This is a genomic window from Streptomyces sp. NPDC058145 (genome assembly GCF_042884245.1).
In the GTDB taxonomy this organism is placed as follows: Bacteria; Actinomycetota; Actinomycetes; order Streptomycetales; family Streptomycetaceae; genus Streptomyces.
Map to the genome: position 1 here is coordinate 1 of NZ_JBHVUH010000019.1, position 56,654 is coordinate 56,654.

The 56,654-nt window shown below is 70.3% G+C and carries 48 protein-coding genes, 1 tRNA gene and 5 pseudogenes (1 of these 54 running past the window's edge); 30 read left to right on the forward strand and 24 right to left on the reverse strand.

Going from position 1 to position 56,654, the window contains the following annotated elements:
* Positions 1-120: 120 nt before the first annotated feature.
* A pseudogene (locus tag ACFVVO_RS33650) lies at positions 121-807 on the reverse strand (potassium channel family protein); the annotation flags it as partial.
* 119 nt (positions 808-926) lie between these two features.
* On the reverse strand, positions 927-1,064 hold the full coding sequence (locus tag ACFVVO_RS33655) for a hypothetical protein (protein WP_390060308.1): 138 nt from the start codon (positions 1,062-1,064) through the stop codon (positions 927-929).
* Positions 1,065-1,142: 78 nt separating this feature from the next.
* On the opposite strand from ACFVVO_RS33655, the pseudogene ACFVVO_RS33660 reads away from it, so the two are divergent.
* Positions 1,143-1,313 (forward strand): annotated as a pseudogene (locus tag ACFVVO_RS33660) (site-specific integrase); the annotation flags it as partial.
* A 330-nt stretch (positions 1,314-1,643) separates the two neighbouring features.
* Here the strand turns inward: ACFVVO_RS33660 and ACFVVO_RS33665 are convergent.
* Positions 1,644-3,038, reverse strand: coding sequence for a beta-propeller fold lactonase family protein (locus tag ACFVVO_RS33665; RefSeq protein ID WP_390060087.1), 1,395 nt, complete (start codon positions 3,036-3,038; stop codon positions 1,644-1,646).
* Between the two features lie 502 nt (positions 3,039-3,540).
* Here ACFVVO_RS33665 and ACFVVO_RS33670 point away from each other — a divergent pair.
* Entirely contained in the window at positions 3,541-3,825 is a 285-nt protein-coding gene (locus tag ACFVVO_RS33670; RefSeq protein WP_390060089.1) for a hypothetical protein, read from the forward strand.
* Between the two features lie 97 nt (positions 3,826-3,922).
* Here ACFVVO_RS33670 and ACFVVO_RS33675 read toward each other — a convergent pair.
* From ACFVVO_RS33675 to ACFVVO_RS33685, 3 genes are all read right to left on the reverse strand, one after another.
* Positions 3,923-3,996: transfer RNA gene (locus ACFVVO_RS33675), tRNA-Pro, on the reverse strand.
* Positions 3,997-4,062: 66 nt separating this feature from the next.
* Positions 4,063-4,821, reverse strand: a complete 759-nt coding sequence (locus ACFVVO_RS33680) for a Pr6Pr family membrane protein (RefSeq protein ID WP_390060091.1) — start codon at positions 4,819-4,821, stop codon at positions 4,063-4,065.
* 256 nt (positions 4,822-5,077) lie between these two features.
* Positions 5,078-6,004 carry a metallophosphoesterase gene (locus ACFVVO_RS33685; RefSeq protein WP_390060092.1) on the reverse strand — a complete coding sequence of 309 codons (927 nt, stop codon included), beginning with the start codon at positions 6,002-6,004 and terminating at the stop codon, positions 5,078-5,080.
* Between the two features lie 94 nt (positions 6,005-6,098).
* On the opposite strand from ACFVVO_RS33685, the gene ACFVVO_RS33690 reads away from it, so the two are divergent.
* Positions 6,099-6,566, forward strand: coding sequence for a GatB/YqeY domain-containing protein (locus tag ACFVVO_RS33690; RefSeq protein WP_390060094.1), 468 nt, complete (start codon positions 6,099-6,101; stop codon positions 6,564-6,566).
* A 123-nt stretch (positions 6,567-6,689) separates the two neighbouring features.
* Here the strand turns inward: ACFVVO_RS33690 and ACFVVO_RS33695 are convergent, their stop codons facing one another.
* A complete protein-coding gene (locus ACFVVO_RS33695; RefSeq protein WP_390060096.1) occupies positions 6,690-8,996 on the reverse strand; it encodes a transglycosylase domain-containing protein in 2,307 nt (768 codons plus the stop codon).
* A gap of 535 nt (positions 8,997-9,531) precedes the next feature.
* Between ACFVVO_RS33695 and ACFVVO_RS33700 the strand changes: the two genes are divergently transcribed.
* Complete coding sequence (locus ACFVVO_RS33700; RefSeq protein WP_390060297.1) at positions 9,532-9,870, forward strand: WhiB family transcriptional regulator; 339 nt, start codon at positions 9,532-9,534, stop codon at positions 9,868-9,870.
* A gap of 389 nt (positions 9,871-10,259) precedes the next feature.
* On the opposite strand, the gene ACFVVO_RS33705 is transcribed toward ACFVVO_RS33700, so the two are convergent.
* A complete protein-coding gene (locus tag ACFVVO_RS33705; RefSeq protein ID WP_390060098.1) occupies positions 10,260-11,600 on the reverse strand; it encodes an ArsA family ATPase in 1,341 nt (446 codons plus the stop codon).
* Positions 11,597-12,574 carry an ArsA family ATPase gene (locus ACFVVO_RS33710; RefSeq protein WP_390060099.1) on the reverse strand — a complete coding sequence of 326 codons (978 nt, stop codon included), beginning with the start codon at positions 12,572-12,574 and terminating at the stop codon, positions 11,597-11,599. Before ACFVVO_RS33710 ends, ACFVVO_RS33705 begins: the two co-directional genes overlap by 4 nt.
* Before the next feature lie 216 nt (positions 12,575-12,790).
* On the opposite strand from ACFVVO_RS33710, the gene ACFVVO_RS33715 reads away from it, so the two are divergent.
* From ACFVVO_RS33715 to ACFVVO_RS33730, 4 genes are read left to right on the forward strand one after another with little or no spacing between them, the layout of a single operon-like run.
* On the forward strand, positions 12,791-12,955 hold the full coding sequence (locus ACFVVO_RS33715; protein ID WP_136744038.1) for a DUF4177 domain-containing protein: 165 nt from the start codon (positions 12,791-12,793) through the stop codon (positions 12,953-12,955).
* Positions 12,952-13,416, forward strand: a complete 465-nt coding sequence (locus ACFVVO_RS33720; RefSeq protein ID WP_390060101.1) for a RidA family protein — start codon at positions 12,952-12,954, stop codon at positions 13,414-13,416. Before ACFVVO_RS33715 ends, ACFVVO_RS33720 begins: the two co-directional genes overlap by 4 nt.
* Positions 13,417-13,473: 57 nt before the next feature.
* A complete protein-coding gene (locus tag ACFVVO_RS33725; RefSeq protein ID WP_390060102.1) occupies positions 13,474-14,403 on the forward strand; it encodes an NUDIX hydrolase in 930 nt (309 codons plus the stop codon).
* Entirely contained in the window at positions 14,400-15,230 is an 831-nt protein-coding gene (locus ACFVVO_RS33730) for an MBL fold metallo-hydrolase (RefSeq protein WP_390060104.1), read from the forward strand. Before ACFVVO_RS33725 ends, ACFVVO_RS33730 begins: the two co-directional genes overlap by 4 nt.
* A gap of 39 nt (positions 15,231-15,269) precedes the next feature.
* Here ACFVVO_RS33730 and ACFVVO_RS33735 read toward each other — a convergent pair whose 3' ends face one another.
* From ACFVVO_RS33735 to ACFVVO_RS33745, 3 genes are all read right to left on the reverse strand, one after another.
* Complete coding sequence (locus ACFVVO_RS33735) at positions 15,270-16,100, reverse strand: nucleotidyltransferase (protein WP_390060105.1); 831 nt, start codon at positions 16,098-16,100, stop codon at positions 15,270-15,272.
* Positions 16,101-16,166: 66 nt separating this feature from the next.
* Positions 16,167-17,195, reverse strand: a complete 1,029-nt coding sequence (locus ACFVVO_RS33740; protein ID WP_390060107.1) for a PQQ-binding-like beta-propeller repeat protein — start codon at positions 17,193-17,195, stop codon at positions 16,167-16,169.
* A gap of 78 nt (positions 17,196-17,273) precedes the next feature.
* Positions 17,274-17,948, reverse strand: coding sequence for a Crp/Fnr family transcriptional regulator (locus tag ACFVVO_RS33745; RefSeq protein WP_199211391.1), 675 nt, complete (start codon positions 17,946-17,948; stop codon positions 17,274-17,276).
* A gap of 276 nt (positions 17,949-18,224) precedes the next feature.
* Here ACFVVO_RS33745 and nth point away from each other — a divergent pair, with 276 nt between their 5' ends.
* From nth to ACFVVO_RS33760, 3 genes are all read left to right on the forward strand, one after another.
* Positions 18,225-19,145, forward strand: coding sequence for an endonuclease III (gene nth, locus ACFVVO_RS33750; RefSeq protein ID WP_390060109.1), 921 nt, complete (start codon positions 18,225-18,227; stop codon positions 19,143-19,145).
* A gap of 52 nt (positions 19,146-19,197) precedes the next feature.
* On the forward strand, positions 19,198-19,893 hold the full coding sequence (locus ACFVVO_RS33755; protein ID WP_390060110.1) for an NUDIX hydrolase: 696 nt from the start codon (positions 19,198-19,200) through the stop codon (positions 19,891-19,893).
* A 119-nt stretch (positions 19,894-20,012) separates the two neighbouring features.
* The gene (locus tag ACFVVO_RS33760) at positions 20,013-21,212 is read left to right on the forward strand and encodes a MarP family serine protease (RefSeq protein ID WP_390060111.1); all 1,200 of its coding nucleotides are present in this window, start codon (positions 20,013-20,015) and stop codon (positions 21,210-21,212) included.
* A 45-nt stretch (positions 21,213-21,257) separates the two neighbouring features.
* Here the strand turns inward: ACFVVO_RS33760 and ACFVVO_RS33765 are convergent, their stop codons facing one another.
* From ACFVVO_RS33765 to ACFVVO_RS33790, 6 genes are all read right to left on the reverse strand, one after another.
* The gene (locus ACFVVO_RS33765; RefSeq protein ID WP_143629697.1) at positions 21,258-21,437 is read right to left on the reverse strand and encodes a hypothetical protein; all 180 of its coding nucleotides are present in this window, start codon (positions 21,435-21,437) and stop codon (positions 21,258-21,260) included.
* 127 nt (positions 21,438-21,564) lie between these two features.
* Positions 21,565-22,500 carry an alpha/beta fold hydrolase gene (locus ACFVVO_RS33770; RefSeq protein WP_390060114.1) on the reverse strand — a complete coding sequence of 312 codons (936 nt, stop codon included), beginning with the start codon at positions 22,498-22,500 and terminating at the stop codon, positions 21,565-21,567.
* Entirely contained in the window at positions 22,497-22,985 is a 489-nt protein-coding gene (locus tag ACFVVO_RS33775; protein WP_390060116.1) for a phage holin family protein, read from the reverse strand. The genes ACFVVO_RS33770 and ACFVVO_RS33775 overlap by 4 nt, the downstream gene beginning before the upstream one ends.
* A gap of 74 nt (positions 22,986-23,059) precedes the next feature.
* Positions 23,060-24,517 (reverse strand): Na+/H+ antiporter NhaA, encoded by a 1,458-nt coding sequence (gene nhaA, locus ACFVVO_RS33780; protein WP_390060118.1) that lies wholly within the window; start codon positions 24,515-24,517, stop codon positions 23,060-23,062.
* A 236-nt stretch (positions 24,518-24,753) separates the two neighbouring features.
* Positions 24,754-26,709: an acetate--CoA ligase gene (gene acs / locus ACFVVO_RS33785; RefSeq protein ID WP_390060120.1), complete on the reverse strand. Its 1,956-nt coding sequence runs from the start codon at positions 26,707-26,709 to the stop codon at positions 24,754-24,756.
* Between the two features lie 117 nt (positions 26,710-26,826).
* Positions 26,827-29,175 carry a bifunctional SulP family inorganic anion transporter/carbonic anhydrase gene (locus tag ACFVVO_RS33790; RefSeq protein WP_390060121.1) on the reverse strand — a complete coding sequence of 783 codons (2,349 nt, stop codon included), beginning with the start codon at positions 29,173-29,175 and terminating at the stop codon, positions 26,827-26,829.
* 337 nt (positions 29,176-29,512) lie between these two features.
* Here ACFVVO_RS33790 and ACFVVO_RS33795 point away from each other — a divergent pair, with 337 nt between their 5' ends.
* Entirely contained in the window at positions 29,513-30,778 is a 1,266-nt protein-coding gene (locus ACFVVO_RS33795) for a hypothetical protein (protein ID WP_390060123.1), read from the forward strand.
* A 3-nt stretch (positions 30,779-30,781) separates the two neighbouring features.
* Here ACFVVO_RS33795 and ACFVVO_RS33800 read toward each other — a convergent pair whose 3' ends face one another.
* On the reverse strand, positions 30,782-31,762 hold the full coding sequence (locus tag ACFVVO_RS33800) for an ATP-binding protein (protein WP_390060125.1): 981 nt from the start codon (positions 31,760-31,762) through the stop codon (positions 30,782-30,784).
* 100 nt (positions 31,763-31,862) lie between these two features.
* On the opposite strand from ACFVVO_RS33800, the gene ACFVVO_RS33805 reads away from it, so the two are divergent.
* Entirely contained in the window at positions 31,863-32,687 is an 825-nt protein-coding gene (locus tag ACFVVO_RS33805) for an oxidoreductase (protein WP_390060127.1), read from the forward strand.
* Positions 32,688-33,046: 359 nt separating this feature from the next.
* Here ACFVVO_RS33805 and ACFVVO_RS33810 read toward each other — a convergent pair whose 3' ends face one another.
* On the reverse strand, positions 33,047-33,880 hold the full coding sequence (locus ACFVVO_RS33810; RefSeq protein ID WP_390060128.1) for an HAD family hydrolase: 834 nt from the start codon (positions 33,878-33,880) through the stop codon (positions 33,047-33,049).
* Between the two features lie 580 nt (positions 33,881-34,460).
* Here ACFVVO_RS33810 and ssd point away from each other — a divergent pair.
* From ssd to ACFVVO_RS33840, 6 genes and pseudogenes are all read left to right on the forward strand, one after another.
* Positions 34,461-35,567, forward strand: coding sequence for a septum site-determining protein Ssd (gene ssd, locus ACFVVO_RS33815; protein ID WP_390060130.1), 1,107 nt, complete (start codon positions 34,461-34,463; stop codon positions 35,565-35,567).
* Positions 35,564-36,313, forward strand: a pseudogene (locus ACFVVO_RS33820) (CpaF family protein); the annotation flags it as partial. The gene ssd and the pseudogene ACFVVO_RS33820, both read left to right, overlap by 4 nt.
* Before the next feature lie 97 nt (positions 36,314-36,410).
* Positions 36,411-37,868, forward strand: a complete 1,458-nt coding sequence (locus tag ACFVVO_RS33825; RefSeq protein ID WP_390060131.1) for a tyrosine-type recombinase/integrase — start codon at positions 36,411-36,413, stop codon at positions 37,866-37,868.
* Entirely contained in the window at positions 37,868-39,844 is a 1,977-nt protein-coding gene (locus ACFVVO_RS33830; RefSeq protein ID WP_390060133.1) for a hypothetical protein, read from the forward strand. The genes ACFVVO_RS33825 and ACFVVO_RS33830 overlap by 1 nt, the downstream gene beginning before the upstream one ends.
* Positions 39,841-42,216: a hypothetical protein gene (locus tag ACFVVO_RS33835; protein WP_390060135.1), complete on the forward strand. Its 2,376-nt coding sequence runs from the start codon at positions 39,841-39,843 to the stop codon at positions 42,214-42,216. Before ACFVVO_RS33830 ends, ACFVVO_RS33835 begins: the two co-directional genes overlap by 4 nt.
* Positions 42,216-42,644, forward strand: a complete 429-nt coding sequence (locus ACFVVO_RS33840; protein ID WP_390060137.1) for a hypothetical protein — start codon at positions 42,216-42,218, stop codon at positions 42,642-42,644. The genes ACFVVO_RS33835 and ACFVVO_RS33840 overlap by 1 nt, the downstream gene beginning before the upstream one ends.
* A 271-nt stretch (positions 42,645-42,915) precedes the next feature.
* On the opposite strand, the gene ACFVVO_RS33845 is transcribed toward ACFVVO_RS33840, so the two are convergent.
* The 3 genes from ACFVVO_RS33845 to ACFVVO_RS33855 form a co-directional block, all read right to left on the reverse strand.
* Positions 42,916-44,511 (reverse strand): peptidoglycan-binding protein, encoded by a 1,596-nt coding sequence (locus ACFVVO_RS33845; RefSeq protein ID WP_390060138.1) that lies wholly within the window; start codon positions 44,509-44,511, stop codon positions 42,916-42,918.
* Positions 44,512-44,562: 51 nt separating this feature from the next.
* Positions 44,563-46,023, reverse strand: a complete 1,461-nt coding sequence (locus tag ACFVVO_RS33850) for a hypothetical protein (protein ID WP_390060140.1) — start codon at positions 46,021-46,023, stop codon at positions 44,563-44,565.
* Positions 46,024-46,373: 350 nt separating this feature from the next.
* The gene (locus tag ACFVVO_RS33855; RefSeq protein WP_390060141.1) at positions 46,374-46,796 is read right to left on the reverse strand and encodes a hypothetical protein; all 423 of its coding nucleotides are present in this window, start codon (positions 46,794-46,796) and stop codon (positions 46,374-46,376) included.
* 126 nt (positions 46,797-46,922) lie between these two features.
* Here ACFVVO_RS33855 and ACFVVO_RS33860 point away from each other — a divergent pair, with 126 nt between their 5' ends.
* The 8 genes and pseudogenes from ACFVVO_RS33860 to ACFVVO_RS33895 all read left to right on the forward strand — a co-directional run bounded on the left by ACFVVO_RS33860 (position 46,923) and on the right by ACFVVO_RS33895 (position 51,979).
* A complete protein-coding gene (locus tag ACFVVO_RS33860) occupies positions 46,923-47,324 on the forward strand; it encodes a hypothetical protein (protein WP_390060142.1) in 402 nt (133 codons plus the stop codon).
* Positions 47,325-47,490: 166 nt separating this feature from the next.
* Positions 47,491-48,555: a DUF6603 domain-containing protein gene (locus ACFVVO_RS33865; RefSeq protein WP_390060144.1), complete on the forward strand. Its 1,065-nt coding sequence runs from the start codon at positions 47,491-47,493 to the stop codon at positions 48,553-48,555.
* Between the two features lie 101 nt (positions 48,556-48,656).
* Positions 48,657-49,118 (forward strand): annotated as a pseudogene (locus ACFVVO_RS33870) (ATPase, T2SS/T4P/T4SS family); the annotation flags it as partial.
* A gap of 7 nt (positions 49,119-49,125) precedes the next feature.
* A complete protein-coding gene (locus tag ACFVVO_RS33875) occupies positions 49,126-49,971 on the forward strand; it encodes a type II secretion system F family protein (RefSeq protein WP_390060298.1) in 846 nt (281 codons plus the stop codon).
* On the forward strand, positions 49,968-50,753 hold the full coding sequence (locus tag ACFVVO_RS33880) for a type II secretion system F family protein (protein WP_390060146.1): 786 nt from the start codon (positions 49,968-49,970) through the stop codon (positions 50,751-50,753). The genes ACFVVO_RS33875 and ACFVVO_RS33880 overlap by 4 nt, the downstream gene beginning before the upstream one ends.
* A gap of 170 nt (positions 50,754-50,923) precedes the next feature.
* Positions 50,924-51,061 carry a DUF4244 domain-containing protein gene (locus ACFVVO_RS33885; RefSeq protein WP_358933122.1) on the forward strand — a complete coding sequence of 46 codons (138 nt, stop codon included), beginning with the start codon at positions 50,924-50,926 and terminating at the stop codon, positions 51,059-51,061.
* Positions 51,048-51,407, forward strand: a pseudogene (locus tag ACFVVO_RS33890) (TadE family type IV pilus minor pilin); the annotation flags it as partial. The gene ACFVVO_RS33885 and the pseudogene ACFVVO_RS33890, both read left to right, overlap by 14 nt.
* 158 nt (positions 51,408-51,565) lie before the next feature.
* Positions 51,566-51,979 (forward strand): Rv3654c family TadE-like protein, encoded by a 414-nt coding sequence (locus ACFVVO_RS33895; protein ID WP_390060148.1) that lies wholly within the window; start codon positions 51,566-51,568, stop codon positions 51,977-51,979.
* 31 nt (positions 51,980-52,010) lie between these two features.
* Here the strand turns inward: ACFVVO_RS33895 and ACFVVO_RS33900 are convergent, their stop codons facing one another.
* On the reverse strand, positions 52,011-54,494 hold the full coding sequence (locus ACFVVO_RS33900; protein WP_390060150.1) for a DEAD/DEAH box helicase: 2,484 nt from the start codon (positions 54,492-54,494) through the stop codon (positions 52,011-52,013).
* 80 nt (positions 54,495-54,574) lie between these two features.
* Between ACFVVO_RS33900 and bldG the strand changes: the two genes are divergently transcribed.
* From bldG to ACFVVO_RS33915, 3 genes are all read left to right on the forward strand, one after another.
* The gene (gene bldG, locus ACFVVO_RS33905; RefSeq protein WP_010986038.1) at positions 54,575-54,916 is read left to right on the forward strand and encodes an anti-sigma factor antagonist BldG; all 342 of its coding nucleotides are present in this window, start codon (positions 54,575-54,577) and stop codon (positions 54,914-54,916) included.
* A 156-nt stretch (positions 54,917-55,072) separates the two neighbouring features.
* On the forward strand, positions 55,073-55,510 hold the full coding sequence (locus tag ACFVVO_RS33910; protein WP_390060152.1) for an ATP-binding protein: 438 nt from the start codon (positions 55,073-55,075) through the stop codon (positions 55,508-55,510).
* Between the two features lie 348 nt (positions 55,511-55,858).
* Positions 55,859-56,654, forward strand: partial view of a sodium-translocating pyrophosphatase gene (locus ACFVVO_RS33915; RefSeq protein ID WP_390060154.1) — the beginning only. It continues 1,610 nt past the right edge of the window; only the first 796 of its 2,406 coding nucleotides appear in the window; the start codon lies at positions 55,859-55,861; the stop codon falls past the right edge of the window.

Here is a 56,654-nt window from a genome sequence, read left to right on the forward strand (position 1 = left end):
GAACGCGTCCGGAGCGAGGAACGCGCACTGCGCATAGCCTTCACATCGGGAAAGGTCCACGACAATTCTCATCCCGACCTCCACAGGGACTGCGAGCCTGGGACCCTGAAGTCGGTGCCACTACGGCGCTCGAGGCACGGCAGATCTTCGAAGGAAGGGAACGGGTGTTGCTCGCTGCGAATGCAAAGTGGCGGACCACGCAGTCGAAGGTCCCGCAGGAAGAATGGATCTCCGCGAATGAGGCCCGAGTGTCTGCAAGACAACCCGGAGAACCTCACCATTCCTTCGAAAGGATATCCCGCGCGTACGTCGACCGCACCCGGGAATGGCCGCGAACAGCAGCAGGAAGAAAGGGATGCTGTGGGCCAGCGTCTCGACGGCCCGCATGCCCGGATGGGGAGCACGAAGGATGGAGCGGACCTGGCCGGCGATCAGGACGACGAATGCCACCAGGCCGACGAGGAGCACCGCGACGGAGACAGCCGTGGCGAAGCGGCCCAGAGGCAGCAGGTAGTACACGGCCACGAGTGCGCCGACCGAGCCGACCACGCGCAGCGTGCTCCAGACGATCTGGCGGGACGAGGGCCAGGCTCTGTCCCGGTTCCGGCGTGCCAACCCGTCGTGCGCGGCCCTGCGTTCCCGGCCGCGGTGGACTGCGCCCACGACGACCTTGACGGCCAGGCCGAAGATGATCAGGTCGGTGAGCATCTGCACGGTGACCACCAGCCGAGCCACATCGGACTTGGCCGTGATGTCGCCGAATCCGACGGTGGAGAACACGGTGACGGCGAAATACAAGCAGTCGGTATGGGAGAGGTGTCCGCCGAAGTTACCCGACGACTGCGCGGCCGGCGTGACATAGGGTCATGACGCCCGACGCATCTTCGCGTTCGCGGCGCGGAAGGAAATGCCGCGCCCATGCCACATCATGCCGGTAGCCGCGCCCAGGTGATCACCACCCGGATCGCTAAGACGAACGACATGAGGAAGAAGACCATTCCGATCGGCCCGTACTTGTGGCCGGAATTGGTGACCATGCCGGAGAAAGTGAAGTGGAAGACCACTCGGTCTCCGCTGATCTGATCTCGACAACTGGGTCCTCTACGTCCGCCAGCAGACGCAACGACGCCGCGGCGTCCTCTCCGCAGCCTCCACACATCGCGGTCCAGCGGTCGGTGCGGAGGAGCGGGGACACCAAGACCCGGACGTCGCGGCGCACGCTCGCTCTGCCGGCGCGCTGCGTGGATGCCCTCTGGCAGCAGTTCGAGGATCAGGGGTGGGACCGGCTCGCCGCTGATGAGGAGTGGGAGGAAGACCGGCGCCGTGGTCATGGACGGCATCTTCGGCACGCAGGAACGGCGGCCGTGGGCACGCGGAAAGCGGTAGTCACGCAGATAGACACGCAAGCAAAAACAGGTGAGGCACCTAGGAACGTTCCTAGGTGCCTCACCTGCTGTTACGGCTGTCGGGGTGGCGGGATTTGAACCCACGACCTCTTCGTCCCGAACGCGATCAGACCCCTTTGTGACCTTGGTTCGGGGGTACTGACCTGCTCGTCCGTCGCCGCCACAGTCCATTACTGTCCGGGATCGTCCCCGCGCGGCCTTACCGTCCGGCCCCCTGTTCGGCCCCCGAGACCGCGCCTACCAGCCGGGCAGGCCTGCCGAGGCCATGGTGTCCATGACGATGTCGTGGACGTCGTCATGGACGTCGCTCGGGTCGGGCAGTTCTGACCAGAGGTCGTCCTTGCGGTCCTTGCTCTTGCAGACGGTGGCGGCGGAGGGCTCGTAGGTGTCGTCACCGGCGAAGGTGGCGGTGTAGCAGATCTCTTCGGGCTGCTTGCCGGGCACCCTGCAGGTGGCCTTGCCCCTGCTGTCGGTCGTGTCGGTGCACAGCGCGGTGGAGTCGGTGGTGAACTCGATCTCCTTGCCTGCCAGTGGCCGGCCTTCTGCGGTCAGCTGGGCTTTGAGGGTGACACCGTCCTTGCCGCCGGCACCCAGGGAGCCCTTCCACCTCCACTTCTTCTGCACCTTGAGGGTCAGGGTGGTCGGGGTGCGCTCGGCGGCACGGGTCCCGATCGCCACGCCCACGGGGACGTCACCGACGGGGACGCTCGTGGTGACGGTGTTGGTGGTGGTGTCGATCACGGACACGCTGTCGGAGCCGGCGTTGGCGACGTAGGCGCGGGTGCCGTCCGGGGTGATCGCCACCTCGTTCGGGCTGAGTCCGACGGGGATGGGGTTCCCAATGACGGTGTTGGTGGTGGTGTCGATCACCCGCACATTGGACTCGGCGTTGTCGCCGACGTAGGCGCGGGTGCCGTCCGGGGTGATCGCCACGCCGATGGGGGAGGTGCCGACGGGGACAGTGGCAATGACGGTGTTGGTGGTGGTGTCGATGACGGACACGCTGCCCGAGCCTTGGTCGGTGACGTAGGCGCGGGTGCCGTCCGGGGTGATCGCCACACCGATGGGGTTGACGCCGACGGGGACGGTGGCGATGACGGTGTTGGTGGTGGTGTCGATGACGGACACGTCGTTCGAGAGGTTGTTGACCACGTAGGCGCGGGTGCCGTCGGGGGTGATCGCCACGCTGCGGGGACCGTTGCCAACGGAGATGGGGCTCCCGATGACGGTGTTGGTGGTGGTGTCGATCACGGACACGTTGTCGGAGCCGAGGTTGGCGACGTAGGCGCGGGTGCCGTCCGGGGTGATCGCCACACCGCGCGGGCTGTCGCCGACGGGGACGGTGGCGATGACGGTGTTGGTGGTGGTGTCGATCACGGACACGTTGTCCGAGTTGTTGTTGGCGACGTAGGCACGGGTGCCGTCCGGGGTGATCGCCACGTCGAAGGGGCCGTCGCCGACGGGGACGGTGGCGGTGACGGTGTTGGTGGCGGTGTCGATCACCGACACGCTGTCCGAGCCGAAGTTGGTGGCATAGGTGAAGGTGCCGGTCTGCGCGGCGGCGGGCGTGGCCATGGCGATCGGGACGGCCAGACCGGTCAGGACCGCAAGTCCCGCCACCCAGGTCCGCATCAGCACCCACCACGCACCCGTGCCCCTACGGTTTCGCTCCGTACTCCCCTGCTCCGACGCCCCCCGTACCGTGATTCCCGACATGCAGACCTCCCGCAATGCACCACACCCAGGTGCGTTGGCGTGCTCCGGATGAAGACAGCGATCGATGCCCGGCATGGACATACAGGACCGCCGCGGCGCTGATGATCGCCGCGGCAGACGCTAAGTGCCGTATCGCCTCGTCTCCCTACGACTCCCCGTACATGGGGCCGTACGGACGAGTTAAGCAACCCCGGCTTCACCTGATGCTTGACGCCGCTTGCCTCGGCTTGGCTGTGCGCGTCTGACAGGAAGATCGCCCTGGCAGGATGCCGGCATGGGGAACACGCGCGCGTGACCCGTGCTGCGCACCCCGGACCTGGACACGGCGTTGAGACTCGCTGAGAAGTTGCTGTCGGTCGCGTCCTGGTACAGACCGAGCGGTTGCTGTCTGGCCGCCTGGGCGCGCGATGATGACGAGTTGCGACGTCTGACCGAGCTGGTTTCGATGCGGCCGTCGATGCCGACGACGACCACGGCGGCGCCGACGTCCACGTACGGGGTGAGCGGGCGGCCCGTCGAGGGGGCCGGGGCCGTCGAGACCGTCACGCTCCTGAGCCGGAATCACGTCATCCCGTCTCTGGGCGCGCGCAAGCTGCGTGACCTGAGCGTGGAGGACGTAGATCGTTGGCTGGCCACCAAGGCCGAGGCGACCGGCGCCGTGGTCATGGACGGCATCTTCGGCACGCAGGAACGGCGGCCGTAGGCACGCGGGAAGCGGTAGCCACGCAGATGGACACGCAGGCAGAAACAAGAAGACCACCTGGAAACGTTCCTAGGTGGTCTTCCTGCTGTTACGGCTGTCGGGGTGGCGGGATTTGAACCCACGACCTCTTCGTCCCGAACGAAGCGCGCTGCCAAGCTGCGCTACACCCCGATGTCGCTGCTTCTCGCGGCGACGTCGTTTACTTTAGCCCACCGGTGGCCGGAGACGAAATCCGGTTTAACCGCGGTGGCGGACCGGGGTTGGGCGGGCGTGGTCCAGGGCGACCAGGAGGACCGCCAGGGCGTAGATGGCGAGGCCGATGAGGAGGGCGTTCGCCAGGGTGTCGCGGTAGCCGTGGGTCTGCGCGTCGAGGAAGGGGTAGAGGTAGCGGGCCGGGGTGGAGGGGGACCGGAGCGCGGCCTGGACGAGGTAGAAGGCCAGGTAGGCCAGGGGATAGAGGAGCCAGGTCGCGGCGTGGCGGAGGCGGAGCCGGGCCGCGGGGGTGAGCAGGAGCCAGTCCAGGAGGGCCGCCAGCGGGGCCACCGTGTGGAGGAGCTGGAGCGCTGTCCACTGGGCGTGCCAGCGGGCGGGGGGCGGGGCCGCTTCCGTCATGGCGAACGGGGGCGTGGCGTGGGCCAGCAGCACCTGGTACGTCAGTGCGGTGATCACGGCGTAGAGGAGAGCGGCACCGGTCACGGACGCGGGCAGTGGGCGGCGGGTGCGCCAGGCCCTGGAGGCCGACGAGAGCATGACGACGGCCAGCAGGATGTTGGCCTGGACGCTGAAGTAGCTCAGGGTCCGGGCCGGGGTGCCGAGGAGGAGTTCCAGGGCGACTCCGGCGGCCGCCGCGAGGGCGATCAGCAGTCGGAACACCGCTGCCAGGGGGCGGTGCATCGGGCCCACCACTGCTGTGGCCGGGACCGGGGCGGGCAGCAGGAGGGGCGGGCCGGGCACCGCGGGCAGGTCCGGGATGTCCCTGGGTATCGGGGCGGTCATGCCCTCACGCTAGGCAGAGGGGATGAATGGGGCCATATGGGGCAGTCCGAATGGGTTCGTGTCCCCGGGTCCACCGGTTCGAGGGTGGTCCACCGTCTCGGCGGCGATCCACCGGTTCGGGGTGATCCACCAGCTCCGGGTGATCCACCGGTTCGGGGTGATCCACCGTGTAAGCGGTGTTCGACCGTGCCGGCGGTGGTCCACCGTTTCGCCATCGCAAGGGGGCGCCCACCCAGGGCGCCCCGGCCCCCGCGTCCTACTCCCGTCCCACCAGCGTCAGCAGCGTCGCCTCCGGGGGGCAGGCGAAGCGGATGGGGGTGTAGCGGTTGGTGCCGCAGCCCGCCGAGACGTGCAGGAAGGACGTGCGGCCCTCCGCCGTGTGCCGGGACAGGCCCTTCACGCGGTCCGTGTCCAGGTCGCAGTTGGTGACCAGGGCGCCGTAGAAGGGGATGCAGAGCTGGCCGCCGTGGGTGTGGCCGGCCAGGACCAGGCGGTAGTCGTCCGCCGTGAAGGCGTCGAGGACGCGCAGGTACGGGGCGTGGACGACGCCCATCGAGAAGTCGTACGAGCCGGAGGGGCCGCCCGCCACCTGCGCGTAGCGGTCGCGCTTGATGTGCGGGTCGTCCAGGCCGGTCAGCTCGATCGACACGCCCTCGACCTTCAGGGCGCCCCGGGTGTTCGTCAGGTTCAGCCAGCCCGCGGCGTCGAAGCCGTCCCTGATGTCCTCCCAGGGGTTGTGGATCACGCCCACGGCCGGCGGGTTGCCGTTCAGGCCGTGCCGGCCGCTCGTCTTCTCCAGCAGGTAGCGGGCGGGGTTGCGGAGCCTCGGGCCGTAGTAGTCGTTGGAGCCGAAGACGTACGCACCCGGGAACTCCATCAGCGGGCCGAGCGCGTCGAGCACCTCGGGGACGCCCTCGGGGTCGGAAAGGTTGTCGCCCGTGTTGATCACGAAGTCCGGGCGCAGCCCCGCCAGCGACTGCAGCCAGCGCTGCTTCTTGCGCTGGCCGCGCACCATGTGGATGTCGGAGACCTGGAGCACGCGCAGGGGGCCCATGCCCGGCGGGAGGACCGGGACCGTCACTCGTCGGAGGCGGAAGGAGCGGGCCTCGAAGCCCGCCGCGTAGGCCACTCCGGCGGCGCCTGCCGCCATGATTCCCAGGGGTACTCCGTATCGCGCGCGCATACGACCATCGTGTCAGACCCGGCGCTGGGCCCAAGACCGGCCGCCCGCAAAATCGGTGGGCGCCCGCGCCCCGGTACCTGAGACAATCGGCCCCATGACCACCACGCTCAAGTCGAAGCTGCAGGACGACCTCAACGCCGCGATCAAGGGGCGCGACGAGCTCCGCTCCTCGACGCTCCGGCTGACGCTCACCGCGATCACCAAGGAGGAGGTCGCGGGCAAGGAGAAGCGCGAGCTCTCCGACGACGAGGTGCAGAAGGTGATCACCCGCGAGGCGAAGAAGCGCCGTGAGGCGGCCGAGGCCTTCGCGCAGGGCGGCCGCGCCGAGCAGGCCGAGCGGGAGAAGGCGGAGGGCGAGGTCCTTGCCGCGTACCTGCCGAAGCAGCTCAGCGACGACGAGCTGAACGGGATCGTCGCCCAGGCCGTCGAGGAGGCGAAGGCGGGCGGCGCCGAGGGGCCGCGGGCCATGGGCGCCGTGATGAAGATCGTGAACCCGAAGGTGGCCGGCCAGGCCGAGGGCGGCCGCGTCGCCGCCGCGGTGAAGAAGCTGCTGCAGGGCTGAGACGCGGACCGGCACCTGCTGACGCGGACCCGCGTCCGACACCGCGTGCACGACGGCGGGGCCGCACCCCCTCACCGAGGGTGCGGCCCCGCCGTTTCACAGCCGTCGCGGCACGGGGAGGAGCTACCCCCGGCGCCCCCCGATGCCGTTCCCGTTCGTGCCACCGTTCGTCTGGCCCTCGATGAAGTTGTCGGGGAAGGAGAAGGTCGGGGTGGGGACGGTGCCGCCGGTGTCACCGCCCTGGCTTGTTCCCCCGTTTGTCAGTCCGCCGATCAGTCCCCCGGTCTGTCCCCCCGTGTTGTCCCGGTTTCTGCCGCGTCCCCCCGGATCGCCTTTTCCCTGGTCACCACCGTCCTCCTGGTCGTCGGGAATGTCGACCAACTGGAAGTCCGGGGCGTCCTTGCCGGCGAGGGCGCCGGCCATGGCGTCCCGCCAGATCGGACCGGGGACCTGACCACCGAAGACGAGATCGCGGTAGACACCGCCGATCGTGATCCCGGTCATCTTCACGTTCTGCTTGGCGCTGCCCACCCAGACCGCACCGGACATGTTGGGGGTGTAGCCGACGAACCAGGCGTTCTTGCGCTCGTCGGTCGTACCCGTCTTGCCCGCGCTCTCCCGGTCGTTCAGGCCCGCCTCCTGGCCGGTACCGGAGTCGACCACACCGCGCAGCAGCGTGTTGACCGTGTCGGCGGTCTTCTCGCTCATCGCGCGTGAACAGGTGGACTTGGGCACCTCGAGCGACTTCTGCTCGTTGCCGACCTTCTGGACGATCGACTCGATGGCGACCGGCGTGCAGTACATCCCGCGGGAGGCGAAGGTCGCGTAGGCGCCGGCCATGGTCAGCGGGGAGAGGCCGATCGAGCCGAGGGCGATCGACGGGGTCTCCGGGAGCTTCGAGCCGTCACCCTGCACCACGTGCAGCGCGTCGGTCATCTTCACCACCGGGCACAGACCGATGTCGGAGATGAGCTGCACGAAGTAGGTGTTGATGGACTTGGCCATCGCCTCCTTCATGCGGTACGGGCCCTTCTCCGACTCGTTCTCGTTCTCGACCGTCTCGTTCTTGGTGTTGACGTACGGGTTGCTGCTGCACCGCTGGACGGGGCTCGGATAGTTCATCTTGTACGGCGCCGAGTACTCCTGCGTCGCCGGCTTGCCACCCTCGATCGCGGCCGCCGCCACGAACGGCTTGAACGTCGAACCGGTCGGGAAGCCGTAGTTCGAGCCGCCCAGGTCCCGGTTGACCGAGAAGTTGTACTCGGTCTCGTTGTTGCCGTAGCCGAACGGCTTCGACTGGCCCATGGCCAGGACCTTGCCGGTGCCGGGCTCGACCAGCGTGGCGGCCGCGGCGACCTTGTCGGACTTGTAGACGTGCTTCTTCAGCGAGGCCTGGACGGAGTCCTGGGCCTGCGGATCGAGCGTCGTACGGATGGTCAGACCGCCGCGGTTCCAGAGCTTGGCGCGCTCCTCGCGGCTCTTGCCGAAGGTCGGGTCGGTCAAAAAGACGTGCTCCACGTACTTGCAGAAGAACGCGGCGCCCTTGGTGGCGGTGATGCAGCCGTTCTTCGGCTGGCTGACATGCAGTCCGAGCGGCTTCTCCTTGGCCCGGTCGGCCTCCGCCTGGGAGACGTTGCCGACCTCCGCCATGCGCTGCAGCACGGTGTTGCGCCGCTTGGTCGCCTCGGCCTCGTCGTTCACCGGGTCGTAGCGGCTCGGGGACTGCACGATGCCGGCCAGCAGCGCCGACTCCTGCAGGTTCAGGTCCTTGGCGTGCTTGGCGAAGTAGCGCTGGGCGGCCGCCTCGACGCCGTAGGCCTGCTCGCCGAAGAAGGTGATGTTCAGGTAGTTCTCGAGGATCTTCTTCTTGCCGAGCTTCTCCTCGATCTGGATCGCGTACTTCAGCTCCCGGACCTTCCGGCCGAGGGTCTGCTGAGTGGCCTCGGCGACCTTCGTCGGGTCGTCACCGGCCTCCTCGATGAAGTAGTTCTTCACGAGCTGCTGGGTGAGCGTGGAGGCACCCTGGGAGACGCCGCCGCTCTGCGCGTTCTTGTTCAGGGCGCGCAGCACGCCCTTGAGGTCGATCGCGCCGTGCTTGTAGAAGCGCGAGTCCTCGATCGCGACGATCGCCTTCTGCATGTACGGCGAGATGTTCTTGAGGTCCACCACCGTGCGGTCGCGGGAGTAGACGGTCGCGATCTGGTCCCCTCGGCTGTCCAGTATGGTCGTGCGCTGGCTGAGCTGGGGGCTCTTGAGGTTGGCCGGGATCTCGTCGAAGCCCTTGACCGAGCCCTTGGCCGCGAGGCCCAGCGCGCCGGCCGCGGGCAGCGCGATGCCCGCCATCACGGCTCCCGCGAGCACACTGACACCGAGGAACTTGGCGGCCTGCTGCGTTGCCGACAGGCCACCGCTCGAGCGCTTCTTTGCCATGGGGGCAGCCTAATCCGTACTTATGAGCGTTCCGACGGAGCGGCCCTCCGTCGGGATGTTCGGGTGCCGGATCGTGACGTGTACGCCCTTGGTCCGGCGGCTCGCGACTCCTGTCACGGCATGGCAAATCAGGGGGCCTACGTTCTCATTCGCCGGACAGGCGCGCAGGCCTTGGCCTAAGCTGCTCGTAACTGTCACAGCGGCGCGGCCACACATCAATACGTCCGGCGAACCCGAATCGTTCCGGAAGTACCCCTGAATTTCTGGCAAGGCGTGTCCGAATCCGCCTTGTGTGTCACCTGGCGCCCGGTGTGACGCACCACAGCCGTCCCGGTATGCCGGGATGGTCGCACATGTCGTCAGCTCACTCCCCCGGGTGATCTGCCGCTTACCCATAGTCCGTTCGGGCCATTCAAGATTGGGCCCGAAGGGGGTGTTGCGCTGTCCCCGCCTTCCGTAACGTCCTCAACTGGCGGCGGTGAATATGCCGCTGCCGCCGTGGGGGAGCCTCGATTCGGGAGAGGACGGCGCCGGTATGGGCTGGGTAACCGACTGGAGTGCGCAGGCTGGCTGCCGCACTACCGATCCGGATGAACTGTTCGTGCAGGGAGCAGCGCAGAACAGGGCCAAGGCGGTGTGCACCGGATGTCCGGTGCGTACCGAATGCCTGGCCGATGCGCTGGACAATCGCGTCGAGTTCGGCGTGTGGGGAGGCATGACGGAGCGGGAGCGCCGCGCACTGCTGCGCAGGCGGCCCACCGTGACTTCCTGGCGCGCGCTGTTGGAGACCGCACGCTCGGAGTACGAGCGTGGCGCGGGCATCGTGTCCCTCGACAGCGACGAGGTGTACGCGAACTACGCGGCGGTCAGCTGAGGGCAACACCCCTGGGCGTCGCCCCGGAACAACTCGGGGCGAGCGTGGTCGAGGCGACGGCCGCTTCAAGAGCGGCCTTGGTCCGGTCCCGGCCGGCAGGTGCGTGCCGGTGTGGCGATGCCCGCTGGGCAGGCGGACGCCAGGCCGACGAGCGGCAGTGGCCCGTCGGAGTGGCAGTGGCCCGTCGCAGCGGTGACAGGGTGCCGCAGCGTGGACGGCAAGCGCCCCGCGAGCCACGCGCGCCCGTTTCGGAGCGCGCGACGTGCACGCTGGCCCCGAGCGCCATGGGCGCGACAGCTCTGTGCGCCAGGCGCGTCGCCCATGCAGGCCCGCCACGAGGCCCACGCGTACGACGGTCACGTACGCATGTACGCCCCGCGTGACCCGCGCTACGACAGTTCCGTACGCCCCGCCGCCAGCCGGTCGCCGATGTCGCGCAGGCCCGGGAGGTCGTGCACGTCGCCGGGCAGCGCGGGCACCTCGACGACCGCCACCTCGGGATGGCGGGCGAGAAAGCGGTCACGCGTGTGCTGCTCGCGCGAGAGCAGTTGCATGCGCTCGGCGTGCAGCCGCAGCAGGCCTGCGGTGAGCTGGTCCACAGTCCGCTCCGGGTCCGCGGCGGGGGAGCCGTCGTCGGTGCCGGCGGGGGAGCCGTCGTCCGGAGCCGATGGTGTGGCAGCGGGAGATTCTGAACTGCCGTATGTGTCGGGAGAGTTACGAAGTCCAGCTTTCCCGTCCCCCTGATCCACAATGCGGGGGTCCTCAAGATTTTCCGCGGCGTCGAGGGCCCGCTCCGCCGACAGCCGGCCGGCGCCGGTGCCGTGGACCCGGTTGAGCACCAGCCCCATCAGGGGCATGTCCTCCGCGGCCAGCCGCTCCACGAAGTACGCCGCCTCGCGCAACGCGTCCCGCTCCGGCGCCGCCACCACAAGGAACGCCGTGCCGGGCGCCTGGAGCAGCTTGTACGTGGCGTCCGCGCGGGTGCGGAAGCCGCCGAAGGTGGTGTCCATCGCGGCCACGAACGTCTGCACGTCCTTCAGCAGCTGACCGCCGAGCAGCTTGCCCAGGGTGCCGGTCATCATCGACATGCCGACGTTGAGGAAGGCCATCCCCGCGCGGCCGCCCAGTTTGGCCGGAGCGGTCAGCAGGCGGATCAGCCGGCCGTCCAGGAAGGAACCGAGCCGCTTGGGCGCGTCCAGGAAGTCCAGCGCCGAGCGGGACGGCGGGGTGTCGACCACGATCAGGTCCCACTCGTCCTTCGCCCGGAGTTGCCCGAGCTTCTCCATCGCCATGTACTCCTGCGTGCCCGCGAAGCCCGCCGAGAGCGACTGGTAGAAGGGGTTCGCCAGGATCGCGGCCGCCCGCTCCCGGTCCGCGTGCGCCTCCACGACCTCGTCGAAGGTGCGCTTCATGTCGAGCATCATCGCGTGCAGCTCGCCGTCGCCCTCGGTGCCCTTGACCCGCCGGGGCACGTTGTCGAGGGAGTCGATGCCCATCGACTGGGCGAGGCGACGGGCCGGGTCGATGGTGAGGACGACCACCTTGCGGCCCCGCTCGGCCGCCCGCAGGCCCAGCGCCGCGGCGGTCGTCGTCTTGCCGACGCCGCCCGAGCCGCAGCACACCACGATCCGGGTGTCCGGGTCGTCCAGCAGCGGATCGACGTCCAGCACGCGCGCGGGGGAGAGATGAGGGCGGGCGGCGTCCTGCGCCTCGGCCGGGTCCGGACTCATGACAACCCCTGCTTCCGCAGCTCGGTGGCGAGTTCGTACAGGCCCGCGAGGTCCATGCCCTCGGCGAGCAGCGGCAGTTCGTGCAGCGGCAGCTCCAGTTCGCCGAGGACCGCGCGCTGCTCCTGCTCCAGCGCGTACCGCTCGGTGTACTCCGCGGCCTGCTCCAGCAACGGGTCCACCAGCCGCTCGGCGTGCCCGCCGCGCCGCGCCCCGCCGAGCCCGGCGGCCGACAGGGCCTGCGCGACGGAGGAACGCGGCACGGTCCGTACGAGTTCCAGGTCCGCCGCGTCCAACACCCGCGGCCGGACCATGTTCACGATGACCCGGCCCACCGGCAACCGCGCCGCGCGGAGTTCGGCGATCCCGTCGGCGGTCTCCTGGACGGGCATCTCCTCCAGCAGCGTCACCAGGTGCACCGCCGTCTCCGGCGACTTCAGCACCCGCATCACCGCCTGCGCCTGATTGTGTATCGGGCCGATCTTCGCGAGCCCGGCGACCTCGTCGTTGACGTTGAGGAACCGGGTGATGCGCCCGGTGGGCGGCGCGTCCATCACGACGTAGTCGTACGTGAACCGTCCCGCCTTGTCCTTGCGGCGGACCGCCTCGCACGCCTTGCCGGTCAGCAGGACGTCCCTGAGCCCCGGCGCGACCGTGGTGGCGAAGTCGATCGCGCCGAGCTTCTTCAGCGCCCGGCCCGCGCCGCCGAGCTTGTAGAACATCTGGAGATAGTCCAGAAGGGCGAGTTCGGGGTCGATGGCGAGGGCATACACCTCCCCGCCACCGGGTGCGACCGCGATTTTCCGTTCCTCGTAGGGCAGCGCATCTGTCTCGAAGAGCTGTGCGATGCCCTGCCGGCCCTCGACCTCCACGAGAAGCGTCCGCTTCCCCTCGGTCGCGAGGGCCAGCGCGAGTGCGGCGGCGACCGTCGTCTTGCCGGTCCCGCCCTTGCCACTGACGACCTGGAGCCTGCTCACGTATTCGAGCCTAACCAGTCCGGCCGACGGTCACGCGGCAGGCTGTGGACAACGGCGCTCCCGGGCGGCCCCAGGAACCGCGTCCGCCGCCCTCCTGTCCGGGGCCTGTTGCCCCCGTGCCCCGCGTCGGCCGCCCTCATGTCCGGTGTCCGCCGTGGGCGACGAAGCCCGTGGTCGGCCGCCTGCCCGGGTGACCACAGCGGCTACAGTCGGCCCATGACCAAGAAGTGGGAATACGCGACCGTGCCGCTGCTCGTCCATGCCACGAAGCAGATCCTGGACACCTGGGGCGAGGACGGCTGGGAGCTCGTCCAGGTCGTGCCCGGGCCCAACAACCCCGAGCAGCTCGTGGCCTACCTGAAGCGGGAGAAGCAGGCGTGAGCGCGGTCGAGGAGAGGCTGGCCGAACTGGGCCTGACCCTGCCGGAGGTCGTACCGCCGCTGGCCTCGTACCAGCCGGCCGTGCAGTCCGGTGTGTACGTCTACACCGCCGGCCAGCTGCCGATGGTGGAGGGCAAGCTGCCGGTCACCGGCAAGGTGGGCGCCGAGGTCACGGCCGAGGAGGCCAAGGAGCTGGCCCGTACCTGCGCGCTGAACGCGCTGGCCGCCGTGAAGTCCGTCACCGGCGACCTGGACCGCATCGCGCGCGTGGTGAAGGTCGTCGGCTTCGTCGCCTCGGCCGCTGACTTCACCGGGCAGCCCGGTGTCGTCAACGGCGCCAGCGAGCTGCTCGGCGAGGTGCTCGGCGACAAGGGCGTGCACGCCCGCAGCGCGGTGGGCGTCGCGGTGCTGCCGCTGGACGCCCCGGTGGAGGTCGAGATCCAGGTCGAGCTCGCTCAGTAACCTCTCTGACCTCGGGCGCCTCTCGAACATTCGCCCTACACGGGATAGCCTCCGGCCATGGCGAACGGTCAGTGGTATCCCCCGGAATGGCCCGACCGCATCCGCGCGCTCGCGGACGGCACCCTCGCACCGGTGCCCCCGAAGCGCGCGGCCACCGTGCTGCTCCTGAAGGACGCTCCGGCCGGTCCGGCCGTCCACATGCTGCGCAGACGCGCCTCCATGGCCTTCGCCGGAGGTGCGTACGCGTACCCCGGCGGTGGTGTCGACCCGCGTGACGACGACCGCCTGGTCCGCTGGGCCGGCCCCGCGCGCGCGTGGTGGGCCGAGCGGCTGGGCGTCGACGAGAGCGGCGCCCAAGCCGTCGTCTGCGCCGCCGTGCGGGAGACGTACGAGGAGGCGGGCGTCCTGCTCGCCGGCCCCGATGCCGACTCGGTCGTGGGTGACACCACCGGGGACGACTGGGAGGCGGACCGTGCCGCCCTGGTCGCGCGCGAGCTGTCCTTCGCCGAGTTCCTGGACCGCCGCGGCCTGGTGCTCCGCTCCGACCTGCTGGGCGCCTGGACCCGCTGGATCACCCCGGAGTTCGAGTCCCGCCGCTACGACACCTGGTTCTTCGTGGCCGTCCTGCCCGAGGGCCAGCGCACCCGCAACGCCTCCACGGAGGCCGACCGCACGGTGTGGATCCGCCCCGAGGAGGCCGCCGCCGGGTACGACAAGGGCGAGCTGCTGATGATGCCGCCCACCATCGCCACCCTGCGCCAGCTCCTCCCGTACGACACGGCGGCCGGGGCGCTCGCGGCGGCGCCGGCGCGTGACATGACCCCGGTGCTGGCCAGGGCCCGCCTGGTGGACGGCGAGATCGTCCTGTCCTGGCCCGGGCACGACGAGTTCACCAAGCACGTCCCGACGAGTGGGACGGCCGCCGACGGGGCACCTGGGACGGAACGCGAGACGACGGCTCCGAGCACCGGAGGAGGCCCCGCATGACGGACGCAGCAGCCCTGCCCGGTCAGCCTCGGGGCGGTGTCCTCACGGGGCCGGCGACCGAACGCGCCGTCAACGTGCTCGCGCCCAACGCCTCCGCGATGACCCTGGACGGCACCAACACCTGGATCGTCGCCGAGCCCGACTCCGACCTGGCCGTGGTGATCGATCCGGGGCCGCTGGACGACGGCCACCTGAGCGCCGTCGTCGACATGGCCGAGAAGGCCGGCAAGCGTATAGCCCTCACGCTGCTCACCCACGGCCATCCCGACCACGCCGAGGGCGCGGCCCGGTTCGCCGAGCTGACCCGCACGCGCGTGCGTGCCCTCGATCCGGTGCTGCGGCTCGGCGACGAGGGCCTGGCCGCCGGTGACGTGATCACGGTCGGCGGTCTGGAGCTGAGGGTCGTACCGACCCCCGGGCACACCGCGGACTCGCTGTGCTTCCACCTCCCGGCCGACCGGGCGGTGCTGACCGGGGACACCATCCTCGGGCGCGGTACGACCGTCGTGGCCCATCCGGACGGCCGCCTGGGCGACTATCTGGACTCCCTGCGCCGCCTGCGCTCCCTCGCCGTGGACGACGGCGTCCACACGGTCCTGCCGGGCCACGGGCCGGTCCTGGAGGACGCCCAGGGTGCCGTCGAGTTCTACCTCGCCCACCGCGCCCACCGCCTCGCCCAGGTCGAGACGGCCGTCGAGGACGGCTACCGCACCCCGACGCAGGTCGTCGCCCACGTGTACGCCGACGTGGACCGCTCCCTGTGGCCGGCGGCGGAGCTGTCGGTGCGGGCCCAGATGGACTACCTGAGCGAGCACGGGCTCATATAGCGGGCCCACACAGCGGACTCCCACAGGTCGCGGGGCCGCTCAGGGCCGGTCCTCGGGGCGGGGAGCCTTCACGCCGTGCACGCGCGCGTACTCCGCGGCGAGCCAGGGACCGAGGTCGTCCACGTACGACCGCAGTACGTCCGGGTCGCCGACGGGCTCGTGGCCGTACTCCGCCGCCCGGCGCATCTGCGCGGCCCGCTCGGGATGGTGGGCGGCGAACGCCCCGGCCATCTCGCGCAGGTCGCTGGTCCAGCCGTGCCAGCGGGGCATGACGAGGGTGAAGCCGGTGCGCACGAGGTGCCGGGACATGAAGCGGACGAGCGGCCGCCGGGCCTCCTCGCTGTCGGCCGCCCGCGCGATCCGCGCGCGCCAGCGCGGCAGCAGCAGTGCGAGGTCGCCGTTGGTCTCCCGGGCCAGCAGGGAGTCGGGGCGGTACCGGGGCAGGTGCGCGGCGAGATCGTCCCCGAGCAGCGGAGTGCACAGGCAGGCGACGAACCAGCCCAGGTCGTGCCGCTCCAGGTCGCTCAGCAGCCGCGCCCGGCCGTACAGCAGCGTGCCGACCCCGTCGATCTGCGGGAACTCCTCGTCCAGGGCCTCGCCGAAGGCCCGGACGGCCTCCCGGTCGGCGTCCGTCGGCTCCTCGCGCAGCGCGAGCAGCAGATCGAGGTCACTGCGTCCCACGCGCGCGGTGCCGCGCGGGATCGACCCGTAGAGGTACGCGCTGTGCAGCCGCGCCCCGAGGAGGTCCGGCAGCCGGTCACGCGCGGCGGCCACGACGGGACGGAACACGTCCGGCACGCGCGCGAGGGAGCCCTCGCGGACGAGGCACCCCTGGGCGTCGAGTCCGGGACGGCGAACGGTGTCGGGCATGCGTTCACTGTGCCCGGCCCGGCCGCCCTGGGCAGGTGATTTACGGCTGGGCGTGCGGCGGGGACCTCATCGCCGCCGGAAGACGCGCAGCCGGCGGGCCTGACCGCTCGATGTGCAGGCGACGGCGATCACGTCACCGTGGGCGGCCAGCAGTGGGCTGAAGGCCCAGCCGCCGCCCAGCCTGTGCTCGCCCACGAGGCGGCCGTCGGCGGGGTCCAGCACGCTCAGGCGCTCGCCGTAGTGGTGCAGGGCCAGCAGCCATCCGCCGTGGGCGAGAGGGAAGACGCCGCTGGATCCGCACCTGACGCGCCAGTCCCACAGGGGCTTGCCCGTGGTCACGGAGAAGGCTCCAAGAGTGACGTGCTTCTCACGCTCCTGTTCGTCCCGGGGAACGAGCTCCGCGACCAGGACGTCGCCGGTCACGGCCACGTGCCGGCCGAATTCGGCGTATGCGGGCGGCAGCTCGACGGTCGTCTCGTCCACTCGCAGCCGGGGGCGGCCGCGGGCGCCGCGCGCCTCCAGACGAGCCACCAGGGGCATGGCCCCGACCACGGCCCCGACCTCGCTCCGCTCGTCGTCCAGCGTGCCGTGCCACCGCGTCCGTCCGGTGCGCGCGTCGTCGACCCGTAGCCGGGGCGCGGTGCTCCAGTTCCCGGTGACCGTCGCCAGTCGGCCGGTGCCCAGCGCCACCTGGCCGTTGTGACGGCCCACGTGGCCCAGCCGGTCCCGCTCCTCCTTCCGGGACCAGACGACCGTGCCGGAGGCCGGATCCAGGGCGGTCAGGCAGACATGGGCCGCCTCGCGTGTGCCGTCGTCGTAGTGCAGCACCACGCCCACGCCGTCCTCGACGTCCGCCGACACCACACCGACGACGTCCTGGCCCGGTGGCCGCCAGGTCCACAGCCGTGTCCCCGTGGCCACGCCGTAGCCGTCGAGCCGGTCGAACCGGGCGAGGACGACGCAGTCGTCCGTGACCCACACACCGAGGGGCGTGCCCAGGTCCTCCTTCTCGTGCGCCGTTCTCCACAGCCGTCGCGTCGAACGCCGCCACGCGGACCGCCGCCAGGCCGACTCGGGCACCTTGTCCTCGACCATCCCCACCCCCGGTTTTCCGCCGCAGGGTATGCGAAAGGCCCTGCCGTACGACAGGGCCTTTCGCGCGTGTGCGGGCGGTCAGCGGGACCGCTTGGCCAGGCGCTCCACGTCCAGCAGGATCACGGCCCGGGCCTCCAGGCGGAGCCACCCGCGCCCGGCGAAGTCCGCCAGCGCCTTGTTCACGGTCTCGCGCGAGGCGCCGACGAGCTGGGCCAGCTCCTCCTGCGTGAGGTCGTGGACGACGTGGATGCCCTCCTCGGACTGCACGCCGAAGCGGCGGGAGAGGTCCAGCAGGGCGCGCGCGACACGGCCGGGGACATCGGAGAAGACCAGGTCGGACATGGCGTCGTTGGTCTTGCGCAGCCGCCGGGCGACGGCGCGCAGCAGGGCGCCGGCCACCTCCGGACGCACGTTCAGCCAGGGCTGGAGGTCGCCGTGGCCGAGGGCGAGCAGCTTGACCTCGGTGAGCGCGGTCGCGGTCGCGGTGCGCGGGCCCGGGTCGAACAGCGACAGTTCGCCGATCAGCTCACTGGGGCCGACGACGGCGAGCATGTTCTCGCGCCCGTCGGGAGACGTGCGGTGCAGCTTGACCTTGCCCTCGGTGACGACGTACAGCCGGTCACCGGGGTCGCCCTCGTGGAACAGTGAGTCACCGCGTGCGAGGGTCACCTCACTCATGGAGGCGCGGAGCTCCGCGGCCTGCTCGTCGTCGAGCGCCGCGAAAAGCGGATTGCGCCGCAGAACGTCGTCCACGAGTACTCTCCCTTGTCGACCTGCTCAGGGGACCATGATCCCCCGTGTACCAGGGGACCGTGTTCCCCGTTTTGCCGGGCTGTCCAAACAGTGTGATCTGTCACAAGGATGCCGCACAGATGTCCCGGGGTACGCGGCAGGGGTCCAATCGGGGGCCGATCCTCCGGGTCCGGGGCGGATGTCGGTGCCGGGCTTTAGGCTGGCCGGGTGTCCAAAACGCCGGTGAGAGCACAGGGCAAGGGGGCTGCACGGGTGGTTGTACGTCGTGATTCCGCCGTGGGCGAACAGGGTTCCAGCGGTAGTAGTAAAAGCGGCAAAGCGGCTAAAAAGGTCACGCCGGCCAAGAAGGCGGTGGCGGCCGAGAAGGCCGTGCCGGTGGCGAAGACCGCGCCCGTCAAGAAGATCGCCGCGAAGCCCCCGGCCGGGGAGTCCCGCACCGCGCTCGTCCGCCGTGCCCGGCGCATCAACCGCGAACTCGCCGAGGTCTACCCCTACGCCCACCCCGAGCTGGACTTCGAGAACCCCTTCCAGCTCCTGGTCGCCACGGTCCTGTCGGCCCAGACCACCGACCTGCGGGTCAACCAGACCACCCCGGCGCTCTTCGCCAAGTACCCCACGCCCGAGGACCTCGCGGCGGCCAACCCGGAGGAGGTCGAGGAGATCCTGCGACCCTGCGGTTTCTTCCGGGCCAAGACCAGGTCGGTCATAGGGCTCTCGAAGGCCCTCGCCGAGGACTTCGGCGGCGAGGTGCCCGGCAGGCTGGAGGACCTGGTCAAGCTGCCCGGCGTCGGCCGCAAGACCGCCTTCGTCGTCCTGGGGAACGCCTTCGGACGGCCCGGGATCACCGTGGACACGCACTTCCAGCGGCTGGTCCGGCGCTGGCAGTGGACCGACGAGACCGACCCCGACAAGATCGAGGCGGCCGTGGGCGCGCTGTTCCCCAAGAGCGACTGGACCGACCTGTCCCACCACGTGATCTGGCACGGCCGCCGCATCTGCCATGCCCGTAAGCCCGCCTGCGGCGCCTGCCCCATCGCCCCGCTCTGCCCGGCCTACGGCGAGGGCGAGACCGACCCGGAGAAGGCGAAGAAGCTCCTGAAGTACGAGAAGGGCGGCTTCCCGGGCCAGCGCCTGAAGCCGCCGCAGGCCTACCTCGACGCCGGCGGCAGGCCCGCGCCACCGCTGGGGGCCGGATGACGGAACGATCTCGGTGCCCTCGGGCGTTGGAAACGGCAGGACGGGGGTGGCGATGACGTACACGCACGACACGCACAAGGGGCCGGTGACGCTGAGCGAGGAGGGCCTGCCCGACTGGCTGGCCCCGGTGGTGCGGGCGGCGGAGACGGTCCAGCCGCTCCAGCTCAGCCGCTTCCTGCCGCCGGAGAACGGCTCGGGACGGCAGTCGGCCGTGCTGATCCTCTTCGGCGAGGGCGAGCGCGGCCCCGAGCTGCTGCTCATGGAGCGGGCCGGCTCCCTGCGCTCCCACGCCGGCCAGCCGTCCTTCCCGGGCGGCGCCCTCGACCCGGAGGACGGCGATCCGGAGGGCGACGGGCCGCTCAGGGCCGCGCTGCGCGAGGCCGAGGAGGAGACCGGCCTCGACCCGTCCGGTGTGCAGCTCTTCGGCGTGCTGCCCGCGCTCTACATCCCGGTCAGCGGCTTCGTCGTCACCCCCGTGCTCGGCTGGTGGCGTGAGCCCAGCCCGGTCGGTGTCGTCGATCCCAACGAGACGGCCCGCGTCTTCACCGTCCCCGTGGCGGATCTCACGGACCCCGCCCACCGGGCCACCGCCGTCCACCCCAGCGGCCACCGGGGCCCGGCATTCCTGGTCGAATCGGCCCTGGTCTGGGGTTTCACCGCCGGAGTGATCGACCGCCTGCTGCATTACGCGGGCTGGGAGCGCCCCTGGGACCGGGACAAGCAGGTCCCGCTCGACTGGCGGTCATGACAGGGTGATCCCCGTGCTGTGTTCACCCGAGGGCAGTGACGCCGACGGCTGCGCCGCGGCCCTCGGACCCCCCGGCCGAGGCTGCTGGGACCGGAGTGGAGTAGGCGAGGCCTGAAGCAGTGAACGTGCTGGACATCCTGTTGCTGGCCGCGGCCGTGTGGTTCGCGGTCGTGGGCTACCGCCAGGGCTTCGTCGTCGGCATCCTGTCGGTGATCGGGTTCCTCGGCGGCGGTCTCGTCGCCGTGTACACGCTGCCCGTCGTCTGGGACGCCGTCTCCGACCACGCCCAGGTGAGCACCACCGCCGCCGTCGTCGCCGTGGTCGTCGTCATCGTCTGCGCCTCCGTCGGCCAGGCCCTGACCACCCACCTCGGCAACAAGCTGCGCCGCTACATCACCTGGTCCCCGGCCCGCGCCCTGGACGCCACCGGCGGCGCCCTCGTCAACGTCGTCGCGATGCTGCTCGTCGCCTGGCTGATCGGCTCCGCCCTCGCCCAGACCACCCTGCCGACGCTGGGCAAGGAGGTTCGCAACTCCAAGGTGCTGCTCGGTGTCTCCGAGGCGCTGCCCGCGCAGGCCGACACCTGGTTCCAGGACTTCACCTCGGTCCTCGCCCAGAACGGCTTCCCGCAGGTCTTCAGCCCCTTCTCCAACGAGCCGATCAAGGAGGTGAAGCCGCCCGACCCGGCCCTGGCGAACAGCGCGGTCGCCACTCGCGCCCAGCGGTCCATCGTCAAGGTCACCGGCACCGCGCAGAGCTGCGGCAAGGTCCTGGAGGGCAGCGGCTTCGTCTTCGCCGACCGGCGTGTCATGACCAACGCGCACGTCGTCGGAGGCGTCGACGAGCCCACCGTCCAGATAGGCGGAGTGGGCCGCAAGTACGACGCTAAGGTCGTCCTGTACGACTGGAAGCGCGACATCGCCGTGCTCGACGTACCGGCCCTGTCGGCGAACGCCCTGAAGTTCAGCACCCAGGACGCGTCCGGCGGCGACGGCGCGATCGTCGCGGGCTTCCCGGAGAACGGCTCCTACGACGTGCGGGCCGCGCGGGTGCGCGGACGCATCACCGCCAACGGCCCGGACATCTACCATCGCGGCACGGTCGGCCGGGACGTCTACTCCCTGTACGCGACCGTCCGTCAGGGCAACTCCGGCGGCCCGCTGCTCACGCCCGACGGCAAGGTCTACGGCGTGGTGTTCGCCAAGTCCCTCGACGACGCCGACACCGGCTACGCCCTCACGGCGGACGAGATCCAGCAGGACATCACCCGGGGCCGCACGGCGAACCAGCAGGTGGGCACCGACAGCTGCGCCCTGTGATCCCGGAGGCGGGGGGACCGGCCGCGGTGATTCCCGGGCGGCGGATCAGCCGCGCGGGTGACGCAGACGCACTGAGACCCAGCGGGCACGGCGGCGCAGAATGCGCGGAATTCCCACCCTGAGATCCGCCTCCGCGAGCTGCGGAGTGCCTCGCTGCGGGGAACTCAGCCCGGAGGCCGAGCGGCGGTTGCGGGGTGCGTCACTGTAGTCGTGCGTCCAGCCCATACCCCGACGTCTGCCCCCGCCCGAAGGTCGATAACCGCTTCCACGCACCCCAATTGGCCTATGCGGCAGGCATGTGGCCGTTCGAGGAACAGGTGTTCAGTGACCGGTGTCCGGCGCACCCGTCCCCTCACCTGTCCGGCTCGGGATCCTGCAGCCAGTTGACCAGTTCCGCGGAGAAGGCCGACGGGTCCTCCTCGTGCGGGAAGTGGCCGAGTCCGTCGAACAGGCGCCAGCGGTACGGGGCTTCGACGTACTCGCCCGAGCCGGCCGCGCTGCGCGTCCGGGCCACCGGGTCCAGCGAGCCGTGCAGATGCAGCGTCGGCACGCGCACCGGCCGCTTCATCCTGCGGTTGAACTGGATGCCGTCCGGGCGGACCAGCGAGCGCACCAGCCAGCGGTACGGCTCGATCGAGCAGTGCGCGGTCGACGGGATGCACATGGCCCGCCGGTACGTCTCCACGGCCTCGTCCTCCGGCGGCCGCGGCCCGGACCACTCCCGGATCAGCCGGCCCACCAGCGCGCCGCCGTCGGCGGTCAGTTGGCGCTCCGGGATCCAGGGTCGCTGGAAGCCCCAGATGTAGGAGCCGGCCGCCGTCTGCCGGGCGTCCCGGAGCATCGCGGCACGCCAGCGCCGGGGGTGCGGCATCGAGACGACCGCGAGCCGCCGCACGAGCTTGGGCCGCATCGCCGCCGCCGTCCACGCCAGATAGCCGCCCAGGTCGTGGCCGACCAGGGCGGCGTCCGGCTCGCCGAGGGAGCGGATCACCCCGGTGACGTCCAGGGCGAGGTTGGCGGGGTCGTACCCGCGCGGGGTGCGGTCGCTGCCGCCGACGCCCCGCAGGTCCATCGCCACGGCCCGGTAGCCCGCGTCGGCGAGCGCGACGAGCTGGTGGCGCCATGTCCACCAGAACTGGGGGAAACCGTGCAGCAGCAGCACCAGGGGGCCGTCGCCGAGCTCGGCGATGTGGAACCGCGCGCCGTTGGCGGCGACGTCCCGGTGTGTCACCTTCTCCCCGGAGGGAAGGTCGATCCGTACGGCCGCTGCCGCGGCGGGTTCCGTCATGAGGACGAGCGTGCCACAGCTTCGATGGCCTGGGGCGCACGGTCCTGCGGCAGCTCGGGACGCGGGTGCGGCTTGGCGTTCTGCAGGACGCTCGCCGTCTCCTTCACGGACGCGGCGACCTTCTGCGGGCCCTGGCTCTTCTTCGCCTTCTTGGCGAACACCACACCGATGAGCGCGAGCAGGCCGGCGACCAGCACGTTGGCCGCGAAGGACAGCAGGAAGCAGACCGCGAGGTTCCAGCCGCTCCAGGTCCGAATGCCGTACGCCAGCGCGAAGTTGAGCATCGGCAGGGAGAACAGGAGCAGCATGCCGGCCGCGCTGAACGCGCCGCCGCTGGTCGCCCCCCGCTTGACGTCCTGCTTCAGCTGGGCCTTCGCCAGCGCGATCTCGTCGTGCACCAGCGCCGACATTTCGGTCGTCGCCGAGGCGAACAGCTGGCCGATGCTGCGTTCGGCGCCGACCGGGCTGCCGTCGGGTGCGCTCATCGCGTTCTCCCTGTGAAGTCTCGCGTGCCGTTTGAAGTCTTGCGTGCCGTCTTGTTTTGTACCGTCTCGTCAGATCATGCCGGACGGCCGTCCTCATCGCCTGCCCCGCCCGGTACTTCCTGAAGCCCGTGGCGCGCCGCGGCGGCCTTCTCGGCGGCGATGCGCCGGTGGTCGGCGGCCTTGTGCTCGAGGATCTCCGCCATCCGCAGGTGGTACGCCGGGTCGTCCTGCTCGTAGACGTCGGGGATGCCGTCCTGGTCCTCGTCGCGCTCCTCGTCCTCCCAGAGCTTGCGGTACCTGGCGTTGCGCATCTTCAGCAGCACCGTGGCGCACACGGCCGCGATCAGTGATCCGCTGAGGACGGCCGCCTTCACCTCGTCGGTGAGCGCCGCGTCGCCCTCGAAGGCCAGTTCGCCGATGAGGAGCGAGACGGTGAAGCCGATCCCGGCGAGCGAGGACACCGCGAAGACGTCGGCCCAGGCGAGGTCCTGGCTGAGCGAGGCCCGGGTGAAGCGCGCGGTCAGCCAGGTGCCGCCGAAGATGCCGAGCGCCTTGCCCACGACAAGTCCGAGCACCACGCCGAGCGTCTCGGGCCGGGTGAACACGTCCCGGAGCGCCCCGCCCGACACCGACACCCCGGCGCTGAACAGCGCGAACAGCGGTACGGCGAGCCCGGCCGACAGCGGCCGCACCAGATGCTCGATGCGCTCGCCCGGCGAGTGCTCCTCGCCCTCGCGGGTGGTGCAGCGCAGCATCAGGCCCATCGCCACGCCGGCGATGGTGGCGTGCACACCGCTGTTGTACATCAGCGCCCAGACAACGACCGCCAGCGGCACGTACACGTACCAGCCGCGCACCCGCGCGCGCAGCAGCAGCCAGAAGACGACCAGCCCGGCGACGGCTCCGCCGAGGACGGCGAAGTCGATCCGGTCGGTGAAGAAGACGGCGATGATCAGGATCGCGAAGAGGTCGTCGACGACCGCCAGGGTCAGCAGGAAGGCGCGCAGGGCGCTGGGCAGCGCGGTGCCGATGACCGCGAGGACGGCCAGCGCGAAGGCGATGTCGGTGGCGGTGGGCACCGCCCAGCCCTCGGTGGAGCCGTGCCCGACGAGGTTGGTCAGGGTGTAGACGAGCGCGGGTACGGCCATCCCGCACAGCGCGGCCACCACGGGCAGCACCGCCGCCCTGGGATCGCGCAGGTCACCGGCGACCAGCTCGCGCTTGAGCTCGATCCCCGCGACGAAGAAGAAGACGGCGAGCAGCCCGTCGGCGGCCCAGTGCGCCACGGACAGGTTCAGGCCGACGGCGGCGGGGCCGAAGTGGAAGTCGCTGACGGACTCGTAGCCGTGGCGCAGTGCCGGGATGTTCGCCCAGATCAGCGCGGTGACGGCGGCGGCGAGGAGGAGGACGCCGCCCACGGTCTCGGTGCGCAGCGCGTCCGCGACGACAGTCCGCTCGGGCAGGGACAGGCGCCCGAAGACCTTGCGGCCGGTGCGCGAGGTGGGGGACGCGGTGTCACGGGGGGCGGCCACGGTGGAGACCTCCGGGTGTGGTGGGCAGGGCTGAGCACATGCCGACCAGACTTCCCGGCGCACCTTGAGGCTCTTTCACATCGAGCTTTGTTTAGATTACCTAAGGTTGCCGCGGGATGCATCAGGTGATCTGAACATTAGGCGCAAAAGGGGTGCCCGGCGTGTTCGCGCCGGGCACCCCTTCCTGCCGGTCCCGCGGCCGGGCGGGCGGCGTGGCCGCCGCCCGCCGTCCGGCCCTAGTCCTCGCTCGACGCCGCCGGGAGCTTCGCCTGGATGAAGTCCATGACCGTGGAGTCGGTCAGGGTGGTTACGTCACCGAGCTGACGGTTCTCGGCGACGTCCCGCAGGAGCCGGCGCATGATCTTGCCGGAGCGGGTCTTCGGCAGCTCCGCCACCGGCAGGATCCGCTTCGGCTTGGCGATCGGGCCGAGCGTGGCGCCGACGTGGTCACGCAGCGCGCCGATCAGCTTGTCGTCCTCGGACGCCGAACCGCGCAGGATGACGAAGGCGACGATGGCCTGGCCGGTGGTCTCGTCGGCGGCACCGACGACCGCCGCCTCGGCGACCGACGGGTGCGAGACGAGCGCCGACTCCACCTCGGTGGTGGAGATGTTGTGGCCGGACACCAGCATCACGTCGTCCACCCGGCCCAGCAGCCAGATGTCTCCGTCGTCGTCCTTCTTCGCGCCGTCACCGGCGAAGTACTTGCCCTCGAAGCGTGACCAGTAGGTGTCGATGAACCGCTGGTCGTCGCCCCAGATGGTGCGCAGCATCGACGGCCACGGCTCGGTGAGCACGAGGTAACCGCCGCCCCCATTGGGCACCTCGTTCGCGTCGTCGTCCACGACGGTCGCGCTGATGCCGGGCAGCGGGCGCTGCGCCGAGCCGGGCTTGGCCTCGGTGGCGCCGGGCAGCGGCGAGATCATCATCGCCCCGGTCTCCGTCTGCCACCAGGTGTCCACGACCGGGGTGGCGTCGGCGCCGATGTGCTTCCGGTACCAGATCCACGCCTCGGGGTTGATCGGCTCGCCGACGGAGCCGAGGACCCGCAGGGACGACAGGTCGAACTGCGCGGGGATGTCGTCGCCCCACTTCATGAACGTACGGATCGCGGTCGGCGCGGTGTAGAGGATCGTGACCCGGTACTTCTCCACGATCTCCCAGAAGCGGCCCTGGTGCGGAGTGTCCGGGGTGCCCTCGTACATGACCTGCGTCGCGCCGTTGGCCAGCGGCCCGTACACGATGTACGAGTGCCCGGTGACCCAGCCGACGTCCGCCGTGCACCAGAAGACGTCCGTCTCCGGCTTCAGGTCGAACACCGCCCAGTGCGTGTACGCCGTCTGGGTCAGGTAGCCGCCGGAGGTGTGCAGGATGCCCTTCGGCTTCCCGGTGGTGCCCGAGGTGTAGAGGATGAACAGCGGGTGCTCCGCGTCGAACGCCTCCGGCGTGTGCTCGGCGGACTGCCGCTCCACCAGCTCGTGCCACCACACATCCCGCTCGCCGTCCCAGGCGACGTCCTGCCCGGTGCGGCGCACCACGAGCACGTGCTCGACGTTGTCGACCTTGGTGATCGCCTCGTCCACGGCCGGCTTGAGCGCGGACGGCTTGCCGCGCCGGTAGCCGCCGTCGGAGGTGATGACGACCTTGGCGTCGGCGTCCTGGATTCGGGTGGCGAGCGCGTCCGCCGAGAAGCCGCCGAACACGACCGAGTGCGCCGCGCCGATCCGGGCCGAGGCCAGCATCGCGATCGCGGTCTCCGGGATCATCGGCATGTAGATTGCGACCCGGTCGCCCTTGCGGACACCGAGCTCCAGCAGGGCGTTGGCCGCCTTGGAGACCTCGTCCTTCAGCTCCGCGTAGGTGATCGAGCGGCTGTCGCCGGGCTCGCCCTCGAAGTGGATGGCGACCCGGTCCCCGTGCCCGGCCTCGACATGCCGGTCCACGCAGTTGTACGCGACGTTCAGCTCGCCGTCCTTGAACCACTTCGCGAACGGCGGGTTCGACCAGTCCAGCGTCTCGGACGGTTCCTTGGCCCAGGTCAGCCGACGGGCCTGCTCGGCCCAGAAGCCGAGCCTGTCAGCCTTGGCCTGTTCGTACGCCTCTGCCCCGACGTTGGCGTTCGCGGCCAGGTCGGCGGGCGGCGCGAAGCGTCGCTCCTCCTTCAAGAGGTTGGCCAGGCTTTCGTTGCTCACGACATCTCCCTTTCCCAGGGTGTCCGTTGTGTCCCAGGCCACAGCTCATCAGACGCGGGGGTCCGATGACAAGGGTCGACGGCAAAATTGGTTTAGACCTGTCGACCGACTCGGCGGTCAAACCGGACTCCGCAGCTCCGGGGCCCTTCCGCTCTCCTGCTCAGCCTCCTCCCCCGCCTCCTTTCCCGCAGCTCCCTCCACATGCTCGAACACCGCGGTGCCGTCCCCGCTCCTCTCGAGCAGATAGGCCTGCGCCTCGCCCACGTGGAAGTACATTCCGTGCAGCTCCAGCGCGTCGGCCGCCAGAGCGCGAGCGACCGTGTCGTGCGCCCGCAGGTGCTCCAGCTGCTGGACCACGTTGGTCAGGCACAACTGCTCCACCGCGTCGGCGGCTGGCCGCCCGGCCAGCCGCGGCCGGTCACGGTGGTCGCCGGCCACCCGGGCGAGGCTCGGCCGCCCATGCCCGAGCCACCGCTTCAGCGGGGTCACCGCGCCCCCGGGCTCGGCGGTCAGCAGCGCCTGCATGGCCCCGCACCCGGAGTGCCCGCACACCGTGATCGACCGCACCCCGAGCACGTCCACCGCGTACTCGATGGCGGCCGCCACCGAGTGGTCGCCGTGCTCCTCGCCCGGCGGCGGCACCAGGTTGCCGATGTTGCGGACGACGAACAGGTCGCCGGGACCGCTGGAGGTGATCATCGACGTGACCAGCCGGGAGTCGGCGCAGGTGAGGAAGAGCTGCGAGGGCCGCTGTCCCTCCCGTGCCAGCCGCGCCAGTTCCTCGCGCACCAGCGGGGCGGTGTTCCGCTGGAACGAGCTGATGCCACGAGCGAGTTCATGAGTGACGAGCGTGGTGGGAGCCTGCGCGAAGCAGGCCTGGTGGTTGCGCCAGGGCGTCCAGGGCCGGCACCGGCACACCGCGGACGGGCCGGGATCCGACGAGCGGAATCTGTCGCGCCGGCCGGTCAGCTCGGCGGTCCCGCCCCGCGCGGTGTGCGTGTTCTGCCAGTCCTGCAGTGACTCGTACGCCGCGTGGTCCATGAACGAGCCGTCCAACTCCACGACGGCGTGGACGCCTTGGGGTACGAGATGCAGGGCTCTGCTGAGCCGGGGTACGGCGAGGAACGTCAGCTGGCCTCGTACGTGTACGTGATGGACTCCTTCCTTCTCCGTGTGCGTGATACGGGTATGGGCGAGGCGGTGCAGGGCGAGGGCGACCGCCACGGCGACCCCGAGGGCCACGCCCTCCAGGACCCCGAAGATCACCACGCCGAGTGTGGTGGCGGCGTACACCAGCACTTCACGGTGGCGGGTGACCGTGCGGATGTGGTTCAGGGACACCATCTGGATACCGACGGCCATCACCAGGGCGGCGAGCGAGGCGAGCGGGATCCACTCCAGGAGCGGGACCATCAGCAGTGCGGCGACTACTACGAAAACGCCGTGCAGCATCGTGGAGTTCCGGCTCACCGCACCTGAATTCACATTCGCGGTGCTCCGCACGGCCACCCCCGCCACGGGCAGTCCGCCGAGCGCCCCCGAGACGATGTTGGCGGCGCCCTGGCCGAGGAGCTCGCGGTCGAGGTCCGAGCGCCCGACGTGGGCCTGGGGCCCGGGCCGGGCAGCGACCAGCTTGTCCACGGCGACCGCGCCGAGCAGCGACTGCACGCTGCACACCAGCGTGGTGGTGAGCACGGCGGCGGCGATGCCGAGCCCCGGGCCCTCGGGCAGTCCGGCCAGCGCGTGACTGCTCCAGGTCGGCAGGTCGACCCGGGGCAGGACCAGTCCGGTCAGCGCGGCGGTGACGGTGGCTCCGGTGACGGCCACCAGGGCGGCCGGGACCCCGCGCAGCAGCCGGCCGGCGCGGCCGGGGACGCGCGGCCAGGCCAGCAGCAGGGTCAGGGTCATGGTGCTCATCGACACGGCGGCCGGGTCCAGGGCCGCCAGTTGGGCGGGCAGGGCACGCAGGTTGGCGAGGACGGAACTGTCCGGGCTGCCGCCGAGGACGATGTGCAACTGGGCGACGGCGATGGTGACACCGATGCCGGCGAGCATGCCGTGCACCACGGCGGGGCTGACGGCGAGCGCGCCGCGGGCCACGCGCAGGCAGCCCAGGCCCAGTTGGGCGAGTCCGGCGAGGACGGTGATGCCGCAGGTGGTCCGCCAGCCGTAGCGGTGGATGAGGTCGGCGGTGACCACCGTGAGTCCGGCGGCGGGGCCGCTGACCTGCAGCGGGCAGCCGCCGAGCCGGCCGGCGACCAGTCCGCCGACAGCGGCGGCGACCAGGCCGGCCTGGAGCGGGGCGCCGGTCGCGAGGGCGATGCCGAGGGACAGGGGCAGGGCGATCAGGAAGACCGCGAGGGACGCGGACAGGTCGGCGCCCTGGACGGGGCGGCGACGCGGGGCCCGGGGCGGGCTGTGCGGCGGGTGGGAGTGGTGGGTGTGGGTGGGCGCGCAGGCCGTCATGGTCCCGTCTCCTCCGGGTGGCGCGGTCGCGTACTGGGTGGTTCCCCGCCGGTGCGGGGGCTCGGTCGCGGCCGTGGGGTCACGGCGTGCAGCGGCGGGATGAGATCAACGCTTCGTAAACGAACCGTAATGCCGAGTAAAGGTCATGCATAACTTTTAGTCGCAAATGGGGTAAATAGTCACCTCTATGGGCGAAGCGATCATTTCATCGGCTTGTCGTACTAATTCCTTCTCGGGCCCGTGCGACCTTGGCGGCGCTGTCGGTACAACCCGGCACATCACCGGAAAACGCCCTCATCAGCGTTTGCCTGAGAGAAGGAAGAAGGTGGGGCGGAAGATGGCCGCCACCCAGAGGATCGCCGCGGGCGCCATGGTCGCCGCGGCCTGTACCGCGTCGCTGGCCGGTTGCTCGTCCGGCGGCAACGGCCCGAAGGAAGGAGCGTCCGGCCCGCGGCAGGGGGCGCCGGCGCCCAACAGCGTGCTCCGTCTGATCGGCGACGGGTCCACCGCGTACACCGGCGGGCAGCCGCACCTGCCCGTCCCCGAGCGGCTCAAGTCCGGTCAGAAACCTCCTCAGTTCGTGGTGTTCTCCTGGGACGGTGCGGGGGAGGACAGCCAGAAGCTGTTCTCCCACTTCCGCAAGGTCTCCAAGGAGAACAACGCGACGATGACGTACTTCCTCAGCGGCGTGTACCTGCTGCCGGAGGAGAAACGCGAGCTCTACAGACCGCCGCAACACGCCCCGGGCAGCTCGGAGATCGGCTTCAACGACGCGCAGGGCATCTCCGACACCCTCAAGCAGGTGCGGCTGGCCTGGCTCGAGGGCAACGAGATCGGCACCCACTTCAACGGCCACTTCTGCGGCCCCGACGGCGGCGTCGGCGAGTGGTCGGTGCAGGAGTGGAAGAGCGAGATCGCCCAGGCCAAGCAGTTCGTGAAGAACTGGCGGACCAACACCGGCATGAAGAAGGCCGCCCCCCTGCCCTTCGACTACGACAAGGAGCTGATCGGCGCCCGAACCCCCTGCCTGGAGGGGCAGAAGAACTTCAGGAAGGCGGCCCACCAGCTGGGCTTCCGCTACGACTCCAGCGGAGTCGACGACCAGGTGTGGCCGGAGAAGAGGGAAGGCCTGTGGGACCTGTCGATGCAGCTGGTCCCCTTTCCCGGGCACACCTACGAGCAGTTGACCATGGACTACAACTTCATGGTCAACCAGTCCGGCACACAGACCCAGGGCGACCCCGACATGTACGACTACTGGGGCGACCAGATGCGTGACGGCCTACTCAAGGGCTTCTACCGGGCCTATGACGGCAACCGCGCCCCGATGATCATCGGCAACCACTTCGAGTCCTGGAACGGCGGCACCTACATGCGCGCCATCGACGAGGTGGTGAAGGAGGTGTGCAACAAGCCCGAGGTGCGCTGTGTCTCCTTCCACCAGCTCGCCGACTGGCTGGACGCGCAGGACCCGCGGACGCTGGCCGAACTGCGCACCCTGAAGGTGGGTGAGGCGCCCCGGCAGGGCTGGGCGTCCCTCCTGTCCGGGCGCCCGGCTCCGGCGCCGAAGGGCGCCCCCGGGGCGCCGGCGGTCAAGCGGTAGGCGTCACACCGAAGCCGCCAGGCCCTCACCGAGCACGAACCCGGGGTCGACCTGCGCCGCCAGGTCGGCCCCGGTGCGCTCGTTGCCCCAGGCCTCCGCGTTCCGCAGGTGGAAGTGGACCATCTGGCGCGTGTAGCGCTCCCAGTCGCGCAGTTCGTACGTGGCGTCGGCGGCGGCCCGGAGGGTCTGCAGGGAGCGGACGTTGGCCTCCTCCAGGAGGCCGAACCGGGGCGGGTGGCCCTTCTCCATGGCGCGCACCCAGTCCGAGTGCCCAACCGTCACCAGCAGGTCGTCACCGGCCTCCGCACGGAGGAAGTCGATGTCGTCCTGCCCTTGGACCTTGTTGCCGACGACCTTCAGGGCCACGCCGAAGTCGCGCGCGTACTCCTTGTACTGGCGGTAGACGGAGACCCCCTTCCGGGTCGGCTCGGCGACGAGGAACGTCATGTCGAAGCGGGTGAACAGGCCGGAGGCGAAGGAGTCCGAACCCGCCGTCATGTCGACCACGACGTACTCGTCGGGGCCGTCGACGAGGTGGTTCAGGAACAGCTCCACCGCTCCCGTCTTGGAGTGGTAGCAGGCGACCCCCAGGTCGGCGTCCGTGAAGGGGCCGGTGACCATCAAACGGACGGCGCCACCGTCGAGTTCCACCGGGCGGGCACAGGCGTCGTACACCGCGTTCGGCTCCGGCACCCGCACCAGCCGAGAGCCCTCGCCGGGCGGGGTCGTCTTGATCATCGTCGCGGCGGAGGCGATGCGCGGGTTGGAGCCGCGCAGATGGTCCTTGATCAGCGACAGTCGCTCGCCCATCGCGGGCAGCGCGGCCGCCTGCGCCTCGTCGAGGCCGAGCGCGGGTCCGAGGTGCTGGTTGATGTCGGCGTCGATGGCCAGTACCGGGGCGCCGGTGGCCGCGAGGTGGCGGATGAAGAGGGAGGAGAGCGTGGTCTTGCCGCTGCCGCCCTTCCCGACGAAAGCAATTTTCATGTTCACGAACAGTAGTGAACCGATAGCTGTATGTGTCAGACGGAGTGAAGAAGACCACTCCTTCGTGGGGTGGGGTGGTGGGATGCGTAATGTCGTACTCATGAGTACGACAGGCGCGACCGCCGATCCGCTCGCGGCCCTGGGCTCGCTGCCCGGTGTGGCCGAGTCCGTGGAGTCCGTGCGCAAGGCCGTGGACCGGGTCTACGGGCACCGGGTCATGCGTCGCCGCAGCAACGAGATCACCTCCGAGGCCGCCCTGCGCGGCTCCCGAGGCTCGGCCGCGCTGTCCGGCGCCGACTGGGCCCTGGAGGAGGTGCGGCGGCGCTCCGACTTCAGCACCGACGCCGAGGCGATGGTCATGGGCGCGGCGCTCAGGCTGACCGCCGAGGCGGGTCAGCTGCTGTCCATCTGGCGGCAGTCGCCCCTTCGGGTGCTGGCCCGGCTGCATCTGGTGGCCGCCGCGACCCAGGGCGACGAGGTCGGCCGTCCGCGCCGGGCGGGCGAGCCGGTCGACGAGCCGCTGCTCGAGCTGCCGCTGCCGGACGCCCGGGAGGTGTCGGGCCGGCTGGAGGGCCTGGCGGACCTGATCATCGCGGGCTCCTCGGCACCGGCGCTGGTCACCGCGTCGGTGGTGCATGGGGAACTGCTCGCACTGCGCCCCTTCACCTCGCACAACGGCCTGGTCGCGCGCACGGCCGAGCGGATCGTCCTGATCGGCAGCGGACTCGACCCCAAGGCGGTCTGTCCGGCCGAGGTGGGCCACGCCGAGTTGGGCCGCGCCTCCTACCTGGCCGCGCTCGACGGGTATGTCTCCGGCACCCCCGAGGGCATGGCGGCCTGGATCGCCCACTGCGGCCGTGCGGTCGAGCTCGGAGTGCGCGAGTCCACCGCGGTCTGCGAGGCGCTGCAGCGCGGGGCCGCCTGAGCCGCGAGCGGCGGGGGCATGCGAAAGGCCCCCGGTAGGGGGCCCGGACAGGGTTGCGGCGGTACGAGTTCTCGTACCGCCGCTGGCATGCTCACCGGGTTACCAAGCGTCCTCGATATGTGCCCATCAGGTCGGGGACTTTGCCCGTCACCTGGTGCGGCTGGCCCGTAATCGACGGGTCGACGTCGCGTGGGTGCCCGGTGTTCATGCGGAGTCCGTGGGGCCATGTGCGTAGTAGTAGGGGATCCTCACGGATGTCCTTTGGTCTCGCGGGCCTGAACCCTTTGTACTGCACCCCCGGAGCAAGTGGAACCCCTGCCCGCACATCTTTACTTTCAGGTCCAAACGGCGTGAATCGGTCAGGAGGTGATGCTCCGGCGCCGGCTCGCGTACCAGACGAGGCCCGCGGTCGCGGCCGCCGCTCCTACGGCCGCCGCCGCGACGAGGGCCGGACGGGGCGGTACGGAGAATCCGGGCAGCCGCTGCTTGAGCCGGACCGGCCGGGCGAACTCCAGGACCGGCCACCCGCGTGCGACCGCCTCGCGGCGCAGCGCGCGGTCCGGGTTCACGGCGTGCGGGTGCCCGACCGCCTGGAGCATGGGCAGATCGGTCGCCGAGTCGCTGTAGGCGTAGCAGCGGTCCAGGTCGTATCCCTCGGACACGGCCAGCTCCCTGACTGCCTCGGCCTTGGTCGGGCCGTACGCGTAGTACTCCACCTCCCCGGTGAAGCAGCCGTCGTCGCCGACCACCATGCGCGTGGCCACCACGCGGTCGGCGCCCAGCAGCTCCCCGATCGGCTCGACCACCTCGGCGCCCGAGGTGGACACGATCACCACGTCGCGTCCGGCCGTGTGGTGCTCCTCGACGAGGGAGGCGGCCTCGTCGTAGATGATCGGGTCGATCAGGTCGTGCAGGGTCTCGGCGACGATCTCCTTCACCTGCTGGACGTTCCAGCCTCGGCACAGCGCGGACAGGTACTGGCGCATCCGCTCCATCTGATCGTGGTCGAGACCGCCGACCAGGAAGACGAACTGGGCATATGCGGTACGCAGCGCGGCCCTGCGGTTGATCAGTCCACCCTGGTAGAAGGACTTGCTGAAGGTGAGCGTGCTCGACTTCGCAATGACCGTCTTGTCCAGGTCAAAGAAGGCTGCTGCGCGGGGCAAGGAGCGGTTTTCCACGTCCCTGAGCATAGGCGCCCACCATTCGGCGTAAGGTGGGGCGCGTGGGTTTGCCTGAGAAGGCTCTCGGGTACACCATGGAAGTCACGGATCGTTCGCGACCGTGCTAACCCGGCCCGACTCCTCCCCCCCCGAGTCGGCCGTGGGGACGACCCCCGCTCTCCCCCCCGGCGGGGGTCGTCGCATGTCCGGACGGGTTTTTCTCCCCTTTTCAACATGTCTCGCGGCCGGTCGCGTGCAGCACCGACCGGCCTTCGTCATGCCCGTGACCCGTCACGGAAAGTAACCGACGCGCTGCTCTGTGGAAGTCGCGGAGAGGCCGGCTCAGAGGTCACCGGTATGGGTGACGGCGATATTCACAACCGCTGAGTTGTCCACGGTTTTCGACCAAGATCCACACGATTTTCCGGATCGCCGCACCGTGATTCCCACGCGCTCCGACGGCGGCGAGTTCATGGCCGGTTCCGATTGCCGGAGTGCCTATGGCCGGTTTCTGTCGCCCTGCAAAGGACGCCGCTTGCCGGTTCTTCACATCTTTGGGAATCGCGGGGCCGCGGAGGCCGCGCGGAAGACATGGGAAGGGGGAGCACACGTGACCGGAACCGTCGCCCGCGACCCGTCACCGGCCACCGGAGGCCTGCCGGGACGGCCGCTCATCGTCACCGAGGACGCGGATCTCCTGGACGATCTGCTGCGCCTGTGCGCGGCCGCGGGCGCCACGCCCGAGGTGCATCACGGTGTACCCGATCACGGCGGTGGCTGGGAAGCGGCCCCGCTCGTCCTGGTCGGCGACGACGCGGCCCGCCGACTGCGCGGAGCGGCGCGCCGGCGCGGAGTGGTGCTGGTCGGCCGTGACCAGGACGACTCCGGGGTGTGGAGAAGGGCCGTACAGATCGGCGCCGACCACGTCCTGGTGCTGCCCGACGGGGAGCAGTGGCTGGTCGACCGCATCGCCGACGTCGCCGAGGGCGTCGGCCGCCCGGCCCTGACCGTCGGGGTCGTCGGCGGCCGTGGCGGGGCCGGCGCGTCCACACTGGCCTGCGCCCTCGCCGTCACCTCCGCTCGCGAGGGGCTGCGCACCCTCCTCGTCGACGCCGATCCGCTGGGCGGCGGACTCGACGTGCTCCTCGGCGGGGAGAGCGCCGAGGGACTGCGCTGGCCTGCCTTCGCCGCCTCCCGCGGCCGGGTCGGCGGCGGCGCGCTGGAGGAGTCACTGCCCCGGTTGCACTCGCTTCGGGTGCTCAGCTGGGACCGCGGCGACTGCGTGGCCGTCCCGGCCCAGGCCGTCCGCGCGGTGCTCGCCGCCGCCCGGCGGCGCGGCGGCACGGTCGTCGTCGACCTCCCGCGCCGCCTGGACGACGGGGTCGCCGAAGCCCTCGCCCAGCTCGACCTGGCGCTGCTCGTCGTCCCGGCCGAACTGCGGGCGGTCGCGGCCGCCGGCCGGGTCGCCTCGGCGCTCGGCATGGTCGTACGGGATCTGCGCGTGGCGGTCCGCGGGCCGTACGCGCCCGGCCTTGACGACCGTGAGGTCGCCCGGCTGCTCGGCCTGCCCCTGGCCGGCGAGGTGCCCGTCGAACCGGCCCTGCAGCGCGCGCACGGCACCCCGAAGCCGCCCGCCGTGACCGGCCGCGGCCCGCTGGCCCGCTTCTGCACCACCTTCTGGGAACAGGCGCTGGTCGAGGCGGGAGGCCCCCGATGACACCGCCCGGACTCGACCGGGCCGACGTCACGGGCCTGCTGGACGGGGTCCGCCGCCGACTGGCCGAGAGCGGCGCCGAACCGACCCCGGCGCGCGTCGCCCAGGCACTGCGCGAACAGGGCCGGGTCCTCGGTGACGCCGAGGTGCTCGGCGCGGCCGAGCAACTGCGGTCGGAACTCGTCGGAACCGGCCCGCTGGAGCCGCTGCTCGCCGATCCGAGCGTCACCGACGTCCTTGTCTCCGCCCCCGACCGGGTGTGGGTGGACCGTGGCGGCGGCCTGGAGCTGACCCCGGTGGCCTTCCCGGACGCGGCGGCAGTACGGCGTCTCGCGCAGCGGCTGGCCGCCGTGGCCGGTCGCCGGCTGGACGACGCCCGGCCCTGGGCCGATGCCCGGCTGCCCGACGGGACCCGGCTGCACGCGGTGCTGCCCCCGGTGGCCGTCGGCTGCACCTGCCTGTCCCTGCGTGTCGTGCGGCCCCGGGCGTTCACGCTCGGGGAACTGGTCGAGGCGGGCACCGTGCCGCCCGGCGGGGACCGGATTCTGCGGGCGCTGCTCGGGGCCCGGCTGTCCTTCCTCGTCAGCGGAGGCACCGGCAGCGGCAAGACGACGCTCCTGAGCGCGTTGCTCGGTCTGGTCGAGCCCGGTGAACGGATCGTGCTCGCAGAGGACTCGGCGGAGCTGAGACCGGACCACCCGCACGTCGTACGGCTGGAGACCCGGCCGGCCAACCAGGAGGGTGCCGGTTAGGACAAGAGTTTGTAGATGTCTCTCTGTCTCGCCGGTACCTCGTGAGTGACTGTTAGGTTCAAGTGATCATTCATGTCTCAGAGGTGAGGGCTTCGTGGAGTACTTCTTCGTGTCGCACGCCAAGGTGCGCCGGCACGCGGGTGCCGTCGACGGGGTGGATCTGGACTGGGTCGAGTACGTGACCCGCTCGGGGGCGCTCAAGGAAGGCACGCCGTTCTTCCTGGGTCCGGACATGCGTCCGCTGGAGCCGTTGACCTCCTGTTTTTACGAGTTGGCCAAGCGCCTGGAGGCGGGTTCGCTCCAGGACTACGCGTATGACCTGATGGACCTGGTCGACTTCCTTGAACGGCTGGATCCACCGACGGATCTGCTGTCAGCCACGGAGGACGACCTCGTCGCGTACAAGGACGAGCTGATGGAGCACCGGGACGAGCCGGTGTCGGCGGCGACGTGGATGCGTCGGCGGGCCGCGATCCACAACTTCTACGACTGGGCCGTCGAGGGCGTGAAGCTGCTGGACCGGTATCCGTATCAGCGTCGCAAGAACGGCAAGGACGTTCTGTCCGAGTCCGTCGTCAACGATCTCGATGTCCGGCATCTGACCTATTCGCAGTGGCGGTTCTTGAAGCAGGTGGGGCTGCGTGGCCTGTTGCCGGACGAGCGGGTGGACCGGTCGTTCCGTGGGGCGACGCCGTTGCGCAACAGCGCGGCGGCGGAGCTGGCGGTGACGACCGGTATGCGTCTGCGGGAGTTCAGCACCCTTCTCGACATTGAGGTCGGGCCACCGCGCCGCGACGGTTCGGCGGCGCTGGTGGACCTGAAGAAGATGGCCAAGTACAAGCTGCCTCGCACGGTAGAGATCCAGCACGCCACGCTGAGGGAGATCGACTTCTACCGGCGCACGGAGCGGGCGAAGGCCGTGCATGCTGCGGCCCGCACGCTGCACCGCCGCCGGGCGGAGCTGTTCGTCGTCGACGACATCAACTCCCGTCAGGGCAAGGTAAGCGGCGTCCTGCACGGTCGCCGGCGGACCTTCGTGATCAATGACATGGATGTGGCCACGCGCCGGATCGCGGTCATGGAAGGGGACCGGGGACTGGAGCCGATGGCACTGTTCGTCGGCCGTGGCGGGCGCATGCTCTCCTCGCAACGCTGGCATCAGATCTTCGAGGATGCCCACATGCGGGCTCTGCGGATCAGCGAGGAGCATCAGCTCGAGACGGTGGTACCACGAGCATTCAAGATCCACGATCTGCGTCACACGTTCGCGATCTACATGCTTCAGTTGCTGACCGAGCTCGTGGCCGAGCAGGAGGCAGAGTTGCGGCGCATGGGCGGACACACCGCCTACCTGGCCGATCACATCAGCAAGTCGCCGCAGCTGACGGTTCAGCGCTTGCTCGGCCATCACCAAGCGACGTCGACCATGCGTTACCTGCGCTACATCCGCAAGACGAACCTGTTGGTCGCCCGGGCGATCGCGGACTGGAATGCCCAGGACACCACCTACGCCGACTATGCGGCCCGCCTGACGCCGGGGAGGGCTGCCTGATGCCGCGTCGGGGAGAACGCAAGAGCCGCCCACGTCCCACCATTGCCGCCAAGCCACCGGCTCCGCCTGGGCGGATCGCGGTCCGCGAACTCGTCTATGTCTACCGGCACCAGCGGATGGCCCACCGGATCGATCCGGCGGAGTTCCAGTGCTCGCTGCTGGCGGGCCAACTGGCCGATGCCTGGCTGGACTATCACCACAAGGCGGGCCTGACCTCGAGCAACACCTATATTGCCGCGATCCGCAGCTTTCTGAAGTTCGCCGACACACATCTGGCGGCCGCCGGACTCGATCCGGGCGAAGCCCGGCTCGACGGCGGCCCCATCGACCTGGCCGAGGTCATCTACCAGTGGGAGGAAGATCTCCTGCCCCGCTACAAGCCGACCTCGAACCGGCCGAACGTGTTGGCCGGGGCACTGCTGATCCTCGTGGGTCACCGGGCGGTCCGGGACGCGAAGGTGCCCGAGCGTCTGCGGCTGCGGGCGGAAGGGCCGCCGACGTTCCGGGGCGGCTCGAGCGAGCCGTTGGACGAGTTCGCCAATCACGAGCGTCTGCTCCTGCGGGACGCTGCCCAAGCCGACATCCGGGCCCTTGAGAAACGGCTCGCCGCCGGCCGGGCTCTGCTGGCTGAGGGCCAGGACCCGCGGAGTGGGGGCTGGCGGTCGCTGCCCAATCTGGTCTGGGCGGCCCGGCACGGCGTGCTGGACATGCCCGCTCTGCTGTCTCAGCTCCCGGCGCACTTCAAGTGGTGGCCGAAGCCGTTGAGGGACGTGGTGATCGACCCGCTCTACATGGCCCGCTTCGGTGGGAAGTACGGCGTGATGACCACGGTCAGCGGCCTGCTGTTCCCCTGCGAACTCGACCTGCAGCCCTTCCGGGTCCTGCTCCTGCTGGCCATGGGCGACGCCACCTCCGAGGAGGTGCACGATCTCGCCCTGGGCGACCTGGAGTTCAGCGACGAGGGGGTCCGGGTGCTGCAGACCAAACTGCGGGCCCAGCGGGTCCGTCCGCATCTGCACAGCAACGACGGGCCGCGGGAGAACGAGCGGCCTCTGGAGGAGGACGAGGCACCTGGTGAGTCCGCCTACCCCGGCACCGGCAACTGGGACGTCCCCGGACTCCTGCGGCGCCTGATCGCGGTGAACACCATGACGCGGGAGGCATTCGAGACCGATCCGTGGCTGTTCACAGCCGTCGAATCCACCGACTATCGGCGTCGCATGGCCGCGGGGCGGGCGATGTTCAAGTTCTCCGGGCGCCGGTTCACAGACTGGATTGCCACCCATCCGGACATGGAAGGCGAGCCGGTGAAGATCTCCCAGCCGCACGACGTCCGGCGGCTGCGGAAGACGTCGAAGACCACGCGGGTCGCCGCCCTGGGCGGCAGCTTGAGCGACCTGGCCGGGGACGACCACCACATCGAGGTCTTCCGAGGCCACTACGCGCACGGCACTACCGCGCACGTTCTGGCAGGCAGGGCCGTCAACCGGGCCCAGCGCGAAGTCTTCAGCAAGATCAAACCAGGAAAGCCCGTGCTGGTCACCGAGGGGGCCGAGGCCATGCTGGCGGAGCCGGAGACGGCGGCGGAGCTGGGCATCTCGGCTGAGCAGGGGAAAGCCTTGCAGTACGGAGAGCTCGACATGGGTGTCGTCAACTGCCGGGATCCCCACGATTCCCCGCACACGCCCAAGGGCAGGCTCTGCCACGTCGCGCCGGCGATGTGCATGATCTGCCCGAACGCGGTGGTGTTCACCTCGCAGCTGCCTCGGCTGCTGATGCTCGACGACCACATCGCCCACATGCGCAAGGTGCTGGCTCCACCGGTTTGGCAGGCAACCTGGGGCGTTCAGGCGGCTGCGCTCAAGGAAGTGTTCGCTGAGTGCGCGGAACAGCTTCCCGAAGCCCGCCAGCAGATCGAGGAGGGCAAAGCCCGCCTTGATCTGCCGCTCGGAATGCGAACGGAGTACGACCGATGACGACCGCCACGGCAGCCGTTCGTCCCTTGCCCTCACAGACCATCCCCGACGACACACCCGTCTTCGGCGGCCACCGGAACCTCATCCTCGGAGTCGAGGTCCCGCTCTTCGGGCAGGTCCGGAACTGGCCCGGCGACTGCCTTCGTCGGCCGGTGAACCGGGTGAAGAGCGCCTGGCAGGCGTCGTTCCCCACAGACCCGCTCTGGAACCTGCGGACCCGCGAGATCGCGTTCGGGATGCTCAACTCCAGTCACAAGATCCTCCGGGATGTCGGTCTGTTCTTCCGGGCCGAGAACTGGGGCCTGTCTTCGGTCAAGGAGATGTGCGACAAGATGCGGCTCATCGCCAAATGGGCGGTCGAGCAGGAGATGCCCCACGATCTGGCCGCTTGGGCGGCGGACGACTGGCAGGACTACCTCGAACATCACGCACTGACGTCCGGAACGTCGACCCTGGCCAACGCTGTCCTCACGATTCGCCGCCTGCTGGACTTCGCCCCCCTGCTGACCGGCGGCGGCCTGCTTGAGGACCCGTGGCCCGGGAAGTCCGCCTCGGAGGTGGCCGAGCGGACATACACGAGAGAGCTGTCCACCCCCTCCATCCCCCCGGCCATCTGGTGGCCACTCCTCCGGGCCGGCTGGTTCTACATCGACGACATGGCCCCGCAGATCCTTGAACGCCGCGACCAGCAAGCCGCGGCCGTGGCGGCCTCCGCTGGGACACGGCGCCAGACCCATCGTGCTCGGGACATCGACGCGAAGCTCGCCGCCTGGGTGCAGGACCCCACCTCCCTGGTGCCAGTCCACGCCAGGGACTACCGCGGATATCCGGCAGGCACGGTGATGTGGTCGACGCTGAGCCTGTGGCTGACGGGTGGCGTCAGCCAGGGCGTCTTCAAGACCGGCCGAGACTCAGACCGACACCAGATGAGGCGGAGGATGGTGCAGCGGCTGGTCGATGCCGGCCGGGTCCACCCCATCACGGCCGCCGAGGGCCGAGCCGCACTGGGCGATATCGACCGGCCCGTCCGTGGCCGCAACCGGAGGCCCGACGACCTTGATGCCCAGGTACAACAGTGGCTGGCTGACCCGGCGAACCGCATCCCGGTCCGCCGGGAGGCCAGCGTCCACGGGCCAGCCGGAGAGCCGGTCTGGCTAACTCTGGAAGGCCGCGTATTCGGCACAGTGACCAGGTCGAACGTTTTCACGAGCGGCACCGCCCGCACCCGTCAGCGACAGCAATGGGTGCGAGAGGCGATCACCGAGGACCGCACCGACTACATCGAGGACGGCGATCTCGAGCACGCTCTTCGGATGGTCAGAGCGGCCTGCTACATTTTCATCGCCGCACTCACGCTCATGCGCGACAGCGAACTACAGGAGATCGAGCGGGACTCTGTGGTCCAGCACTTCGGCTCCCCGGCGATCGCCTCGCAGAAGGTCAAGCACGATGAATCCCGCCCCCGCCTCAAGTGGTGGATCATCGAGCCGGTCGCACAGGCCGTGGCGGTCGCCGAACGCCTGTCCTGGCACGACAGCCACATCTTCGCCACCCTGGCGCCGCCCAGCAGGGTCCTGCCCGAGGGAACACGCGGCCGCGCCGGCTTCGACGCATTCCGCGACATTGACTTCTTCATCGAGAACATCAACAAGACCCTGGACCGGACCGGACTGGAGGCCATCCCCGAAGGGCTGGTACGGCCCCACATGTTCCGCAAAACCATGGCGATCATCACCGCCCAACAGCCCGACGGAGAAATCGCGCTCGGAATCCAGCTCAAACACGCCGCCCGCCGGGCCCTGGCAAACCGGGTCACCGCCGGGTACGGGAGGATGGACGCGAACTGGAGCAAGGAGTTCGACAACCAGCTCGAGCTGGCAGCCGCCCGCAAGCTCGTCGAACTCCTCAAAGCCCGGCGGCAAGGGGATCTGGTCGCCGTCGGCCCCGGCGCCCCCAGGCTCCACGCCGGCCTGGACAAGGTCATCACGTCCATGGACCGCGACCCGCACCTCCAGGCACAGATCGCGGACGAACGGATGCAGGTCAGCTTGCTGCGAGACGAGTTCGCCCAGCTGCACTTCGGCACGATAAACCACTGTCTGTGGCAGGCGTCGACCGCCGAATGCCAGAACCAACTGCCGGCCGAGCAGCGAGGCAAACAGCCGCTGCTCGGCGCCTGCCAGCCCGGCAAGTGCCGCAACTCGGTGCTGACCTTGAAGAACGCTCCCTACTGGATCGCCGAAGAAGGCGACCTGCAGGACACCCTGCGACACGAACGGCTATCCCAACCGCGGCGTGAGTCCCTCGAGATCCGTCTCGCCGAGGTGCAGTCGGTCACCTCACAATTCGCCACCCTGGAAGGTGACCTCTGATGCCGGTATCCGCAGCGACTGCCACGAAACTGCGTGAAGCCATGGCCCGGCTGCTGGCAGGTGAGCCCCTGCACACGAACGGCGCCCTGACCAAGGAGAACCTGGCCCGCGAGGCCCAAGTCAGCCACGCCACCGTTCACCGGGCTGAGGACATTCTCGCCGAGTGGGACGCCAAGGTCGCCCGCCCAGTCCTGAGAAGCCCGGGGGAAGTCGAACGAGACGAGACGATCGCGAAGCTCCGCCGACAGCTTCGCAAGTCCAAGGCCGAAGTCACAGAACTACAGGGCAAGTGCGATGCCCTCGCCGCAGTGACCGCGAACCTCTACCACGAGAACCTCGCTCTGAAGAGGAAGCTCGGCAACAGCCGGCGGCTGGCCTCCCTCCCGGCCCCGGCTGCAGAGCCCGACACCGTTCGAGCGGACGGCTGAGCACAGAGATCCCTACGCGATGGCACGACGAAGTTGTACGCCACCGGGGACGTTCGTCCGTACTGTCCCTTCAAGGAAGGGAGAGTACGCGGCAATGGGATCAAGCGGTGACCTCAAAACTCGGTGTCGAGTGCTACGGAGCCGACTTCGAGGAGCACTACCGCCGCAAGTGGGTCTCCCCGCTGGCCGGCTGGCACAGCGACCTCAGCATGCACGTCAACCCGCCGGACCTGTCCATCCTGCGCGCCGAGACCACCAGCACTGCACGGATTCAGCACTGCACCGTGAACCCCGCCAACTCCCCGAGCGTCGTAAGGGACTTGCACCCGGGGATGCCGTCCGCGTCGTGCCCCGTGTATCCCTGCGCCTGCTGTTCGGCCGCGTAGGCGGCCTTGGTCTCGTTGCCGAAGTGTCCGGTGGCACCGGAGGGGATGTTGCGCCCGCGGGTGATCAGGGCCTTCTGCAGGGTGCGTACCTCTTCGTTCGTCGCGCCGTACTGCACCCGGGGCAGATGGATCTCCGTGGGTGCCGTCTCGTCGACCCAGGTGAGGTCGGGGTTGGGGTCGGGGCACTTCGGGAGCAGCCGCAGGATGAAGGCGACGACCAGCACGGTGCCGGAGGGTGTGGTGACCGTCTCGCCGTCGGGGGCCGGGGTGTCGGCGATGTCGGCGGAGAGGGCCTCCGCCGGTGGCGGGGTGCCGGGGAACACGTAGTGCCCCATCACGCGCTCGGTTTCCTCGGTCGGGGTGAAGTCGGCGGGGATCTCGTTCCCGTCGAGCGTGGCTGTCTCGTCGAGGGTGGCCGTCTCGCTGGGGATGAGCAGGGCGGTCTGCGGTTCGAGGAAGCCCAGACCCATCGGCTCGCTCTCCCCGGAGGCCGCTTCATCGCCCTGAGCGGAACCGCGGACCACGCTCAGCGACCGGGCGAACACCACGGACTCGACGTAGGACGTGCATCTCCCCGAGGGCGGATCGGCGCCGTCGCACAGGTCCGGCGCGTCCTTGGCGAACCGCCATGCCCGGGACCGCAGCATGGCTGGGTCCAGCCACGGCCGCACCACGCGGACCAGGCAGTACTCGAACGACACCGACTCGATCCCAGCCGCGGTGTCCGGCAGTTCGCTCCGGTCGATCCGCAGCACCGCCCACGGCTCGTTCAGGATCCCGGCGGGGGAGAACCCGGTGACGGCGTACTGGCTGCCGTCGGGCGAGGTGGCCCAGTTGGCCGAGCCAGCCTCCGGCTCGAACTGGCGCCGATAGGCGATCCAGGTCTGTGCCGGATCCTTGTCGCCCAGGCTGTCGAGGTCGAGCAGCGCGGCCTCGACCTCCTTGCGGTGCCCCTTGACCAGCCAGTCCTGCTCCGCCTGGTGCAGCGCGGCGGTCAGTGCCGCTTCCTTCGCGCTGCCCTTGCTCTCCGCCAGCGCGGTCTGCGCCGCCACCACCGCGTGGCCGCAGCTCTGATAGGCGAGGTAGACCGGGGAGGGCGCCCGGGCGCCGCCGGCTTCCCGGTAGAGGAGTTTCTGCGCGGCGGCGTACCGCTTCTGCTCGGGGGGTGTGCGCGTACTGGTGGCGAGTTCGGCCGCCAGGACGTCGCGGTAGATGTCCCACAGATGCTCGACACCGTCCCACGACCACCCGGGGCCCGTCACCGGCACACGGTTGACCAGCTCTGCGAACTCGGCGGCAGTACGGGCCTGTTGGACGGTGGACGCGCCGCTCTCCGCGAAGCGCAGGGCGTCGGCGGTGTACCCGGTGGTCAGGGTGGGGATGCTGACCACCGTGCCGTCCTCCGCGAGGACGTCGCGGATACGTGCGGCCACCGCCGATACCGCACCGGCATCGACACCCTGCGGCGTGACCTCGGGCATGTCCTTCGCCTCCGCTCGCCTTCGGCTGCTCAGTGCGTCAGACGAGGTGCGTCAGACGAAGTCGGATTCGGGGAGATCCGGCAGCGGGTCCGGTGTCTTGCCGAGCAGGTGATTGACGAAGGCGATGACCTGCATTCCGGGTACGGTCAGCGTGGCTCCGTCGGTTTCGGCGTGGTAGTGGTTTCCGCTCTCCTGGTGGCCGTAGCTCCCGCGCAGCGTGAACGGCCCCCAGCCGACACTCGCCGACCCCTCGAACTGGCTGCTGTACTCGTGGTACGCCGCCGAGAACGCGGCGGACTTGATCTTCACGTTGCGGACGAAGACCGCCTGCAGTGGATAGCCGACGAACGTTCCGGTGGGCGGCGTGGCCCCGTCCGACGGCATCTTGTCGAACATCCAGCCGTCGCCCTGGCGCAGCGTCCAGCCCCTGTTGATGAGGAACTCGGGGTAGAACCACGGGCGGATGACCTGGGCCTGCGTCATGTCGTACGCCAGCTCGAAGTCCTCCACCGTCATCGTGGAGTCGAACGAGGTGGTGGTGCTCGCGGCATCGCCACCCGCGTGCCAGAAGCCCCATGCCACGTCTCCGCCGGCGCTCCAGGTCGTGCTCTCGCTGTGCGCTGTGGTGTCCACCATCGAGTGGTTCATCCCGTACCCGGTCCAGCCGCCGGCGGACGCGAAGTCGCCGGGGGCCACCGTCGTGTAGTAGAACCGCTCACCCGGGGCCACGGCGTTTGCCAGGGCGTCCTTGTAGAAGGTCTCCAGATTCGCCTTCCAGAGCATCAGCGACTTCTCGGTGGTCTGGTTGATGTACGCGTTGATCTGGTCCACGTCGTTGCGGTACCCGGTCGAAGCCCAGTCGTCCTCGGCCAGCTTGGCCTGCATGAGGTAGAGCTGTGCGTTGGACGCCCAGTCCATGACCGCGCCGGCTCCCGCGTCTCCCTTGGCGGCGTACGCGGCGACCCGCTTGTTGTTGTACGCCGTCTGGGCGGCGATGTAGGCCATCTCCTTCTGCTTGTACGCCTGCATCATCGGCGAGTCCTCGGTGACCTCCTTGTCCTGCTTCGTGACGAGGTCCTTGATCGTCCGCTTGGTGCGCAGCAGGTCACGGAATTCGTCCAGCCTGGCCTTCTGTTCGTCGTTCAGTTCATGGTTGGCGACCTTGGAGAACTTCAGGATCTGGCCGTAGATCTCGCTCAGCCGCATTCCCGCGTCGTTGCGGTACACGCCCTGCTGCTTGTCGTGGGTGTAGGCCGCGCGCGGATCGGGCACGAAGTCCACCTGCATCGCCCAGTTGTAGGCGTGCTGGAGCTTGGCCTTCTCGACTTCGGCGGTACCGGTGCCCAGGCCCTGTGCGGCGAAGTCGAAATCCTGCTCGGTGTACGGAAGTCCCGGCATGCACCAGGTGATGAAGGAGCTCTTGCTGGGCGGCAGACTGCCGTCACCGCCGCACAGGGTGTCGTACATAGTGTTCCGGAAGATGCCTCCGAGTTGCTGAAGAGTGACTGCCATGACGGACTCCTTGCGTTCCACAGAGAATGGCTGCCGTCCCCCGAGGTGTGCGCGGACCGCAACGCGTGTTCGCGGATCGCGCCGCGTCGGCGTAGCAGCATTCCCACGGGGTCCGGCACTACCGTCCCTGGTGCCGCTCCGCCTGGACGTGGTCGCGTGCGTTCAGGACTGTGAGTGGCCCTATATCAATCGTCAACCCTCTGGACCTGAACGTCCATTCGAGAGGGAGTAGTTGAATTCTGATGCTTGAATTCGCCTGCAGCCTCAAATGCCTCCGCCGCCTCCGAACCTCATTCTGAAACGATCAGTAAGTCGCACGCTTTGTCGCACAGGAGTCGGCTCCGGTTCCCTTACAGAGTCGGGCAGGTGCCGCCGGTCACAGAAAAGAGCGCCGGAAAACCCTTTCCGGAAGCCGCCAGATTGAGAAGGCCGACGAGTTGGTCGGCGGTGGTGGCCGCCTCGGCCGTGCCCGGTGCCAGGAGGGTCATCGACTGCCAGGGTCGGCCGTTGTAGCGGAAACAGAACGGGAACGAAAACAGTTGAATCCCAAAATCAGTCGAGACCGCATTCGGCATCGAGAGCGTGGCGACGGCGGCGTGGCCCGTGGCCTGGTTGTGCTCCTCCGCGGCCGTGATCCCATCCACTTCGGCCGCCAGGTCCTGGGCCACCTGTGTTTCTTCCTCGGGGCACCAGGCACCCCAGACCGGTGACAATTCAAGGGACTCCGTGACGAGCTCGTCGAGCGTGGGCGTCAGATCCGTGTCTTCTCCCATGACGGTTCAACTTTCGTGCGAAGGGACACGCCGCAGCCATTCACACTTCAATATGGGCCCATACATGTCGTGTTGCAACTCCGGACAGGTTGCCGGACTCTTGAGCTGAGGCTAGGAGGCATTACCATGGCGACAGTCTCAGTCAGCTCTCAGACGTTCAATGTGACCGTTTTTCAGGTGTCAGGTACCAACTCCACGGGACTGGGAAGCTCCTTCAATGTCGGAAGCCTCGCGCCCGTTACGGACACGGCACTCGCCACTCCCGGGGTGAAGCTCACCGTCGACGTTCAGGCCGAGAACACCAAGGGCGCGGCCAACTCGCTCACCGTTGCCGTGATCGACCCGTCGGGAAGCAACGGCTTCTTCGGTGAGGGCGCGATCAGTTGGGAGGACGGAGACTCCGGCGTCGCTTGGATCGAGTTCACCGGGTTTCCGCTCCAGGCCGACCAGGTGACTGAGACGGGAGAGTGCGGACTCTCACTGCAGACCTCAACCGAGGACGTGAGCGTGCGGGTGTTCACCGAGTGAGCGCCCCAGCCACGCCGAGCAACGCTGACCACCAGGTAGCCCCGCCGCCACCCCCTACACCCACCTCCTGGAGCGCGGCCCCGCTGGGTGGCGTCAGTGAGGAGCCGTCGCACCGCACAGGGATGTGATCCTATGAGCGGGACAGTCCCCGGATCTCGCCGCGCAGTTGCGGACCGAGTTGGCCGGAGTCCTGCCCCAGCTGGGCGGGCTCGATGTCGCGCAGAGGCGCCGAAAGCTGGCGGGGGCCCTCATCGGGCCCGAGGCGCAGTTGACGCCCTCCGCGCTGCTGTCCCGTATCAGCGCGCCCGAGACCGATCAGGCCGGCGACCTGTGGCCCAAGCTGCTGGCACTGCTCGCCGACGCGGCGGTCGGCGCGATTCCGGACTGGAGCCTCACCGTTTCGGACGTCCTCGTCGTCACCGCGAACGACGTCCAGGTCCTACGCGACACCCTGCCGCCGGAGATCTCCTTCACCGTGCACCTGGGCACGCTCCAACTCGCAGACGTGCTGCGGGTACGGCAAGACATCGAGCTCGCCCTGACAGTGCCGTCCGATCCCGCGAGCGCCTCGCTGCAGCTGTCCGTTCGCGGTCTGCGGCTCACCCTGCCCACCGACGAGCTGCTCACCCTGCTTGGTGCGGGCGGGCTGGCCCTGGAAGGCGATGTCCAGGCCCGGCTAGACACGGAAGGAGTCCACTTCCAGGGCGGTGGGAAGAACGGCCTGGCGGTGCCGCTGCGGATCGCGCCGCTCGGGCTGCGCGCGCCCGCCCTGTATCTGGCGCCCGTCGGCAGCGCGCTGCGGTTCACCGCCTCCTTCGGCGCCTCCTTGCTGGGCCTCGCCGACGTCACGATCGACGGAATCGGCAGCGAGCTGACCCCGGGAGCCGCCGTCACACCGGTGCTCCCGAGCGGGATAGGCCTGAGCATGGCGGTGGGCCCCGCGCGGGGCAGCGGCTTCCTGGAACGGCGCGGTGACGACTACCGGGGCGCGGTGGGGCTCGTCCTGGGCGTGGTCGAGGTACGGGCCTTCGGCATCCTGCGGGCCAGCGAGCCGTCGCTTCTGATCACCCTCAGTGCCCAGTTCACGCCGTCCGTGGAACTCGGCCTCGCCTTCACCCTGAACGGTGCACCGCGCTGTCGTCCGTGGCCGCCGGAGCGCCCTGGGTCAGCAACTCAGCGAGCGTCGCGACCCGCGGGTAACAACGAGATAACAATGATGGGGTTGTGCTGAGACAGTCTCCAGCTCCGAACTCTGCCGTCGAATTGGTCTCGCTAGCGGGGCAACTGAGACAGTTCGGGGCCTGAGACAGCCGAACCGTTCCTAATTCCCGCCTCGTGACCCTGGAGGACCTCGTCCGGCAGGCGCTGCGGATGCGGCCCGACCGTCTGGTCATCGGCGAGGTGCGGGGCCCCGAGGTGGTGCACCTGCTGGCCGCGCTCAACACCGGCCACGAAGGCTGCGGGACCGTGCACGCCAACGCCGCCGCCGACGTGCCCGCCCGCCTGGAGGCCCTCGGTACGGCGGCGGGGCTCGACCGGGCGGCGTTGCACAGCCAGTTGGCGGCGGCGCTGTCGGTGGTGCTCCACCTCGTACGGGACCGGTCCGGGCGGCGCCGGATCGCCGAGGTGCACGTGCTGGAGCGGGATGTCTCTGGGCTGGTGCGGACGGTACCGGCGCTGCGCTGGGGCGTGCGGGCCTTCACCCGGGAGCGGGGCTGGGAGCGGCTGCGGGAGCTGCTGAGCGGCGGGTCCGGGAGCGAGTGGGACGAGAGGAGTGAGGAAAGTGAGCACTGAGGCGTCGATGGGCGCGGCGGCGGCCTGTGTCGGGGCGGCGGCCTGGCTGCTCGGCGGACGGCATCACGGGGTGCGGCGCGCGAGGCTGCTGCTGGCCGGGGGCGCGGGGGTGGCGACCGGCCCGCCCTCCTGGGAGCGGGCCGTCGGTGAACTGCGTCAGCTGCAGGGCCGATTGCGGCCCGAGTGGTGGTCGCTCGCGGCCGGGTTGCTGCTCGCACTGCTGGGTGCCTCGGTGATTCCGGTCGTGGCGGGGGCGGCCGGGGTGCCGGTGCTGCGCAGGATGCGGCTGGCCCGGCAGGCCGGGCGGGCCAGGGAGCGGCGCGCGGACGCGGTGATCGGCCTGTGCGGGGCGCTGGCCGGGGAGGTGCGCGCGGGACGGCAGCCCGGTGAGGCACTGCTGCGGGCGGCTCGGGACTCCGGCGGGCTCGGTGAGGCGCAGAACGGCGTGGTCGCGGCCGCGCGGTTCGGCGGCGATGTGCCGGGCGCGCTGGCCGTCGCGGCCCGGCAGCCGGGCGCCGAGGGGCTGCTGGGTCTCGCCGCCTGCTGGCGGGTGGCCGTGGACCAGGGTGCGGGGCTCGCGGACGGCCTCGATCGGCTGGACGGGGCCCTGCGTGCCGAGCGGGACCAACGGGCGGACCTACGGGCCCAGCTGTCCGGGGCCCGGGCGACGGCGCTGCTGCTAGCCGCGCTGCCCGCCCTCGGGCTGCTGCTCGGCTCGGCCATGGGCGCCGACCCGCTGCGGGTGCTGCTGCACAGCGGGGCCGGGCTGGGCTGCCTGGTGGCAGGAGCGGTGTTCGAGGGCGCCGGAGTGTGGTGGGCGGGACGGATCGTACGGGGAGCTGAGGAGGTATGAGCGGTGAAGTCGTCCACAGGCTGGGGACAGTCGCGGTTGCCCTGCTGAGTGTGGGCTGGGCGGCCCGGTGGCTGGTCATGGCCCGGCGGCGGCGCCGGGCGCGGCGCAGGGTGGCCGAACTGCTGGCCCTGGTGAAGGCCGAGTCCGGCCCGCCCTTCGAGGTCGGGGACACGGTGCGGCGGTGGCTGCCGGTCGCGGGGGCGATGTGCGGGGCGTGGGTACTGGTCGGCGGCGCGGCCGGCGCGGTCGTGGCACTCGCCGTCGGCGCGGGGTTCTGGCGGTGGCGGCTCCGGCGGACGAAGGCGGGTCCGGCGGAGGAGGTCGACACAGCGCTCGCGGCCCGCCAACTCCCGCTTGCCGCCGATCTGCTGGCCGCCTGCATCACGGCCGGGGCCGGTCCGGTGATCGCCGCCCAGGCGGTGGGGGAGGCCCTCGGCGGACCCGTCGGGGACGCGCTGGACCGTGGCGCGGCCGAGGTGCGGCTCGGTGGTGAACCGCGCGACGCCTGGCGCCGGTTGGCCGATCTGCCCGGCGCCGGGGCGCTGGCCCGGCTGCTGGAACGGGCCGATGAGTCGGGTCTGCCCGCCGCCGGCCCCGTCGCCCGCCTCGCCTCCGACGCGCGCGCGGAGTGGGCCAGAGCGGCTACGACCCGGGCGCGCCGGGCGGGCGTGCTGGTCTCCGCGCCGGTGGGGCTGTGCTTCCTGCCCGCCTTCATCGCGATCGGCGTGCTGCCCGTGGTGATCGGGCTGGCGGGCGGCGTGATGGGAGGGGGCGGCGGCTGACGGCAACGGCGGAGGAAGCGGTCGCGGGCGACTGCCGGTGACGGTGCGGGACGCGGACGGCGTGGTTTCGAAAACGGACGAGAAAGCCGGAACGAAGGGAGTTCGAGGTGCGGAAGAAGGCCGGGAAGCTGTGGGTGTCGGTGCGGGAGCGATGGCGCGCGGACGGGGGGATGGTGACCTCGGAGTACGCGATGGGGATCGTGGCCGCGGTCGGATTCGCGTTGCTGCTCTACGAGGTCGTCACCAGCGGCCAGGTCAAGGCCGAGCTGCAGGCCATCGTGAAGCGGGCCCTCAGTGCGCGAATGTGAGCGGGGGTCGGACCGCGGGTTCGTGACCGCGGAGTCGGCCGTGGTGCTGTCGGTGCTGGTGGCGTTCACCATGGCGCTGGTCTGGGGGCTGCTCGTGGTGGCGGCCCAGATCCAGTGCGTGGACGCCGCCCGCACCGGCGCCCGGGCCGCCGCCCGGCAGGACCCGGCCGACGCGGTGGTGGAGGTGACCCGGCAGGCGGCACCGCGCGGGGCGCGGGTGACGGTCGGCCGTGCGGGTGACCAGGTCCGGGTGACGGTGGTGGCCAGACCGCCGGTGCTGACCGGACTGCCGTTCGAGGTACGGGAGGAGGCGGTGGCAGCGGCGGAGGAGAGCGTCGGCACGGGCAAGGGCGCCGACACCGGCACTGGCGCCGACACGGGGACCGGTGCTGGAGCCGGCACGGCCACTGGCACCGGCACGGGCGCTGGCGCCGACACCGGTGCCAGCGCTGGAGCCGGCCGGAGCACGGGCGCGGTGGCCGGGCCCGCGGGGGAGCCGGGGTCATGAGGCGCCGGCGAGTTGGACTCCGCTGCGAGGCCCGCGGCTCGGATCGGGGCTCCGCCACCGTCTGGAGCGTCGGGGTGATCACCGTGCTGTGTGTGGTGTTCGGCGCCGTGCTCGCCCTGGGGCAGGCGGTCGTGGTCAGGCATCGGGCGGCCGGCGGCGCGGATCTGGCGGCGCTCGCCGCCGCGGACCACTGGGCCGAGGGCACCGCCGGCGCCTGCGCCCGGGCGGAACGGGTGGCGGCGGCCCAGCGGGTCCGGCTGGTGCGGTGTGTGATCGCGGGCGAGACCTCGGACGTCACAGCGGCCTCGGGACGGGGGCCGTTCGCGGCGGAGGTCAGGGCCAGAGCCGGGCCGCCGGGACCCCTGCCCCCGGCGGCGGGGACAGCCACCGCTCCGAGGCCGCCTGCGTGATCCGGAAGGCGCACCTCAGCACCTCGGCACCTCAGCCCTGCGCCGGTGAGTCCTCCCGCTGCTTCTCCCCGGGAGCCTCCCGCAGCAGCACCGTGAGGAGCCGTACCGCGCCCCTCTTGTGCAGCGGGTCGTTGCCGTTGCCGCACTTGGGGGACTGGATGCAGGAGGGGCAGCCCGCCTCGCACTCGCAGGAGGCGATGGCCTCCCGGGTCGCGGCGAGCCAGGCGCGGGCGGTGTGGAAGGCGCGCTCCGCGAAGCCCGCACCACCCGGATGGCCGTCGTAGACGAACACCGTCGGCAGGAGGGTGTCCGGGTGCAGCGGGACCGACACCCCGCCGATGTCCCAGCGGTCGCACGTGGCGAACAGGGGGAGCATGCCGATCGAGGCGTGCTCGGCGGCGTGCAGGGAGCCGCCGAGGATCTCCGGGGTGATCCGGGCCTCGTCCAGTTGGTCCTCGGTGACCGTCCACCACACCGCGCGCGTGCGCAGCGTACGAGGAGGGAGGTCGAGCTTCGTCTCACCGAGCACTTCACCCGTGATGATCCGTCGGCGCAGGAAGGAGACCACCTGGTTGGTGACCTCGACCGAGCCGTAGCAGAGCCGGCCGGAGCCCCAGGGGATCTCGACGTCCGTCTCCAGGACGGAGATCGACGTGGTGTCCCGGGCGACCGTCGAGTACGGCGGGTCGGCCTGCTCGACCAGCGCGACGGAGTCCTCCAGGTCGAGCGAGCGCACCAGGTAGGTGCGGCCCTGGTGCAGGTGCACCGCGCCCTCGTGCACCGCGGAGTGCGCGGCGCCCGCGTCGACCGTGCCGAGCAGACGGCCCGTGCTCGCCTCCACGACCTGCACCGGCCGCCCGCCCGCGCCGCGGATGTCGGTCAGGTCGGCGGCCCGTTCCCGGCGCGTCCAGTGCCAGGCCCGGGTGCGGCGGCGCAGCAGCTTCGCGGCCTCCAGCTGGGGCAGCAGCTCCGCGCAGGCAGGCCCGAAGAGGTCGAGGTCCTCCTCGGTCAGCGGGATCTCCGCGGCGGCGGCGCACAGGTGCGGGGCGAGGACGTACGGGTTGTCGGGGTCGAGGACGGTCGATTCCACCGGTTGGTCGAACAGGGCCTCGGGATGATGGACGAGGAAGGTGTCCAGCGGGTCGTCGCGGGCCACCAGCACCGCCAGAGCGCCCTGTCCGGAGCGGCCCGCGCGGCCCGCCTGCTGCCACAGGGAGGCGCGCGTGCCGGGGTATCCGGCGATCAGGACCGCGTCCAGCCCCGAGACGTCCACGCCCAGCTCCAGGGCCGTCGTGGCGGCGAGTCCGAGGAGTTCGCCGGAGTGCAGGGCGCGTTCCAGGGCACGGCGCTCCTCGGGGAGGTAGCCGCCCCGGTAGGCCGCGACACGCCCGGCGAGGGAGCGGTCGATCTCGGCCAGGCGCTCCTGGGTGATCACCGAGATCAGCTCGGCGCCGCGCCGGGAGCGCACGAAGGCGACCGAGCGCACGCCCTGCACGGTGAGATCGGTCAGCAGGTCGGCGGTCTCGGCGGTGGCGGTACGCCGAACGGGTGCGCCCTTCTCGCCGTGGAGTTCGGTGAGCGGGGGCTCCCACAGGGCGAAGACCAGCTCCCCGCGCGGGGAGGCGTCGTCGGCGACCTCCACCACCGGCAGACCGGTGAGCCGGCCGGCGGCCACGGCGGGCTCGGCGGCGGTCGCGGAGGCCAGCAGGAACACGGGCGAGGCGCCGTAGCGCGCGCACAGGCGGCGCAGCCGGCGCAGCACCTGGGCGACGTGCGAGCCGAACACGCCCCGGTAGGTGTGGCACTCGTCGATGACGACGTACTTGAGCGCCTTCAGGAAGGAGGACCAGCGGGAGTGGGACGGCAATATCCCGCGGTGCAGCATGTCGGGATTGGTGAGGACGTAGTTCGCGTACTGGCGGATCCACTCCCGTTCCTCGAACGGGGTGTCGCCGTCGTACACGGCCGGGCGTACGGCACCGGCCAAAGGTTGTGAAAGTTCCTTCACCGAGCGGCACTGGTCCGCCGCGAGCGCCTTGGTGGGCGCCAGGTACAGGGCGGTGGCCCCGCGGCCGTTCGGAGCCTCGGAGCCGTCCAGCAGGGTCGACAGGACCGGCACGAGGTAGGCGAGGGACTTGCCCGAGGCGGTGCCGGTGGCGACCACCACCGAATCGCCGTCCAGGGCGTGCTCTGCGGCCAGCGCCTGGTGGGCCCACGGGTGCTCGATACCGCACGCCTGCACCGCGGCGATCACCTCGGAGCGAATCCGGTCAGGCCAGACGGCATGCCGACCCGCGCGCGGGGGCAAGTGCTCCGTATGAGTGATGCGTGCAGATCGGCTCGGCCCGGAGGCGAGCCGGTCCAGAACGGTGCCCGGAGAGGGGCGGGACGCCGGGTCCGCCATGGGGCGATCGGATCGGTGATTCTTGGCCATCGGCACCGAGTGTGTCACCGGCGTGACGGACAATGGAGCCAAGACGTCGTGCACGACTGCCGGTAAGTGATTGAATGCCATCGCGGCTGGCGATGCGCCCCGGGGGCCGCAGGCCGATGTCCCGAGGGGCAACCGCTCGATAGCAAGGTGCTGGAGGATCCGTGGACCTGTCCCTGTCGACCCGTACCGTCGGCGATCGTACGGTCGTCGAGGTCGGTGGCGAAATCGATGTATACACCGCGCCCAAGCTGCGCGAGCAGTTGGTCGAGCTGGTGAACGACGGGAATTTCCACCTCGTCGTCGACATGGAGGGCGTGGACTTCCTCGACTCCACCGGGCTCGGCGTGCTGGTCGGCGGCCTGAAGCGGGTGCGTGCCCACGAGGGCTCGCTGCGCCTGGTCTGCAACCAGGAGCGCATTCTGAAGATCTTCCGCATTACCGGCCTCACCAAGGTGTTCCCGATCCACACCTCGGTCGAGGAAGCGGTGGCGGCCACTGACTGACCCCGGCCGGCCACCTGGTCCGGACCGCTCGCCGGTCCGGACATCGGTCGGCCCCGCCCCGGGCCGATTGGTCCGGGGCCCAGTAGTACAGCAGGGGGTGCGGGCTCTCGGCGGCCCCGCCCCCGGACCGCACGCCCGTAGTCGCGAGGGGGATGCATGGCCACCGTCGAACTCCGCTTCAGCGCGCTGCCCGAGCACGTCCGGACCGCCCGGCTGGTGGCGGCAGCGGTGGCGCGCAGGGCCGGAGTGGACGAGGCCGTACTCGACGAGGTGCGCCTCGCCGTGGGTGAGGCCTGCTCCCGTGCCGTCGGACTCCATCAGAGCAACGCCATCACGGCACCCGTGAAGGTGGCGCTGATCGAAGATGAGAAACAGTTCTCCATCGAGGTCGGCGACGAGGCCCCGCACGCCGCTCCCGCCGAACGAGTGGCCGGCGGAGCCGCCGCGGACGCGGACGTGGAGGCCGAGGAGGACGAGATGGGCCTCGCGGTCATCAGCGGCCTCGTTGACGACGTGGAGGTCACCACGGGCCGGGACGGCGGGCTGATCCGCATGAGCTGGCCCACCGCCCCGCCGACCGTCACGCTCGTCTGAACCCGCGCACCACGCGTCCGAACACCGCTGAACCCGCGCACCGCGCGTCCGGACACCGCGCACAACGCATCGAAGGGCCCTGCTGAGCAGGGCCCTTCGTGCTGTCTCCGGCACGCTCGGGAATTCGTGAAGGAATTCACGATCAATACCCTGATAATTTGATCAAGCATCAATGTGGCCGTCAATGCCTTTGAGGCATTACCCCTTTCGGGTTCGATGGCGGGAACTCGATCATTTGCTGAAGAGCACGAGGAGGCTAATTCCGTTTACCGTCCCCTGTTTAGATCACTCTGGGGTACCTACAATCCGTCCACATCTTGAGCTCAGCCCAAGCGTCAAGGAGGACGAATGGCGGGGCTTTCTACCCCTCATCAGTTTGGTCACCCCACAACCCTCGCGGCCGCGGTACTCACGGACGACAACCGGATCATCGTGGCGGTGATCGCGGCCGTCGCCCTGGCCGCGCTCGCGGTCGCAGGCGTCCTGGTGCGCCAGGTGCTGGCGGCGGGCGAGGGCACCGAGAGCATGAAGCGGATCGCCGAAGCGGTCCAGGAAGGTGCCAAGGCGTATCTTGCCCGGCAGTTGCGCACGCTCGCCGTATTCGCCGTCGTCGTCTTCTTCCTGCTCCTGCTGCTGCCCGCGGACGACTGGAATCAGCGTGCCGGACGATCGGTGTTCTTCCTGATCGGCGCGGTGTTCTCGGCTACCACCGGCTATATCGGCATGTGGCTCGCCGTGCGCAGCAATGTGCGCGTCGCCGCCGCGGCCCGGGAAGCGACCCCGGGCGAAGGCGAACCCGAAAAGGATCTCACCACCGTCTCGCACACCGCGATGAAGATCGCATTTCGCACGGGCGGCGTCGTCGGCATGTTCACGGTGGGGCTCGGCCTGCTGGGCGCCTCCTGTGTGGTGCTGGTGTACGCGGCCGACGCGCCGAAGGTGCTGGAGGGCTTCGGCCTCGGCGCCGCCCTGATCGCCATGTTCATGCGAGTGGGCGGCGGCATCTTCACCAAGGCCGCCGACGTCGGCGCCGACCTGGTCGGCAAGGTCGAGCAGGGCATTCCGGAGGACGATCCGCGCAATGCCGCGACCATCGCCGACAACGTGGGCGACAACGTCGGTGACTGCGCCGGCATGGCGGCCG

Bases quoted from the DNA above. Each gene is read 5' to 3' on its own strand.
- ACFVVO_RS33665 (WP_390060087.1), bottom strand. From the start codon at position 3,038: ATGCGGACCTGGGTGGCGGGACTTGCGGTCCTGACCGGTCTGGCCGTC.
- ACFVVO_RS33680 (WP_390060091.1), bottom strand. From the start codon at position 4,821: ATGACCGCCCCGATACCCAGGGACATCCCGGACCTGCCCGCGGTGCCC.
- ACFVVO_RS33685 (WP_390060092.1), bottom strand. From the start codon at position 6,004: ATGCGCGCGCGATACGGAGTACCCCTGGGAATCATGGCGGCAGGCGCC.
- ACFVVO_RS33690 (WP_390060094.1), top strand. From the start codon at position 6,099: ATGACCACCACGCTCAAGTCGAAGCTGCAGGACGACCTCAACGCCGCG.
- ACFVVO_RS33695 (WP_390060096.1), bottom strand. From the start codon at position 8,996: ATGGCAAAGAAGCGCTCGAGCGGTGGCCTGTCGGCAACGCAGCAGGCC.
- ACFVVO_RS33700 (WP_390060297.1), top strand. From the start codon at position 9,532: ATGGGCTGGGTAACCGACTGGAGTGCGCAGGCTGGCTGCCGCACTACC.
- ACFVVO_RS33705 (WP_390060098.1), bottom strand. From the start codon at position 11,600: ATGAGTCCGGACCCGGCCGAGGCGCAGGACGCCGCCCGCCCTCATCTC.
- ACFVVO_RS33715 (WP_136744038.1), top strand. From the start codon at position 12,791: ATGACCAAGAAGTGGGAATACGCGACCGTGCCGCTGCTCGTCCATGCC.
- ACFVVO_RS33725 (WP_390060102.1), top strand. From the start codon at position 13,474: ATGGCGAACGGTCAGTGGTATCCCCCGGAATGGCCCGACCGCATCCGC.
- ACFVVO_RS33730 (WP_390060104.1), top strand. From the start codon at position 14,400: ATGACGGACGCAGCAGCCCTGCCCGGTCAGCCTCGGGGCGGTGTCCTC.
- ACFVVO_RS33735 (WP_390060105.1), bottom strand. From the start codon at position 16,100: ATGCCCGACACCGTTCGCCGTCCCGGACTCGACGCCCAGGGGTGCCTC.
- ACFVVO_RS33740 (WP_390060107.1), bottom strand. From the start codon at position 17,195: ATGGTCGAGGACAAGGTGCCCGAGTCGGCCTGGCGGCGGTCCGCGTGG.
- ACFVVO_RS33755 (WP_390060110.1), top strand. From the start codon at position 19,198: ATGACGTACACGCACGACACGCACAAGGGGCCGGTGACGCTGAGCGAG.
- ACFVVO_RS33765 (WP_143629697.1), bottom strand. From the start codon at position 21,437: ATGGGCTGGACGCACGACTACAGTGACGCACCCCGCAACCGCCGCTCG.
- ACFVVO_RS33770 (WP_390060114.1), bottom strand. From the start codon at position 22,500: ATGACGGAACCCGCCGCGGCAGCGGCCGTACGGATCGACCTTCCCTCC.
- ACFVVO_RS33775 (WP_390060116.1), bottom strand. From the start codon at position 22,985: ATGAGCGCACCCGACGGCAGCCCGGTCGGCGCCGAACGCAGCATCGGC.
- ACFVVO_RS33790 (WP_390060121.1), bottom strand. From the start codon at position 29,175: ATGACGGCCTGCGCGCCCACCCACACCCACCACTCCCACCCGCCGCAC.
- ACFVVO_RS33795 (WP_390060123.1), top strand. From the start codon at position 29,513: ATGGCCGCCACCCAGAGGATCGCCGCGGGCGCCATGGTCGCCGCGGCC.
- ACFVVO_RS33800 (WP_390060125.1), bottom strand. From the start codon at position 31,762: ATGAAAATTGCTTTCGTCGGGAAGGGCGGCAGCGGCAAGACCACGCTC.
- ACFVVO_RS33805 (WP_390060127.1), top strand. From the start codon at position 31,863: ATGAGTACGACAGGCGCGACCGCCGATCCGCTCGCGGCCCTGGGCTCG.
- ACFVVO_RS33810 (WP_390060128.1), bottom strand. From the start codon at position 33,880: ATGCTCAGGGACGTGGAAAACCGCTCCTTGCCCCGCGCAGCAGCCTTC.
- ACFVVO_RS33830 (WP_390060133.1), top strand. From the start codon at position 37,868: ATGCCGCGTCGGGGAGAACGCAAGAGCCGCCCACGTCCCACCATTGCC.
- ACFVVO_RS33835 (WP_390060135.1), top strand. From the start codon at position 39,841: ATGACGACCGCCACGGCAGCCGTTCGTCCCTTGCCCTCACAGACCATC.
- ACFVVO_RS33840 (WP_390060137.1), top strand. From the start codon at position 42,216: ATGCCGGTATCCGCAGCGACTGCCACGAAACTGCGTGAAGCCATGGCC.
- ACFVVO_RS33845 (WP_390060138.1), bottom strand. From the start codon at position 44,511: ATGCCCGAGGTCACGCCGCAGGGTGTCGATGCCGGTGCGGTATCGGCG.
- ACFVVO_RS33850 (WP_390060140.1), bottom strand. From the start codon at position 46,023: ATGGCAGTCACTCTTCAGCAACTCGGAGGCATCTTCCGGAACACTATG.
- ACFVVO_RS33855 (WP_390060141.1), bottom strand. From the start codon at position 46,796: ATGGGAGAAGACACGGATCTGACGCCCACGCTCGACGAGCTCGTCACG.
- ACFVVO_RS33860 (WP_390060142.1), top strand. From the start codon at position 46,923: ATGGCGACAGTCTCAGTCAGCTCTCAGACGTTCAATGTGACCGTTTTT.
- ACFVVO_RS33875 (WP_390060298.1), top strand. From the start codon at position 49,126: ATGGGCGCGGCGGCGGCCTGTGTCGGGGCGGCGGCCTGGCTGCTCGGC.
- ACFVVO_RS33880 (WP_390060146.1), top strand. From the start codon at position 49,968: ATGAGCGGTGAAGTCGTCCACAGGCTGGGGACAGTCGCGGTTGCCCTG.
- ACFVVO_RS33885 (WP_358933122.1), top strand. From the start codon at position 50,924: ATGGTGACCTCGGAGTACGCGATGGGGATCGTGGCCGCGGTCGGATTC.
- ACFVVO_RS33895 (WP_390060148.1), top strand. From the start codon at position 51,566: ATGAGGCGCCGGCGAGTTGGACTCCGCTGCGAGGCCCGCGGCTCGGAT.
- ACFVVO_RS33900 (WP_390060150.1), bottom strand. From the start codon at position 54,494: ATGGCATTCAATCACTTACCGGCAGTCGTGCACGACGTCTTGGCTCCA.
- ACFVVO_RS33910 (WP_390060152.1), top strand. From the start codon at position 55,073: ATGGCCACCGTCGAACTCCGCTTCAGCGCGCTGCCCGAGCACGTCCGG.